General features: G+C 62.8%; 77 protein-coding genes, 1 tRNA gene and 1 pseudogene. 20 read left to right on the top strand and 59 right to left on the bottom strand.

The window, feature by feature from the left end:
- The first annotated feature begins 97 nt into the window (after positions 1-97).
- Both ACSHSS_RS20950 and ACSHSS_RS20955 read left to right on the top strand, forming a co-directional pair.
- Entirely contained in the window at positions 98-421 is a 324-nt protein-coding gene (locus ACSHSS_RS20950) for a DUF2288 domain-containing protein (protein ID WP_006405071.1), read from the top strand.
- Positions 422-431: 10 nt separating this feature from the next.
- Positions 432-1,793 carry an MATE family efflux transporter gene (locus tag ACSHSS_RS20955; protein WP_445545472.1) on the top strand — a complete coding sequence of 454 codons (1,362 nt, stop codon included), beginning with the start codon at positions 432-434 and terminating at the stop codon, positions 1,791-1,793.
- A 4-nt stretch (positions 1,794-1,797) separates the two neighbouring features.
- Here ACSHSS_RS20955 and ACSHSS_RS20960 read toward each other — a convergent pair whose 3' ends face one another.
- Positions 1,798-1,974, bottom strand: a complete 177-nt coding sequence (locus ACSHSS_RS20960; RefSeq protein WP_088926255.1) for a hypothetical protein — start codon at positions 1,972-1,974, stop codon at positions 1,798-1,800.
- Between the two features lie 132 nt (positions 1,975-2,106).
- On the opposite strand from ACSHSS_RS20960, the gene ACSHSS_RS20965 reads away from it, so the two are divergent.
- Complete coding sequence (locus tag ACSHSS_RS20965; protein ID WP_006401002.1) at positions 2,107-2,277, top strand: hypothetical protein; 171 nt, start codon at positions 2,107-2,109, stop codon at positions 2,275-2,277.
- A 215-nt stretch (positions 2,278-2,492) separates the two neighbouring features.
- Here the strand turns inward: ACSHSS_RS20965 and ACSHSS_RS20970 are convergent, their stop codons facing one another.
- Both ACSHSS_RS20970 and ACSHSS_RS20975 read right to left on the bottom strand, forming a co-directional pair.
- Positions 2,493-3,299, bottom strand: a complete 807-nt coding sequence (locus tag ACSHSS_RS20970; protein ID WP_006401003.1) for a GNAT family N-acetyltransferase — start codon at positions 3,297-3,299, stop codon at positions 2,493-2,495.
- A 149-nt stretch (positions 3,300-3,448) separates the two neighbouring features.
- Entirely contained in the window at positions 3,449-3,910 is a 462-nt protein-coding gene (locus ACSHSS_RS20975; RefSeq protein ID WP_006417364.1) for a SixA phosphatase family protein, read from the bottom strand.
- A gap of 159 nt (positions 3,911-4,069) precedes the next feature.
- Here ACSHSS_RS20975 and ACSHSS_RS20980 point away from each other — a divergent pair.
- Positions 4,070-4,146, top strand: a tRNA-Pro gene (locus ACSHSS_RS20980).
- 203 nt (positions 4,147-4,349) lie between these two features.
- On the opposite strand, the gene ACSHSS_RS20985 is transcribed toward ACSHSS_RS20980, so the two are convergent.
- Positions 4,350-5,027 (bottom strand): SOS response-associated peptidase family protein, encoded by a 678-nt coding sequence (locus ACSHSS_RS20985; RefSeq protein ID WP_445545473.1) that lies wholly within the window; start codon positions 5,025-5,027, stop codon positions 4,350-4,352.
- Positions 5,028-5,108: 81 nt separating this feature from the next.
- On the opposite strand from ACSHSS_RS20985, the gene ACSHSS_RS20990 reads away from it, so the two are divergent.
- The 3 genes from ACSHSS_RS20990 to ACSHSS_RS21000 all read left to right on the top strand — a co-directional run bounded on the left by ACSHSS_RS20990 (position 5,109) and on the right by ACSHSS_RS21000 (position 6,519).
- Positions 5,109-5,552: a hypothetical protein gene (locus ACSHSS_RS20990; protein ID WP_445545474.1), complete on the top strand. Its 444-nt coding sequence runs from the start codon at positions 5,109-5,111 to the stop codon at positions 5,550-5,552.
- A 1-nt stretch (position 5,553) separates the two neighbouring features.
- Entirely contained in the window at positions 5,554-6,039 is a 486-nt protein-coding gene (locus tag ACSHSS_RS20995) for a hypothetical protein (RefSeq protein WP_445545475.1), read from the top strand.
- Positions 6,040-6,174: 135 nt separating this feature from the next.
- Positions 6,175-6,519, top strand: a complete 345-nt coding sequence (locus tag ACSHSS_RS21000; RefSeq protein WP_445545476.1) for a hypothetical protein — start codon at positions 6,175-6,177, stop codon at positions 6,517-6,519.
- Positions 6,520-6,559: 40 nt separating this feature from the next.
- Here ACSHSS_RS21000 and ACSHSS_RS21005 read toward each other — a convergent pair whose 3' ends face one another.
- The 52 genes and pseudogenes from ACSHSS_RS21005 to ACSHSS_RS21260 form a co-directional block, all read right to left on the bottom strand.
- Entirely contained in the window at positions 6,560-7,387 is an 828-nt protein-coding gene (locus ACSHSS_RS21005; protein ID WP_445545477.1) for a patatin-like phospholipase family protein, read from the bottom strand.
- Positions 7,384-7,815, bottom strand: coding sequence for a hypothetical protein (locus tag ACSHSS_RS21010; protein ID WP_445545478.1), 432 nt, complete (start codon positions 7,813-7,815; stop codon positions 7,384-7,386). Before ACSHSS_RS21010 ends, ACSHSS_RS21005 begins: the two co-directional genes overlap by 4 nt.
- A gap of 24 nt (positions 7,816-7,839) precedes the next feature.
- Positions 7,840-8,169, bottom strand: coding sequence for a hypothetical protein (locus ACSHSS_RS21015; protein WP_105840533.1), 330 nt, complete (start codon positions 8,167-8,169; stop codon positions 7,840-7,842).
- The gene (locus ACSHSS_RS21020; protein WP_445545479.1) at positions 8,169-8,744 is read right to left on the bottom strand and encodes a hypothetical protein; all 576 of its coding nucleotides are present in this window, start codon (positions 8,742-8,744) and stop codon (positions 8,169-8,171) included. Before ACSHSS_RS21020 ends, ACSHSS_RS21015 begins: the two co-directional genes overlap by 1 nt.
- Positions 8,745-8,802: 58 nt before the next feature.
- Positions 8,803-9,372, bottom strand: a complete 570-nt coding sequence (locus tag ACSHSS_RS21025) for a glycoside hydrolase family 19 protein (protein WP_445545480.1) — start codon at positions 9,370-9,372, stop codon at positions 8,803-8,805.
- A 2-nt stretch (positions 9,373-9,374) separates the two neighbouring features.
- A complete protein-coding gene (locus ACSHSS_RS21030; protein ID WP_445545481.1) occupies positions 9,375-9,830 on the bottom strand; it encodes a hypothetical protein in 456 nt (151 codons plus the stop codon).
- Between the two features lie 20 nt (positions 9,831-9,850).
- On the bottom strand, positions 9,851-10,075 hold the full coding sequence (locus ACSHSS_RS21035; protein ID WP_445545482.1) for a hypothetical protein: 225 nt from the start codon (positions 10,073-10,075) through the stop codon (positions 9,851-9,853).
- Between the two features lie 236 nt (positions 10,076-10,311).
- Positions 10,312-11,085, bottom strand: a complete 774-nt coding sequence (locus ACSHSS_RS21040) for a 2OG-Fe(II) oxygenase (RefSeq protein WP_445545483.1) — start codon at positions 11,083-11,085, stop codon at positions 10,312-10,314.
- 111 nt (positions 11,086-11,196) lie between these two features.
- Positions 11,197-11,388 carry a hypothetical protein gene (locus ACSHSS_RS21045; RefSeq protein ID WP_445545484.1) on the bottom strand — a complete coding sequence of 64 codons (192 nt, stop codon included), beginning with the start codon at positions 11,386-11,388 and terminating at the stop codon, positions 11,197-11,199.
- Complete coding sequence (locus ACSHSS_RS21050) at positions 11,385-12,650, bottom strand: glycine-rich domain-containing protein (RefSeq protein ID WP_445545485.1); 1,266 nt, start codon at positions 12,648-12,650, stop codon at positions 11,385-11,387. Before ACSHSS_RS21050 ends, ACSHSS_RS21045 begins: the two co-directional genes overlap by 4 nt.
- Before the next feature lie 6 nt (positions 12,651-12,656).
- Positions 12,657-13,250, bottom strand: a complete 594-nt coding sequence (locus ACSHSS_RS21055) for a YmfQ family protein (protein ID WP_217048004.1) — start codon at positions 13,248-13,250, stop codon at positions 12,657-12,659.
- A 3-nt stretch (positions 13,251-13,253) separates the two neighbouring features.
- Positions 13,254-14,417: a baseplate J/gp47 family protein gene (locus tag ACSHSS_RS21060; RefSeq protein WP_445545486.1), complete on the bottom strand. Its 1,164-nt coding sequence runs from the start codon at positions 14,415-14,417 to the stop codon at positions 13,254-13,256.
- Entirely contained in the window at positions 14,417-14,872 is a 456-nt protein-coding gene (locus ACSHSS_RS21065) for a phage GP46 family protein (RefSeq protein WP_105763317.1), read from the bottom strand. The genes ACSHSS_RS21060 and ACSHSS_RS21065 overlap by 1 nt, the downstream gene beginning before the upstream one ends.
- Positions 14,869-15,462 carry a phage baseplate assembly protein V gene (locus tag ACSHSS_RS21070; RefSeq protein WP_261533564.1) on the bottom strand — a complete coding sequence of 198 codons (594 nt, stop codon included), beginning with the start codon at positions 15,460-15,462 and terminating at the stop codon, positions 14,869-14,871. Before ACSHSS_RS21070 ends, ACSHSS_RS21065 begins: the two co-directional genes overlap by 4 nt.
- Before the next feature lie 4 nt (positions 15,463-15,466).
- Entirely contained in the window at positions 15,467-16,537 is a 1,071-nt protein-coding gene (locus ACSHSS_RS21075) for a phage baseplate assembly protein (protein WP_206382694.1), read from the bottom strand.
- 3 nt (positions 16,538-16,540) lie between these two features.
- Entirely contained in the window at positions 16,541-17,974 is a 1,434-nt protein-coding gene (locus ACSHSS_RS21080; protein WP_445545487.1) for a DNA circularization protein, read from the bottom strand.
- The gene (locus ACSHSS_RS21085; protein WP_445545488.1) at positions 17,971-19,908 is read right to left on the bottom strand and encodes a hypothetical protein; all 1,938 of its coding nucleotides are present in this window, start codon (positions 19,906-19,908) and stop codon (positions 17,971-17,973) included. Before ACSHSS_RS21085 ends, ACSHSS_RS21080 begins: the two co-directional genes overlap by 4 nt.
- Positions 19,909-19,972: 64 nt before the next feature.
- Positions 19,973-20,314, bottom strand: a complete 342-nt coding sequence (locus ACSHSS_RS21090; RefSeq protein WP_445545489.1) for a phage tail assembly protein — start codon at positions 20,312-20,314, stop codon at positions 19,973-19,975.
- Between the two features lie 2 nt (positions 20,315-20,316).
- Positions 20,317-20,700, bottom strand: a complete 384-nt coding sequence (locus ACSHSS_RS21095; RefSeq protein WP_105763311.1) for a phage tail tube protein — start codon at positions 20,698-20,700, stop codon at positions 20,317-20,319.
- 59 nt (positions 20,701-20,759) lie between these two features.
- Complete coding sequence (locus tag ACSHSS_RS21100) at positions 20,760-22,268, bottom strand: phage tail sheath subtilisin-like domain-containing protein (protein ID WP_261533567.1); 1,509 nt, start codon at positions 22,266-22,268, stop codon at positions 20,760-20,762.
- A 78-nt stretch (positions 22,269-22,346) separates the two neighbouring features.
- A complete protein-coding gene (locus ACSHSS_RS21105) occupies positions 22,347-22,592 on the bottom strand; it encodes a DUF2635 domain-containing protein (protein ID WP_445545490.1) in 246 nt (81 codons plus the stop codon).
- A 26-nt stretch (positions 22,593-22,618) separates the two neighbouring features.
- A complete protein-coding gene (locus ACSHSS_RS21110) occupies positions 22,619-23,176 on the bottom strand; it encodes an ABC transporter permease (protein ID WP_445545491.1) in 558 nt (185 codons plus the stop codon).
- Positions 23,173-23,505 carry a head-tail joining protein gene (locus ACSHSS_RS21115; protein ID WP_445545492.1) on the bottom strand — a complete coding sequence of 111 codons (333 nt, stop codon included), beginning with the start codon at positions 23,503-23,505 and terminating at the stop codon, positions 23,173-23,175. The genes ACSHSS_RS21110 and ACSHSS_RS21115 overlap by 4 nt, the downstream gene beginning before the upstream one ends.
- A gap of 2 nt (positions 23,506-23,507) precedes the next feature.
- On the bottom strand, positions 23,508-24,545 hold the full coding sequence (locus ACSHSS_RS21120; RefSeq protein ID WP_206382768.1) for a major capsid protein: 1,038 nt from the start codon (positions 24,543-24,545) through the stop codon (positions 23,508-23,510).
- A gap of 80 nt (positions 24,546-24,625) precedes the next feature.
- Positions 24,626-25,282 (bottom strand): head decoration protein, encoded by a 657-nt coding sequence (locus ACSHSS_RS21125; RefSeq protein ID WP_445545493.1) that lies wholly within the window; start codon positions 25,280-25,282, stop codon positions 24,626-24,628.
- Positions 25,283-25,318: 36 nt separating this feature from the next.
- Positions 25,319-26,065 carry a hypothetical protein gene (locus tag ACSHSS_RS21130; protein WP_445545494.1) on the bottom strand — a complete coding sequence of 249 codons (747 nt, stop codon included), beginning with the start codon at positions 26,063-26,065 and terminating at the stop codon, positions 25,319-25,321.
- Positions 26,031-26,915: a S49 family peptidase gene (locus tag ACSHSS_RS21135; protein ID WP_105837885.1), complete on the bottom strand. Its 885-nt coding sequence runs from the start codon at positions 26,913-26,915 to the stop codon at positions 26,031-26,033. Before ACSHSS_RS21135 ends, ACSHSS_RS21130 begins: the two co-directional genes overlap by 35 nt.
- Entirely contained in the window at positions 26,912-28,564 is a 1,653-nt protein-coding gene (locus ACSHSS_RS21140) for a phage portal protein (protein WP_217048034.1), read from the bottom strand. The genes ACSHSS_RS21135 and ACSHSS_RS21140 overlap by 4 nt, the downstream gene beginning before the upstream one ends.
- Positions 28,564-28,833, bottom strand: a complete 270-nt coding sequence (gpW, locus tag ACSHSS_RS21145; protein WP_217255482.1) for a gpW family head-tail joining protein — start codon at positions 28,831-28,833, stop codon at positions 28,564-28,566. The genes ACSHSS_RS21140 and gpW overlap by 1 nt, the downstream gene beginning before the upstream one ends.
- A 3-nt stretch (positions 28,834-28,836) precedes the next feature.
- Positions 28,837-29,493, bottom strand: coding sequence for a terminase gpA endonuclease subunit (locus ACSHSS_RS21150; RefSeq protein WP_445545495.1), 657 nt, complete (start codon positions 29,491-29,493; stop codon positions 28,837-28,839).
- Positions 29,494-29,572: 79 nt separating this feature from the next.
- A pseudogene (locus ACSHSS_RS21155) lies at positions 29,573-30,922 on the bottom strand (terminase gpA endonuclease subunit); the annotation flags it as partial.
- Positions 30,915-31,640, bottom strand: a complete 726-nt coding sequence (locus ACSHSS_RS21160) for a hypothetical protein (protein ID WP_445545496.1) — start codon at positions 31,638-31,640, stop codon at positions 30,915-30,917. The pseudogene ACSHSS_RS21155 and the gene ACSHSS_RS21160, both read right to left, overlap by 8 nt.
- A 148-nt stretch (positions 31,641-31,788) precedes the next feature.
- Positions 31,789-32,490, bottom strand: coding sequence for a hypothetical protein (locus ACSHSS_RS21165; protein ID WP_105840552.1), 702 nt, complete (start codon positions 32,488-32,490; stop codon positions 31,789-31,791).
- Entirely contained in the window at positions 32,475-32,744 is a 270-nt protein-coding gene (locus ACSHSS_RS21170) for a hypothetical protein (protein ID WP_207996962.1), read from the bottom strand. The genes ACSHSS_RS21165 and ACSHSS_RS21170 overlap by 16 nt, the downstream gene beginning before the upstream one ends.
- A gap of 191 nt (positions 32,745-32,935) precedes the next feature.
- Positions 32,936-33,592 carry a DNA-binding protein gene (locus tag ACSHSS_RS21175; protein ID WP_445545497.1) on the bottom strand — a complete coding sequence of 219 codons (657 nt, stop codon included), beginning with the start codon at positions 33,590-33,592 and terminating at the stop codon, positions 32,936-32,938.
- On the bottom strand, positions 33,585-33,776 hold the full coding sequence (locus ACSHSS_RS21180) for a hypothetical protein (RefSeq protein WP_105840554.1): 192 nt from the start codon (positions 33,774-33,776) through the stop codon (positions 33,585-33,587). The genes ACSHSS_RS21175 and ACSHSS_RS21180 overlap by 8 nt, the downstream gene beginning before the upstream one ends.
- Complete coding sequence (locus ACSHSS_RS21185; protein ID WP_445545498.1) at positions 33,773-34,393, bottom strand: hypothetical protein; 621 nt, start codon at positions 34,391-34,393, stop codon at positions 33,773-33,775. The genes ACSHSS_RS21180 and ACSHSS_RS21185 overlap by 4 nt, the downstream gene beginning before the upstream one ends.
- Positions 34,386-34,853, bottom strand: coding sequence for a hypothetical protein (locus ACSHSS_RS21190; protein WP_105840647.1), 468 nt, complete (start codon positions 34,851-34,853; stop codon positions 34,386-34,388). Before ACSHSS_RS21190 ends, ACSHSS_RS21185 begins: the two co-directional genes overlap by 8 nt.
- Positions 34,850-35,185, bottom strand: coding sequence for a hypothetical protein (locus tag ACSHSS_RS21195; protein ID WP_445545499.1), 336 nt, complete (start codon positions 35,183-35,185; stop codon positions 34,850-34,852). The genes ACSHSS_RS21190 and ACSHSS_RS21195 overlap by 4 nt, the downstream gene beginning before the upstream one ends.
- Positions 35,182-35,508, bottom strand: coding sequence for a DUF4406 domain-containing protein (locus ACSHSS_RS21200; RefSeq protein WP_105840557.1), 327 nt, complete (start codon positions 35,506-35,508; stop codon positions 35,182-35,184). Before ACSHSS_RS21200 ends, ACSHSS_RS21195 begins: the two co-directional genes overlap by 4 nt.
- Positions 35,509-35,522: 14 nt before the next feature.
- Complete coding sequence (locus ACSHSS_RS21205) at positions 35,523-35,786, bottom strand: hypothetical protein (RefSeq protein ID WP_445545500.1); 264 nt, start codon at positions 35,784-35,786, stop codon at positions 35,523-35,525.
- A gap of 22 nt (positions 35,787-35,808) precedes the next feature.
- A complete protein-coding gene (locus ACSHSS_RS21210) occupies positions 35,809-36,114 on the bottom strand; it encodes a DUF1064 domain-containing protein (protein WP_445545501.1) in 306 nt (101 codons plus the stop codon).
- 173 nt (positions 36,115-36,287) lie between these two features.
- Positions 36,288-36,758 (bottom strand): XF1762 family protein, encoded by a 471-nt coding sequence (locus ACSHSS_RS21215; RefSeq protein ID WP_445545502.1) that lies wholly within the window; start codon positions 36,756-36,758, stop codon positions 36,288-36,290.
- Positions 36,755-36,973: a hypothetical protein gene (locus tag ACSHSS_RS21220; protein ID WP_445545503.1), complete on the bottom strand. Its 219-nt coding sequence runs from the start codon at positions 36,971-36,973 to the stop codon at positions 36,755-36,757. The genes ACSHSS_RS21215 and ACSHSS_RS21220 overlap by 4 nt, the downstream gene beginning before the upstream one ends.
- Complete coding sequence (locus ACSHSS_RS21225; RefSeq protein ID WP_445545504.1) at positions 36,970-37,206, bottom strand: hypothetical protein; 237 nt, start codon at positions 37,204-37,206, stop codon at positions 36,970-36,972. The genes ACSHSS_RS21220 and ACSHSS_RS21225 overlap by 4 nt, the downstream gene beginning before the upstream one ends.
- Complete coding sequence (locus tag ACSHSS_RS21230) at positions 37,203-37,466, bottom strand: hypothetical protein (protein WP_445545505.1); 264 nt, start codon at positions 37,464-37,466, stop codon at positions 37,203-37,205. The genes ACSHSS_RS21225 and ACSHSS_RS21230 overlap by 4 nt, the downstream gene beginning before the upstream one ends.
- Positions 37,463-37,720 (bottom strand): hypothetical protein, encoded by a 258-nt coding sequence (locus ACSHSS_RS21235; RefSeq protein WP_445545506.1) that lies wholly within the window; start codon positions 37,718-37,720, stop codon positions 37,463-37,465. Before ACSHSS_RS21235 ends, ACSHSS_RS21230 begins: the two co-directional genes overlap by 4 nt.
- On the bottom strand, positions 37,717-38,835 hold the full coding sequence (locus ACSHSS_RS21240; protein ID WP_445545507.1) for a hypothetical protein: 1,119 nt from the start codon (positions 38,833-38,835) through the stop codon (positions 37,717-37,719). Before ACSHSS_RS21240 ends, ACSHSS_RS21235 begins: the two co-directional genes overlap by 4 nt.
- Entirely contained in the window at positions 38,832-39,269 is a 438-nt protein-coding gene (locus tag ACSHSS_RS21245; RefSeq protein ID WP_445545508.1) for a hypothetical protein, read from the bottom strand. The genes ACSHSS_RS21240 and ACSHSS_RS21245 overlap by 4 nt, the downstream gene beginning before the upstream one ends.
- Positions 39,266-39,526 (bottom strand): helix-turn-helix domain-containing protein, encoded by a 261-nt coding sequence (locus tag ACSHSS_RS21250; protein WP_234745099.1) that lies wholly within the window; start codon positions 39,524-39,526, stop codon positions 39,266-39,268. Before ACSHSS_RS21250 ends, ACSHSS_RS21245 begins: the two co-directional genes overlap by 4 nt.
- Positions 39,526-40,359, bottom strand: a complete 834-nt coding sequence (locus ACSHSS_RS21255; RefSeq protein WP_234745098.1) for a ParB/RepB/Spo0J family partition protein — start codon at positions 40,357-40,359, stop codon at positions 39,526-39,528. Before ACSHSS_RS21255 ends, ACSHSS_RS21250 begins: the two co-directional genes overlap by 1 nt.
- Positions 40,360-40,367: 8 nt before the next feature.
- Positions 40,368-40,682, bottom strand: a complete 315-nt coding sequence (locus tag ACSHSS_RS21260; RefSeq protein WP_445545509.1) for a hypothetical protein — start codon at positions 40,680-40,682, stop codon at positions 40,368-40,370.
- Between the two features lie 43 nt (positions 40,683-40,725).
- On the opposite strand from ACSHSS_RS21260, the gene ACSHSS_RS21265 reads away from it, so the two are divergent.
- Positions 40,726-41,106, top strand: a complete 381-nt coding sequence (locus tag ACSHSS_RS21265) for a hypothetical protein (RefSeq protein WP_445545510.1) — start codon at positions 40,726-40,728, stop codon at positions 41,104-41,106.
- Here ACSHSS_RS21265 and ACSHSS_RS21270 read toward each other — a convergent pair.
- The 3 genes from ACSHSS_RS21270 to ACSHSS_RS21280 all read right to left on the bottom strand — a co-directional run bounded on the left by ACSHSS_RS21270 (position 41,091) and on the right by ACSHSS_RS21280 (position 42,237).
- Positions 41,091-41,480 (bottom strand): hypothetical protein, encoded by a 390-nt coding sequence (locus ACSHSS_RS21270; protein WP_445545511.1) that lies wholly within the window; start codon positions 41,478-41,480, stop codon positions 41,091-41,093. The two genes, ACSHSS_RS21265 and ACSHSS_RS21270, sit on opposite strands and share 16 nt — an antisense overlap.
- 109 nt (positions 41,481-41,589) lie before the next feature.
- A complete protein-coding gene (locus ACSHSS_RS21275) occupies positions 41,590-41,859 on the bottom strand; it encodes a hypothetical protein (protein WP_445545512.1) in 270 nt (89 codons plus the stop codon).
- Between the two features lie 75 nt (positions 41,860-41,934).
- On the bottom strand, positions 41,935-42,237 hold the full coding sequence (locus ACSHSS_RS21280) for a transcriptional regulator (protein WP_206382671.1): 303 nt from the start codon (positions 42,235-42,237) through the stop codon (positions 41,935-41,937).
- A gap of 101 nt (positions 42,238-42,338) precedes the next feature.
- Here ACSHSS_RS21280 and ACSHSS_RS21285 point away from each other — a divergent pair, with 101 nt between their 5' ends.
- From ACSHSS_RS21285 to ACSHSS_RS21340, 12 genes are all read left to right on the top strand, one after another.
- Entirely contained in the window at positions 42,339-42,941 is a 603-nt protein-coding gene (locus ACSHSS_RS21285; RefSeq protein WP_445545513.1) for a hypothetical protein, read from the top strand.
- A 224-nt stretch (positions 42,942-43,165) separates the two neighbouring features.
- Positions 43,166-43,912 (top strand): hypothetical protein, encoded by a 747-nt coding sequence (locus ACSHSS_RS21290; protein WP_445545514.1) that lies wholly within the window; start codon positions 43,166-43,168, stop codon positions 43,910-43,912.
- Positions 43,913-44,028: 116 nt separating this feature from the next.
- Positions 44,029-44,184, top strand: a complete 156-nt coding sequence (locus ACSHSS_RS21295) for a hypothetical protein (RefSeq protein WP_264838545.1) — start codon at positions 44,029-44,031, stop codon at positions 44,182-44,184.
- 49 nt (positions 44,185-44,233) lie between these two features.
- Complete coding sequence (locus ACSHSS_RS21300) at positions 44,234-44,458, top strand: hypothetical protein (protein ID WP_212166602.1); 225 nt, start codon at positions 44,234-44,236, stop codon at positions 44,456-44,458.
- A gap of 10 nt (positions 44,459-44,468) precedes the next feature.
- Positions 44,469-44,732, top strand: a complete 264-nt coding sequence (locus ACSHSS_RS21305; protein WP_146126156.1) for a hypothetical protein — start codon at positions 44,469-44,471, stop codon at positions 44,730-44,732.
- A 2-nt stretch (positions 44,733-44,734) separates the two neighbouring features.
- Positions 44,735-45,046 carry a hypothetical protein gene (locus tag ACSHSS_RS21310; protein ID WP_105840566.1) on the top strand — a complete coding sequence of 104 codons (312 nt, stop codon included), beginning with the start codon at positions 44,735-44,737 and terminating at the stop codon, positions 45,044-45,046.
- A 10-nt stretch (positions 45,047-45,056) separates the two neighbouring features.
- Positions 45,057-45,509 (top strand): hypothetical protein, encoded by a 453-nt coding sequence (locus ACSHSS_RS21315; protein WP_445545515.1) that lies wholly within the window; start codon positions 45,057-45,059, stop codon positions 45,507-45,509.
- Between the two features lie 13 nt (positions 45,510-45,522).
- Positions 45,523-45,846 carry a hypothetical protein gene (locus ACSHSS_RS21320; protein ID WP_217255521.1) on the top strand — a complete coding sequence of 108 codons (324 nt, stop codon included), beginning with the start codon at positions 45,523-45,525 and terminating at the stop codon, positions 45,844-45,846.
- A gap of 9 nt (positions 45,847-45,855) precedes the next feature.
- The gene (locus ACSHSS_RS21325; protein ID WP_445545516.1) at positions 45,856-46,647 is read left to right on the top strand and encodes a 1-pyrroline-5-carboxylate dehydrogenase; all 792 of its coding nucleotides are present in this window, start codon (positions 45,856-45,858) and stop codon (positions 46,645-46,647) included.
- A gap of 97 nt (positions 46,648-46,744) precedes the next feature.
- Positions 46,745-47,107: a DUF1566 domain-containing protein gene (locus tag ACSHSS_RS21330; RefSeq protein WP_445545517.1), complete on the top strand. Its 363-nt coding sequence runs from the start codon at positions 46,745-46,747 to the stop codon at positions 47,105-47,107.
- 31 nt (positions 47,108-47,138) lie between these two features.
- Positions 47,139-47,603, top strand: a complete 465-nt coding sequence (locus tag ACSHSS_RS21335) for a DUF1566 domain-containing protein (protein ID WP_445545518.1) — start codon at positions 47,139-47,141, stop codon at positions 47,601-47,603.
- A gap of 14 nt (positions 47,604-47,617) precedes the next feature.
- A partial coding sequence (locus tag ACSHSS_RS21340; RefSeq protein WP_445545519.1) for a four helix bundle protein occupies positions 47,618-47,944 on the top strand: 327 nt, incomplete at its 3' end.

Consider the following 47,944-nt stretch of genomic DNA (forward strand, 5'->3'; position numbering starts at 1 on the left):
AGATCGTGCGCCGCGCGCTGCGCGACGCGTGATCGGCGCACGGCCCGGCCGGCCGGATGGTTTATAGTGGCGCACACGCAGTTTTTCGAAGAATCCGATGTCCTCCGAACACCACTCCGCCGCGGGCGCGTCGCATAGCCCGCTGTACGCCAAACTGCTCGGCGAGACCGCCAAGATCGACTGGTGCGATCTCGAGCGCTTCTTCGCGCAGGGCAAGCTGCTCGCCGTCGCGCGCGATCTCGATCTCGTCAGCGTCGCCGAAGCGATCGCCGGCGACGACACCGATCAGGTCTCGCGCTGGCTGTCGGCCGGGCTCGTCGCGCGCATGCCGGCCGAAACCGCCAGCGACTACGCGGCGCGCAACCCGGAACTGTGGGCGGTCGTCGTATCGCCGTGGGTGTGCGTGCAGGAACGCGCCTGACGCGTCCGCCATGTCCGATTCCGCTTTACCGCGCGGCACGGCCGTATCGCACCGGCGCGTGCTCGCGCTCGCGTTTCCGATCGTTCTCGCGAATCTGACGCAGCCGATCCTCGGCGCGGTCGACACGGCCGTCGCCGGCCACCTCGACGGCGCGCAGTATCTCGGCGGCGTCGCGCTCGGCGGCCTGTTCTTCAACTTCGTGTTCTGGGGCTTCGGCTTCCTGCGGATGGGGACCACCGGGCTCGTCGCGCAGGCGCACGGCGCCGCTGACACCGACGGCATCCGGCTGAACCTGCTGCGCGCGCTGATCGTCGCGTTCGCGCTCGGCGCCGCGGTGCTCGCGCTGCAGGTGCCGTTGCTGTCGTTCGCGCTGCGCGCACTCGGCGGCAGCGACGCCGTGCACACGACGGCGCTCGCCTACAGCCATGCGCGGATCTGGAGCGCGCCGTTCGCGCTCGCCAACTACGTCGTGCTCGGCTATCTGCTCGGCGTGCAGCGCGTGCGGCTCGCGCTCGTCGCGCAGGTGTTCATCAACGCGGTGAACATCGGCGCGGTGCTGCTCTACGTGTACGGATTCGGCTGGGGCATCGCGGGCATCGGTGCCGCGACGGCGACCGCCGACACCTGCGGGTTCGCGCTCGGCGCCTGGCTGCTCTGGCAGCTGCGGCCGCGCGGGCTGCCGCCGCTCGCCGCGCGCGCCCTCACCGATCGCGCGGCGCTCAAGCGCCTCGTCGCGCTGAACCGCGACATCTTTCTGCGCACGTTGTGCCTGCTCGGCGCATTCGGCTGGTTCGCGCATCTCGGCGCGAAACAGGGCGACGCGACGCTCGCGGCCAATGCGCTGCTGCTGAACTTCCAGACCTTCATGGCGTACGGCCTCGACGGTTTCGCGCACGCGGCCGAAGCGCTCGTCGGCGCGGCAGCCGGCGCGCGCGATCGCGCGGCGTTCCGGCAGGCGGTGCGCATCACGCTGTTCTGGTCCGCGCTCGGCGCCCTGCTGTTCGCGCTCGTCTACTGGGCGGCCGGCGGCTGGATCGTCGCGCGTCTGACCGATCAGGCCGAGATCCGCGCCGTCGCGCTGCGCTATCTGCCCTGGGCTGCGCTGTCGCCGATCGTGTCGGTGTGGGGATTCCTGCTCGACGGCGTCTTCATCGGCGCTACGCAGACGCAATCGCTGATGCGCGCGATGATCGTGTCGTTCGCGACTTTCGTCGCGGCGACGTTCGCGGCCGTCGGCACGTTCGGCAACCACGGCCTCTGGTTCGCGCTGCTCCTGTTCATGGCCGCGCGCGGTGCGACGCTCGCCCGCTACCTGCCCGCGCTGACGCGCAAGATCGGCGGCGACGCGCAGGCCGCAGCGGCCGCGTCCTGATCGGTCACTGCGCGGCGGGCGGCGGCGGTTCGCCGAGCATCGACGGCGGCGTCATGTCCGTCGGCACGCCGTGATAGTCGGCCGGATCGGCCGGCGGATGCCCGCGACGGGCCTGACGGGGATCGCTTGCGCAACCGGCAAGCAGCGACGCGGCCAGCACGGCCAGCGCAAAACGGATCATCGGGTCGACTCCGGAAAGCGGCGCGCCCGCTGCGCGCCGGACCGCCGAGTCTAGCGGATTTCCGGCCTACGGGTCGCGCGCACGATGTCCTACTATGTAGCCATGGCGCTGTGCCGTAGAAAGGAGGCTGCCATGTCCTCTGAAGAAATTGCCGGCCTGATCGGCCTGCTCATCGGCTTGATGGTCCTTGCCGCGCTATCGTATTTCGAATCGCGCGAATACAAGCGCAGCCACGGCGGCGAAGGGATGATCCATCACTGGATGGCCGAACACCACCTGCTCGACTGGCGGCGCAAGCACTAGGCTAGCCGCCGCGCCGATCCGTCCGCCGCGCCGGCGGAACGCTCCCGCGCCTGCGTCGCGCGGCGCCCGCGGTTTGCGTGCGCTGTCGATAAGGGGTCGGATGCGACCGTCTGACGTATCGATACGCGAATGCCGTCACGCGGGCGATTGCCGCGCGACGGCGTTCGTTTGTCCGCGCCCGCTCGCCCGTGGCGAGCGTCGCGCGAGCAGTCCGCTCAGCCGAGGAAATGCCGCGCGTAGCGCGCGTTGATGTCGGACAGTCGGAACAGCGTCAGGAAATCCGCGCAGTTGAAGTCGGGATCCCATGCGGGCGCGCCGCAGATCTTCGCACCGAGGCGCAGATAGCCCTTGATCAGCGGCGGCGGCGCGACGACGGTGCCCGTCTGCAGCTCGTCGACGGGCAGCGGTGTGTGCGGGAACGCGCGATATTCCGTTGCGGTGAGCGCGCTGGCCGGCAGCGACTGGTAGAGATTCGCCGCATAGTGACCGCCGTCGGCCATCGACACGCTCGCGCAGCCGAGCATCGTCTCGTAGCCGTTCTGCATCATGTACGCGCCGAGACCGCCCCACAGCGCCATGATCACGGCACCGCTGCGGTAGTCGCTGTGCACGCACGAGCGGCCGACCTCGACCATCTTGCCGCGCAGATGCGTGAGACGCGACAGATCGAACTCGCCCTCCGCGTACAGGCGGCCGACACGGGCCGCCTCGTGCGGCGGCAGCACGCGATACGTGCCGACGACCTTCAGCGTGTCGAGATCGCGCACCAGCAGATGGTCGCAGTACGCGTCGAACGGGTCGACGTCGAGACCGGCGGGCCCGCTGACCTGCGCGCCCATTTCTTCGGCGAACACGCTGTAGCGCAGGCGCTGGGCTTCGCGCAGTTCGTCTTCCGTGCGCGCCCACGCGGCGCGCAGGCGGTACTCCGATGTGACGGTTTCAGCAGCGCGCGGCAGATGGCGCCGCGTCGAATCGAGGGGAAGCGAGGCAAAAGGGAGCGTAGGCGTCGGCAGTTCTCGCATTAGGCTTTCCTGGTCGTAAGGAAGAGGACGACATGCCCGCCAATGTAGTAACCAGCCATGACCGTTATGTGGCACGACCGTGTCCGTTCAATGACGTGTCGCCGAATTGACTTTAGCAGAAAGCTTGCAGAACCGTATGATCTAACCCTTCAAACGAGTTCCGGCGACAGCACCGCACGCAAGATCGCCTGGCGGTCGCCGCCGCGCGAGCGGCTGGCGATCCAGACGATTCCGCCCTTCTTGATGCTCCAGCTGTCGTCGCTGTCGGCGATCAGCCGCGCCGCGACGCTGCCGAGCGTCGGCTGGTGGCCGACGATCATGACCGTCGGCGCGATGCCGTCCGGCCAGCCGGCCGCGGCGAGCACGTCGTCGACGCTCGCATCGGGCGCGAGCGCGTCGACGGTCCGGTATTGGTCGGTCAGCGCCTCGACGGTTTGCACGGTGCGCGCGGCCGGGCTTGCGAGGATCACGCTGTTCGTCTCGAGCCGGCCGCGCAGCCAGCGCGCCATCGTCTGCGCGTCCTTGCGGCCGCGCGCGGTGAGCTGCCGCGCGAGGTCGTTCGCGGCGTAGTCTTCGGCTTCGGCGTGGCGCCATAGGATCAGGTTCATCATCATTGCGCTCCTTCGATCGGTGGTGCCGTTGTGCGGGAATTGCGCATCATGCGGTCCTGCCGGTACTTTAGCGCCTGTACGGGATTCCATCGCGACGACGGTCGTCTGCACGATTTGATTGACCCGGCGAGTCGTTCGACGATAGAATCGCCGATTCGTCGGAGCGTAGCGCAGCCTGGTAGCGCATCTGATTTGGGATCAGAGGGTCGAAGGTTCGAATCCTTTCGCTCCGACCACGAACACCCGCGCCGTATAACGGTTTGCGGTTGGCTCACAAAGCCGCCGCAAACCGTCTCCAAATTTAAAAATCCCCCTTCTCCAAAAACTCCACTCGGTCGCAACGTCTGCATTTCCGAATTTCCCGCACAGACGCCAGATCGTTGGTACTTTCCTGGCTATCGCGTCCTCGTAGCGGCCGCCGGCCGCTATCACCGACGCGTTACGGAGAGGCCGGCTCGGCCGCCATGTCGTCCGCCGGATAGAGCTGCAGAATCGCGCGGGCAGCCTCGACGTTCGGCGTCGTCAGCCATTCCTCCCAGTCGTCCGGACGCAGGATCACGACCGAGCGCTTTTCCTCGCCCGGTCGGTGCATGTGCTTCATGATCGGATGCTCGTCGGCGTTCACGGTAATCATCGCCATGGCGTGCTGCTCGGTGCCATCCTCGTACACCAGCGTCCGCCAGATGCCGGCGACGCAAAGCGGCCGCCAGCCGGCGAGTCCAATGCGGTAGCGGACGTGCTTGCCCGTCTCCCAGTTCGGCTCGTAGATCCATTTCGCCGGGATCAGGCAGCGGCGGCCTGCCCGCCACGCCGGCGCGTACAGGGGTGACTTCCCGATGTTGTCGTCGCGCACGTTCATCGTGCTGCGCATGATCGGCGGCTTGCGCCCCGCCGCCTTCGCCTTCTCGACGTTTGCCTTCTGCAGCTTCCGCGGCCAGAAGCCGAAGTTCGCAATCAGGGGCCGGAATTCTCCCTCGACGCTCGCGACGATCGGCGCGGCGTAGTCCTGGTAGATCTCGGGCTTCCACGGCGTCCAGCGGTACAGATCCCGGAAATTGTTGATCTTGAGTTCGCTCAGGCCGGCTTCTTCACCGGGCGCGACGTAGTTCGTGCACATCGGCCGTCCCCAATTTTTCGCGTTGACGGCACCATCTTACCCTGCGCTACACTGTATAACCATACAGTGTTATGTCGCATCATGAAACCGAACTGGGCTTACATATGGGAGTACACGGACATCGGTCAAGGCAGGCGGATCCGCACCTTCACGCAAATGACGAAGCAGGAATTCATTGCTCAGTTGGACGGCGGCTGCTTTGGGGACGTCGACCCCGTGCCGATCGAGGAAACGAAGGTCGATCGCAACGTCGTACCGTATCGCGAGCCCGGCGTGCAGCGAGTGTTACCGCCGCTGGAGTTTGACGCCCCGACGGACCGCGAGCTGCGCGAGCTGTGGCGCTCAAACCGCGACCCTCTGGTTCGGCGCGTGATTCTCGAAGTGGTGCGCGGGCGCCGCACGATGCGAGAGATCCAACGCTACGTTGCGATCATCCGAGAGGAATACGGCAACTCGCTGATCGCGATGCACTCACTACGGGTTCTGGTCCAGAAAGAACTCTGGCGCGCCGGCGAGACGGGATAAGGTGCGCTGGCGCCGAAGCACTGAAGGCACGCTCGCGCTGTGGCATCCTGAACGCATAGCCACGGAGGGCACCATGAGCACGATCATGGACGAAATCCACGATTCGGAAGACGACGACTGGATCGGCATCGCGGCCGCCCAGGACCGGAAGGATATGGGATCGCTCCGCGCCTACCTGCAATTGCACACCAAGGCGGTCCCGGAGCACCACGAAATCGTCGTCGTCCGGATCGTGCTGAAGGCGTCGCACTTGGATCCGGACGCGGGGCTGCCACTGCTGGTGGTCGAGCATTTCGATCCGGCGGGCGCCGCCGATCCGCTCGCGATGGTCGAGAACGGCGACGCCAAGCTCGAGAAAACGACCGTCCGGTGCGATGCCGGCATTTTCGACGTATTCAGCGACTTCACGATCCATCTGAAACGCCGCGGCTACACGGCCGAAACGATCGAGCCGTGGCCGGTGTTTCCGGACGCACCGGAGAATTGACGCTGCGACAGGACGTCGCGGCCGCGCTTGCATCGGTGACCGACGAAGCCTCGTCCGTCAGCAGTCTCTTTGCATTGACGGGGCGCGGGAGCAGGAATCCGTCGGATATACTTCCCAGCAACGTATGGAGCCGATATGAGCACCGAAAACCGTGACGATATTCCGGTCAGCTTTGTACTGGCGGCAGACTTTGAAGATGCGACGTTGACCGTGCGCAGTAAGAGCGAGATCCGTAAAATCTCGATTCGGCGACGTCCTGACGGCTCTCTCCTATTCGAAGAGCAGGTTCATGGCGCCGGCGATTCTGGAGCTGGAAGCAAATCGGATATCAACGGCCCGGTTTTCGTCGCTGGCGGAATGCACGGCGGTTATCCGGCACGCGCGTGTGGCGTCTCTGGAAGTGCTGGACTCGGCGGAGCTGCCGGCGCTGCTGGGGGAGGCGGATTTCCCGTCCGCCGATCATCGATCAAGTACGAATAGCATCGCGAGCGGCTCGTGATTATGCCGTGACGCTTCGCGATCATGCCGGGCTGAAGGTTGCGGACGACTGAAGGGATTGAAGTGCTGCTGCGGTCACGTCATAGCCGTCGTCGTATAGCCGTTGCCGCGTCGAGAGCGCCATGTGCCGATCGAATGAACTGGCATATCCCGTCGGCACGCGGACGATAGTGGCACCGTTGACCACGTCGAGCTCGAGCCTCGAGCGAAGCGATGCCGCCAGCATGAGGTCGATGATGCGCGGTGCGAGCGTTGCGATCCCATAGGATGCGGGCGGCAGAGGATCGTCGTCCGAGGCGAGATAGATGCCGACCCGCGGCACCGCGTCGACAGTCAGATCGCTCACCGGCATGTTGTCGCAGGTTCCGCCATCCACCATCAGACCGCCGGCGACGGCCACAGGTGCAAATACGATCGGTATCGAAGCGCTCGCGCGCGCCGCAAGCGCGACCGGTACGTCGGGGGTTGCAGCCTTCGAGAACTGAAACTCCTGCTCCGTCAGCAGGTCAGCCGCGATGACCTTCAGGTCTACATCGATTTCTGCGAACGTCTTGCCATTCGTCATGGTCTCGAGGTAATCCAGCAGCGCGTCGCCGCTGCATAGCGCCTGATGGCGGAGCAGCGCCCACGGCGAGAAGCGCATCATGCGCGACCAGTCCAGTTCCATCAGGATCTGTCGCATAGCGTCCAGCCGCATACCGCTTGCGTACAGGCTAGCGACGATTGAGCCTCCTGACGTGCCAGCGAGCTCCACGATCGTGTAACCGGCGTCGACGATCGCCTGCAGCGCGCCGAGATGCGCGCCGAGGCGAAAACCGCTGCCGCTCAATGCGACGCGGATCGGCTTCACTGAATCGCGCTCCCCGCGAACGGCGACGAGGCGGCCGGCACCGTCGTGACGGCCGGCGGGAACGCCACGTCAATCATGCCTTTGATCGTGCCGATCGCCAGCACCGCCTTGACCTGATCGGCTTGCGAAAGGCTCGACGTCTTGACGATCGCGAGAAGCAACGGTGCGACCACCGACGAGATCGACTGAACATTCACCTGCGTGACCGTAGCGCCAGCAGCGCACGCAGCATCGACGTCGGGCGCGATCTTTTCATTCAGCGTGACCGCCGCGCCGCCGGTGAAAATGCCAGCCTGCGAGAGCGTCCCGATTTCGGACTGAAGCAGCGGGCACACCTTCGCTGCGACCTGCGCCGGCGTCTGCACGGAAAGCGACGAGCACGCGCCGAGCAGCGCGATGGACGCGGCAATGCCTGCCGCAAGCAGCATCGAAAAACGCTTCATGGAAGTTCCTTACTTGAGGGTCTTGAGCGCCGTCACCGCGGCGGAAGTAGCCGCGCCGACGACATCGGACGCCGCGGATGCGGCGGTGGCTTGCCCTGCGAACGCTTCGACATCGGTTTCGCGGAGCGAGATGGAATAGCTGTTGTCCGACTCGTGCGTGAACGTCGCCTCGACGGTGGCCATCTGCTTGCCGTTCCAAACGCGCAGCACGCAACAGCTGGTGGGAATGCCGGACGAATCGGTAAGCGGCGACACTTCATAGCGCGCGATGCCTGCGTAGCGGAGTGAATCACAACCGGCGAGCGCGAGGCATATCGCACCGAGCGCCAGGGCGCGCATCACAGCGCGCCCTGCGTAGGTGCCTGACCAACAGGTGCCGGAGGCGGCGGCAAGTCGCCGTTGACCGGCTGGTAACCCGCGCTGGGCGCGGTGGGCGAGGCGACCGTTCGCCCGACCGCACTCGCTGCGGAGCCGTCGTCGGAGCTCGCATCGTCCGGTACGCGCGCATCAGACGATGTGCCGTCGCGGCCGCCACTCGGATCCGAGCCGTGCACAACATTGACCGCGGTACTGATGGGAATGAACGTGCGCGCCGGCAGAGGCACGATCCCCTTGGCTTGGTAAATGCCGAGACCCGCGAGCGTATACCCGATCGCATCGATCAATCCGGCGGCCGGCGCAAGGTGCACGACAACCAGCGAGAGCCACGCTCCGAACAGCATCAGCCCCGAAACGAACTTCATCCCCAACTGCCCGTCCGCCGCTGCGGCGTGATAGATGCCGAGGCCAACCAGGGCATAGCCAATGGCATCGATCAAGGGCGCAGGCGGGGCGATCTGCGCGAGCACGAGTCCGAGCCAAGCACCGAACAGCAAGACGCCAGCGGCAAACTTCATCCAAGTTGCACGAGTCATGAGGAAATCTCCAAGATGAGCCGCAGTGCGGCGAGAAACGGCGCGATTGCGCCGGTTGTTATGCGGGGATGCCGAGCGCCGCTTTGCATGTCTTCCAGAGCGCTTGTCGGTCGGGCATTCCGTTCGGCGTCGCTGCCGATCGAGGATTGCCGAGATTGATCGCGCGGCTGATCGACAGGAAATCGCCGGCGTCGGCGAAGGCGTTCAGGGCGTTGTCGGTCCAGAATTGAGCCGACGCCAGTGCTGCAATGCTCGGCTGCGTGATCAGATCCGGGTTGCCTTCGAGATCGACGCCGATCTTCTGCCCCATCACGCGGAAGTTGTAGCGACCGGTTATGCCGATCAGGCCACCGGCGCGGTACCGGAAGCCATCTCCGGACTGCGTGTTGCCTAGCGCTTTCGCCTTGGCGCTCGGCGGCTCGTACGAGAGCTGCGTTTGCGTCGGCCCCCAGATCTCGCGCAGCCATTGAAAGCGGCCCGATTCATGCCCGCACTGCGCGAGAAAGGCAGCCTGTCGAGCTGGAGAATCGATCCCGTACAGCGCCATGGCCGCCGACAGAGGATCCGCCCACGACGATGCCCGTAAGAGCGGGATCTGCAGTGCCGCAGAGAGGATTTGAGGGGTCATGGTCATCCGAGAAGCAGCTTTACGACCGCGCTTGCCCAATCGGGAATGGGCTCGTGTCGCATGTAGCGGAAAACGATCACTCCGACCGTGCCAAACGCGACGGTCGGAATAGCGACGTGCCGTACGATGAATCTCCACGCATCGGCGAGGCGACACAGGGCGCGCACTACTCGCGCGCCGCCCTCCCATGTGTCGACCATCGATTGCGTATTCATCTGGATCGTCGATACGGCTTCCACGATCGAATCGATCTTTTCGTCCTGACGCTGGAGGTGCTCGTCCTGTTGCTGCAAGTGGGCCTTCACCTGCCGATCGCTCTCATCGATCCGGCGTTCCAATTTCGAGAAGCGACGATCCCCCGCGCGAAGTCGCTCTTCGACGCGCGCTCGCGCCGATGCGTTGTCGGTCATTTTTCCCCCGGTAAACGAAAAAGGCCGCCCGAAGGCGGCCGACGACATTTTGCTTCTCCTACGCCACGTCACATCGAGCAGCGCGGGTCAACAGAAGATCCTATGAGGCTATAGCCATCCAGCAATGCCCTCCTCCCCTTGTCCTTGATCAGGTAGTACGCCTGCAGCCCGATATACGCGATCGTCGCGACGGACACCCACCAGTTGATGTCGTGGCTCTTCAGCCACAACCAAACGTTGCCGCCCACCGCGGGCGCGACCTTGACCGCGCTGGCCACGAGATCGTTCTTCATCGAGCCCCGAAATGAAAAGCCGCCCGAAGGCGGCTTGGTTTAGTCGTTGATTTTCTCTCGCCCGTTCTGGGCACTTTCAAACATGCTCTGCGATCCGACAATTCTTGAGTCCGGAAACAATGACGGAACCTTTTATGTTTGGTTTGGTGGGGGCGATGTCCGGCAGGGGTCGGAAAATCTACGCGGTCAGATCGGGCGGATGACCATAGCTCTAATCTGACCGCTTCCCGACATATTCAATACTCACCCTCCGGGCGTTTTTGCCACAGTGTGCTGTGCGATCCAGAATCGTCAGGCGGGAATCCCTCGTCCGCTCTACCATTTGAAAAATAGTAAAGCGCAATGGATTTTCTCCACATATCGGGCGGACCGGCAACAGGTTCAGTGTGCCCGTGAAACGAATTGCTCGTTGTCGAAAAAATAACGGTTCGATTAAAGATGGGGAGAATTTTTTGCCGACACGCTTTCATGTCAGCATCCCACAACTCCAACGCGCCGCCGTTCTCCGGCTTCCACCCTTCATTTAGATAGACCAAAACGTTTAGCCTTCTATCAATTTTGAAAAATGGATGTTTATTAAAATCAGAGTGGATCGCAAGAGTTCCACCTACCCCGGTGGCATGCAATCCGCCGCCAAGCATATAAGGGTCCGGGATAAGCCCCCACATGCCAGTCATTTTCTCAAGGGCTCTCAAAAAGATCGGGGATGCTACCTCATAAAATAATTTTTTTGTTACTGGACCGAATTTAGTTTTCCAGTTCGTACCAACCTTTTTCCGTACATATACCCCATCATTGTGAATATCGCTATTTGAAGAATCAGATTCGGGCCATTCTTTCAATACGGCACGTAAGGCATTCGGATTAAACAGATTGTCGATTACAGCATGCGGATATGGATACGCATGCCGATAATCTGAAATTGACTCTAGGCGAGCAATTCCATCATCGGCAAATATATTTAACTCTTTGCCATTTTTAGATATTAGACCACGAATATAATCGAGCATATAGAAATAATCTCCGTGTGCCAGGCGGAGAGATTGACATCTGCTCATCGTCCCGTCAAGCTGCCTTCGTGCAGAGACGGGTTCGAGGGATTCGGGGCCGACTAAGTATTTTCAGGAATTGTTGTCCAGGGCGTCCGGACGGAACACCGAGCCGTCATACCGCCAGCCGATAGATACCGCCTGTTCGTCAGGAACTTCCGCTGCACTTGCCCCCGTTGGGGGCTGCCATGACTGCTCGTCGCCGTCCCATACAATGACGTTTATGACGATTCCATCCTTCACTACGGCGTAGTTTTTCATCATGCGTACTCGAAAATCACCACTTGGCCTTTAAACCCATTTCCGCCCGCTGCCGCGATGCCGTTGCCGATGCCAAGAGCCCCACTACCGCTAGCGCCAGGACCAGTTGCAGCGACTCCGGTGATGACGATGGTTCCATTTGCTCCGATCTGACCACCGCCGGCGCCGAAACTGGTGTTGATGCCGGCACCACTCAACCCGGAAGATCCGGACAACGCAATACCGCCATCCCCGACCGACCCGGCGAATGAATAACCAGCACTGGCACCGGAAATGGTGGGGTTTGAAGATGCAGCGCCACCAGATCCTGTCACGTTCGCCGACGAAGATGTGATCGCCACGGCAGCCCCGCTGCCTCCCGGACAGATGACAAGCGATCCAAAAGACGTAGTGCCTCCACTTCCCCCCGCGCCCCCTACGACGCCAACTCCCCCAGCACCAATAGTCACGGCCTGTGAGGTAATGTTTGACGTGAAGTATGCCTTCGCGTACGAACCGGTCGAGCCACCACCGCCTGCCGAAACATTACCTGCTCCGGCTACCGGCACTCCACCGCCGGAACCGCCGCCCCCGATGGCTTCCACAATAATCGACTTGGTACCTGGTGTCGGCGTGTAAGTCCCGGACGAGGTGAACACCTGAATGTTCAGCAGCCGGCCGGTGGCCTGCCCGAGCTGCATTGCATGCTGCGGCTGCGTTGCGGGCGGAACCTGCTGTGCGCCGCCAGCGCATTCCATCAGCACGCAGATCGGATTGCCGCTGTTCACGCCGGCAATTGTTGCGCGCATCAGAACCGCGGTGCCGCCGAGGAACAGTTCGCCACCTTGAAGCGGCTGAAGTCCGAGACCAAAGATCGGTATTGCCGTGAGACCATCCGGCGCATACGTCGACGCACCGGTGTTTGTATGTGCGATCTTGACCGCCTGCACAGTTCCATCGACCCAAGTCGCGACGGTCAGCGGCGGCGTATTGGCCGCGACATAGGCATTTACTGCGCCCGTATCGACGAGAATGCTCGTTTTCTGGCCGAGCCGCTTAATCGCGGACGCGATCTGCGAATTGTTAGTCCGATCGGGCGTAATTCCCGCTACCGTTAGAATCGCGATCAGCTCTTCCTGGATGGCGTTGTACTGATAGGATGGCCAACGCGTCGCCGGTATGTTGGCAGCCGGATTCCCATCTGTTGCACCCTGCGGAGTACCAGAGATCGGAGCCGTATCCGCTTGAGCCATCGGTACCGAATTTGCAGCAATGAGTCGATCCATGTTCGCTCAGTCCGAATAAGAAAAATTGAGAATCGTGTGAGCCGGCGCGATGCGCTGGAGCTCGCATTGCAGGACGTTGTTTCCCCAGTTCGCGAACGGCGTGCCGAATGAACCGCCGAAGGTCAAATGACTCACGGAAAAAGTCGGGGCATTCACCTGCCATGCGAACGCCCAGTCGTTTCCTCCGAACGGCGCACCGAACCGCATACCGAACTGAGACGGTACGTATTGCGTCGTTGTGATTTCGTAACCGAGCGCCTTCGCGACGGCCTTGAAATAGGGAATCGACTGACCGCCCGTCGCGACCAGCCGCTCAACCACTTGAGCGACGCGCTGTTCGGTCGTGGGCGCTTCACCGGCACAGGGATCCGGCAGACCGAGCGTTGCTTCCCATTCGGGCAGCAGTTCGTATGTCGTTCCCGGAAACGCGTCGGTCAGTAGATTCGCAGCACGCCCGGCTAGCTGCTCAAAACACGGCGTGAAACCGGAAAGAACCTTCGTTTGGTTCGCGTCAGGATCACGTGGCCAGACTCGGCCGCGCGGGAGCAACGACTGGAGCGCCCGCAGGAAGTCCGCGGCCGTGTAGTTGGGAGCTCGCATACGTCAAACGAAGGTGACTGCGCCGAGGACTGGAAGCTGGCCGGCGCTCATCGTGATATTTGCGTTGGTGGGAAGCGCGACAGTCACGCCATTCACGGTGCTGGATACGCCCGTGATCAGGTATCCACTCGTGCCAGGTACCGCGTTGATCGCGCCTGTGAGGTCTGACCATTCGATCGTGCCTCTCGGCTTTCCATTGCGGAACAGCACCCCAGAAATCTCATCGATAACGGAGGCCTGAGCAGTGGCGTCGGCAATGCCGGATATCGTGAACCCGAGCGCGTTCTTGATGGGAGAGCATGCGTACACCAGCGCCGTGACCGGCTGCTGCGTCACGATCGCGTCGGCGACCATGAGCTGGTCTCCAGTCGCAACGACACCACGCGGCAGCCCGTCCGGCCCCTCGTCGAATTGAGATACGCCATCCGTTCCCTGGGGGAAGCCTCCATGCTGCGATTCAGCGTCGTCCATCATGAAATAGAGGACGACCGTTCCAGCACCGAAGCCGTTCGGCATGCACCATGCACGCGTCACGCCTGCAATCGCTTCAGCCCATTCGACGTAGTCTTGTTGATCGCCGCCCTGACCCGGATTCTGAAAGGCCTGCATAACGCGGCCCTGAAATTCCGACTGAGACTCGACGTCGGTACCCTGCTGGATCGTTTCGACAACCGTACCGTTCGATTGGATACCGGCCACGGCCGACGACAGCACCATCGCGGTCCCATTGTCACAATTCCCGGCGCTCCCCGCGGTCACTGCCGCAACTGTGACGACTGCAATCCCGCTCGAATTGCTGGTCGCTCCGACGGTCACCGTGTAGGCAAATCCATCCGCTTGCCGAGAAACCCCGATGTCGGCGGGGATCGGCGTATTGGGAGCACCCTGAAATTGCACCTGCATCGTCGTCGGCTGTGCAGCCTTCAGATAGACGCCCTTCAATGCTCCCCACGCCGCCAAGTGTTCGTCGACGGCCGTCCATGGCACGGCTTGGCGGGCAATCCAATCCAGGTATCCGTAGAGCCCATAGACGAGGCCGGCCAGCGCGCTCCCGAGGATCCGCACGACTGCGCGCTGCAGAAGCGAAACGACCAGCCCGAGGCTGGTCGTGATGTCCGTCCAAATCTGCTTTTTCAGATCGGTTAGCGTCGGTCTGGAGTACGGCATTAGTTCATCCCGGGCCATGCCCAGTTGTATGTTTGAGGCTCGCCAGCGCCAGGCGGCCACGCGATGATCGTCGTGCCCAGCGACTTCGCGTCGAGCCATCGCACGACCACGTCAAAGCGCGCTACAACGCCCGTCGAAATCAACCACTGAATAGCCGACGTCACGTAGTCGTACGCGTCCTGTAGCGTTGTGTCAGTCGGTGAGGTTCTTCGGGATAGGAGCCATAGTTTCGAACCCGTCGGCCCCAGGCCATCGTTCTCTCCATCGTCGCCCCACCAGCCTCGTCGATCCGTCGTGCCGTCCGGAATCGCGTCGTCGGCGGCCGCTTCTGCGTCCGAGAACAGGCTGAACAGGAGCGCGGTCTCAAGATCGTCGCCGGTCTGAACATCGCCAGGCAGGATGTTCCAGTCGCCACGGCTGTTCATGACGTCCCAAACGATTTTGAAATCGCTCATTGCTGCTGATCCGGGACGTTCGACTCGATGGTGGCGCCGCCGGGCTGAACGTCCACCACTTTGTGCGTATGGAGGTTTGACACCTCGCGCATGCCGGCCATCGTCCGCTCGTTTGTCTCGTAGTTGTCGAGGATGTCGCCCTTTACCTTCAAAATCGGCGCGTTCATGACCACTTCGTCCGAGGCATTGATCGTGACGTTCGTCGCTCCATTTACGACGACGTCCTGGCCCTGTGCATTCACAACAATGCCCCTGGACGCAGTGAGATAGATCTGCTTTCCGTCTTGCGAATAGATCATCGATTCGCCCGCGGCGAGATTCTTCGGCCGAGACGCTTGATGGTTGCTGCCGACTACAACACCGTTGCTTCGATCGCCGCCGATGAAGACGATCGCCACGTCGGTTCCAAGCGGCGGCCCCGAGGAAAACCCGAACTGAAACAGATGCATCAGGTTATCGATCGTCTCGAGGTCGTTGACCTTCACCTGCAGCTTTTGAACAGGTCCGCTGTCGTTGAACGTCGTCACACGAGCCGCGCCGATCATCGTCAATACGCGACGTGCAACGCGTTCTAGAAGACCACGGTCCATAAGATCACCTCCCACCGATCGTGGCGCCATCGACAAACATGGGCTGCAACGCGATCGGCTCCGGCTTGTATGCCCGCGGATCCATGATCGCTAGCTCAGCCGTAGTACCACCTTCAATGTTGCGGCGGTACGTCACTTCGCCGATGAGCCATGTCTCATTTGGCAGCTTCAAATGCGGCAGCGAGATTTCGACAAGCGTGTTCGGCGTCCACAGGACACCATCTGCATCTCGCCAGCTGTCAGTCAAAATCGTTACAGCCCGTGAGCGGCCAATCCGTCGGTTCATTTCCCAGTTCGCACGCAGCTTTGCGAGGTCCTGAAAGCCCTGAACTGCCTCGGCGACAACGTACCGTTCTCGAACCCGTTTCACCCCAACGTCGACCGCTTGTGCGATCGCTGACGGACCAATGCCGGCGTCGCCGAACGTCGCGACCGATTGAGCAAATACGGTGTAGGCGGAGAACCGCTCGTGTGCCGAGTATCGGATCGACGCTGCTTTGACGTTGAACCCTTCTGCGAGTCCGCCGGCCGCCTGGACCTGTCCCTCGGCGCGCGCGAGCCTTAGGCTACCGTCCGGTTGGTCGTAGACGAGCAGCTGACTGTATCTACTGACGCGCTCGATCACCTCAAATGAGGTTTCGCCGATGAAAATGTTGAATTGCGGAATCGTGATCAGATCCGTGACGTCACATTCCACTGCGATGCCGTAGTGATCCGCAAGTTTCTTGGCGATATCGACCGCCGATGTGCCGCTGATCTGGCTCGTCGGCCAAGCTGCTGAGCAGTCGACGAGGTCCTGGCACATGCCTCGCCCCGTGACGCGAATCTCGTGCCCTTCCGGCGAGATCGACGGTATGTACTCGTCCACGTAGCCAGTGAGCACCAGGTCCGAGCCAAGCATGATCTGACAGCGATCACCCTCTTGAACCACTACAGTATCAAGTTCGCCCGGAAACGACTCCGTCAATCCAATCTCGAAATCTGACGGACACCGCTCGATTCCGCGCGTCAACCGAATATCGGTCCACCCGGAGACTAGTTGGTCCCCGACGCTCAAGTACAGATCGTCGTCCATCAATCAGCTCGAGAGCGCGTCGAAACTCGCGGGCATGAACAGCGGATTGACGGGTTGCACTTGCTGCACGAGTTGATCCGCGCGCGAGGCGTCGCCGTAGATCCGATGCGCGATCACCAGCGCAGGAAGGTTGCCATTGAATTCGAATGTCGACAGCGTAGCGAGGCCGCCGCCACGGGCCTGAATATCTTCCACAATCGCATTTCTCACCTGGCGCAAGGCAGCATAGGAACTGTCGTCGCCGGCGTCAGCCGCGATCTCGATTTCTGCATCGAACTGCTGCGTGACGGTTTTCATCATCGTCTGGGCGTCGTCAAACGACGTCGGCTGCCACGACGCTACCGCGCGTGCGAGCCCGGCCTGTGCGCTGCGACGGAGTAGCGCCGCCGTGCTCGACTGCATCGTCTGCATAGCCCGGCTGATCGTCGACGTACCAAACACCGGGCTCGGCGTATAAGACGCCAAGTTCATCAGCATCCGAATGCCGTCGGCAGGATCCGCAGCGGTAGCGCGTAGCGCCGTGACATACGCCTGTGCGGCAGCCCCGAATGATGTCGAGTCGGACGGATGGGCCGCAGCAGCAGAAAGGGCGCTCGCCGCAGCCTGGACCGCCTGACGTGCGTTGGCGTCGCTCTGCAGCAGCTGCACTGCCGTTGTTCCGATCGGTGCGGACCGATTCGTAGCGGTAAAGCCGGAATTTCCACCGCCGAAGAAGCGGCCAAAATTCCCCGCAAGGGTGCTCACCGAGTTGAAGAATCGCCGGACATCGTTGATGTCGTTCTGCGCGATCTGATACCAGCCGATGACGGTGTTGACCGTCGCCTGGACTGCGGCAGCGCCTGTCTTGACGGCCGTAGCGACATCCTTCGCGAAGTCGAGGATGGATTCGATGCCGAGCGAGTCGGCGACCGAATCGAGCAGCGACGTTGTATCCGTCAAGGTGTTCGGATAGATCCGCGCCCCTTGAATTTGAAACACGAACCGCACCATGATGACGCGGCCATGCTCGACGCTCTCGCTGATCTCGGATCCGAGGCAAGCCACGTTATCAATGCGGCCGAACGTCGGATGAACGAGCGTTTGAGCACCGTTCTCGCACGCTTCCACGAGTCGGTCACGCTGCATGATCACGGGACCGCCGCCATAAACATGGCTGTCTTCGACCAGGAACCCGATGATTTCGAATCGACGCGGAAGCTTGCCGATTTCCTCTACCCACGCATCATCCCTGAATGGGTATTCATGGACCACGTTGCGCGTGCCGAATCGAGTGTTCGTGGCAACCACTGCAAACGGAACGCCGCCGTACGACGCTTGACGTAGCGCCCCCCACCACGAACCCGCGAGCGGCCCGGCGAGAATTGACGCAAGATCGCTCGCTGCTCGCGCGACGCCGCCGATGCTTCCCGCGAGACTGACCAGATTGCTGAGGCTCATACTGGCGCTCCGAGCAGCCCCGAGTGGCCGATTTTTGCGGACGCTTCCACGTTCCCTTGCGTGCGCACGCGCGTGGACGTGCCCTTCGGTGCACCGTTGAAGTTCACGTCGACGATCACTTTTCCGCCGATCGCCGGCTGAACGGCTGGTGTATCGGTTTGTTGCGCCGCCGGCGTGGCCGCGAACATCGAATCGGGTGCAGATACCGGCGCGGTGACCCGGCCGGCCATGCCCTTCAGCGCGGAATCGGCAATCTGCTGTGGCGAGTACGGTTGCACGCCATTCTCGGCTCGGATCATGCCGACCATCAGTCGCGCGACCATGCTCGGGTTGGACAGGTCTGGTACGTCGTTTGCCTTGAGGCCCGATGCGGCCGTCATGATGGCGCGGTAGTTCGCGATCTGCTGCGGCGTATTACCGGTGCGCGCGCCGCCGGTCCACTTATCCTGAATCTGCGCGATGGTGAGACCTTTGTAGTTCCGCACAAGATTCGAAGCAGCGGCCGCAAGTCCCTCCTCCGGCGTCGCGTAGACACGCTGCTGCCCCTTCGTGAGCAGGTTCAAAGGGTTGTTCGTGCGAATCCCGAGCGGCAGGCGGCCGCCTGTCGTGGTGGCGACGGCGGACGGCCCGGACGACGTCACCTGCGCCATCGATGGAACTGACGGTGAGGGCTCAGCCGCCAATGGCGTCGGCGTCGTGTTTGTCGGCGATGCGTCGGCCGGCGGCTTCCATCCAGGCTGCGACATTTCCGGCGTCCATCCGCCGTGCGCGAGTGCGTACTGCTCTTTCGCCCGAATATCCGAGAGTTGCGAATCTTCGCCCTTATTAAGGCTCTCGCTGCGCGTCAGGGCGAGAATGCCTGTAACAATGGGGTTTGCGACCAGCGGCGTCAGCAACGCGCCGATTCCCATGAGCTGCGATGCGAGGCTGATAGCGCCAGCCACCGGGCCAGCAAACGTGATTGCGGCGACGGCCGCCGCAACAGTCTTAACGCCGCCCAGCCCATCGATGAAGCGCTCGGTGTCATGCGCCACCTTGCCCCAGTCGATCGTCTCGATCCAGTGCGCGATTTTCGGACCATATTCGTTCGCGATCGGAATCATCGCGTCCGCCACCTTGGTCAGCGCAGGCGCGAGCGCAGCACCAACAGAATTCTTCAATTTATCGACACTCGCGTCGAGAGCAACCATTTCCTCGTTGTACCGTTGCCCCTGAGCGATCTGCTCCGGCGACATGATCGCGTCGAGACGGTCATAACGCGCCAGGAGCGCGTCAAGAGCCGCGCCGCCTTTCGACAGCATCGGATTGAGGTCGCCAAGACCGAAAATCTCCAGGAATTTTCCGCGGGCCTGCGAATTCTGGATCTTCGCCGCCGCGTCCGCGACGTCGCGAAGCGCACGCGCCGTATCGATCGATCCATCGCGGAGCCGATGGATGCCGATCCCCTTATCAGCAAGAACACCCGCCACGAAGTTGTCACGGCCCGCGGATGCGTCCTCGAACGCATTCCCCACTGACTTCAGGCCGTTCGTCATCGCATCGCTCGAGAGCCCCGCGATGCGCGCCGCACCCTGGTACCGCTGCAATTGCGTGGTGCTGATCCCGATCACGGATGCGGTATTGGCGATCTGCACCGCGTTGCGCCCCCAGCTCGTCGCCAGAGCGACCACACCCGCGATCGTTCCGATACTGGTGAGCGCGGCGATCGGAGGAGCAATCGATGCAACGCGCCTCGCCGACTCAGTCGCCGCAATCCCGACTTTCTGGATCGAGCGGCCGAGTCGGTCCATCCCCGTCTCTTTCGAGAACGCGGCGACAGACGCGCGCACGTCGGCGATCGGCTTCGTGATCTGTGCGATGGTCGAATTGACCTTCTTCGCAACTGCCGTCGCGTTGTCGACGGCAGTGATCGTCAACCGAAAGACGTTCGCCATTACGATCCTATGGCCTCTTTGAGGCGCGTTGCTTGGTCACACCAGTACTGGAATTCCCGCAGCTTCAGGCCGCCCGCGTCGCGGGGTCCCCAGCGCCAGAACCAGGTGAGGTCGGCGAGCCGTTCCCCGCGGTGCTGCCAGACTGCGGGGGCTGCCAGGTAAAACCCGACAGGAACGCGACCGCCTCCTCGTATTCCGTCTTCGGCAGCTGCCGCGCCACCGGCAGAGGAACGGCCGCGACCATCGCGATGAGCGCTGCATTGACGGCATACGCCGAGCCTTCGGTGTTCGCGCTGCGATCGAGCTCGTCGACCGTCGGTTCGCGTAGCGTGAGTGCGTCGTAGGTGACCGAGTCGCCCTTCAGCGTGATGGGCTTGCGGAGGCGGAGAATCTTGATGTCGTCCATGTTCAGCTCGGGAGGCTTTCGGTGACGCTGCCCATCGGACCCTCGAGGCGCACGTCGAATTTCGCTTCCGTCGAATCCACTTCCTGCTCTTCGACGGTCCACATGTCGCGGCCGATGATCGTCTTGCCGTTCGCCAGCTGCGCAACGCAGCTCACGTCCGTCATGTTCGCGATATCGGCCACGGTCATACCGCCCCAATCGCTCAAGTTGAAAGCGATATACGGCGGCGAAACCTCTTCCTTGTATCCGTGCACGGCATCCATGCCGGAGATGGAGGAGCGCTTTTTGCTGGCAACCTTGTATTTGAAGTCGCCCCGGAGCATGTACGTCGTGCCGTTGATCGTCAGCGACGCCGTTCCGGCGAGAAGGCCAATCGGAGCAGGCATTCGTTTCTCCAATCAAAAAAAGTGCCGCTTGATTCAGCGGCTGTGGGTCATCTGACGAATCAGGTCTGCGGGACGATGTTGCTGAACTGCATCAGCAGCGCGAAGATGCGCAGCTGGTCGATCAGGATCGCCGGATACAGGACGTCGACCCGGTTCGGGTTGTTCTTGTTCTGCTGCACGATGAGGCCTTGAGCAAACACGCTGCTGCCCTGCACCCAGCCGTCCTGATCCTCCATCGACTGGTACTCGGCAATCAGGTCCGCGCGGATCATCGACGGCGTTACGACGTTGGTACCCGGCAGGACCCGCGTGCCGTCCGCCGCGAGTTTTTTGCGCGCGTACTTCGACGTCACGATCGACCTCAAGCGGCGCAGCACGGCCGTCAACGTGTTCATGGTCTCGACTTCCAGATAGCTGTCGTCCGGATCGCCGAACGAGTTCTTCTGGTACGTCGTGATCAGGTTTTCGATCGCGACCGTCCCGTCGTCCGCGACGGTGAACGTCGAGATGCCGTCGTACAGGAGCGTGTTGCGGTCGGTCAGTTGGAACCGCGATTTGAGCGGCGGAGCCTGCATCGTCGCGAGCGTTACCGTCTGAAGCGGGAGCGCCGGGTCGGCGCGAGCGGATACCGCGACCGCCGCGGTCAGGTCAGCTGCGATGACCCAGTTCGGCGTCGGCGAATCGTTGAAGCCCAGCAGCGACACGTGCTCGTCGTTACGCGTCACGCCGAAGGTGGTGAGCGCGCCGAGCGTTCCGCGATACGCCCCGTAGGCATGGCCGTAGATCTGCTGTGCCCAGCTCCACCGTCCGGTCTGGGTGCTGAGGAACGACTGCATCGTATTGAGCGACGTCGCATCCGTGTACGGAAATGCGATGAAGTCGAACTCCTGATCGCCCAGGTTGGCGAGCGCGGTTGCGAGAGACGACGGGTTCGTTGCGCCGCCGGCCATCGCCGTGATCGTGACGGCCAGCCCGGCCGGCGTAGCCTCGCCGTTCAGGACGCCACCGTAGTTCAGGCGGATATCGATGTCGTTGCCTGCCGCACCCTTGTTCTTGGCGGTGAGGTTGACTTTCGACGTCGTCGTCGCATCGACCGCCGCGGTAACCGGAAGATCCGGAAGCGTGCCGATTTGCGCGACGACAGCAGCGGCAACCTGGACGGCGGTCATGGTCGAGGTCACCACAACCGACACCAGTTGACCGCCGATGTACAGCGAGATCACGCCGGTCGCGGTCGGTGCGGATGTGAAGTTGATGCTGCCGGTAGCTGCGACGGACGCCACGTCGTCGGCGAGCGGCAGGTACCACACCTCACCGAACGAGTCGCGCTTGCGATAGGCGGCCGTCATCAGCGCGAGCATCGAGCCCTGGCCACCCACATCTTTCGCATCCGAGACACCTTGGGAGATCTGGGGCGTGCCGGGCGTGCCGGTGCCGCTGGCCAGAATTTGCCCGATGATCAGGGCGCGTTGCGTTTGCTGTCCGGTGTTCGCTTTGCTCGGATCGATATCCGCGTAGAAGAGCGGAACCCGCAGGTTTTGCGGGATGTTCGGGAACGAGATAGTCATTCACTGGCTCCGGTTCGAATCGGGGCCCAGAAACGAAAAAACCCGCCGAGGCGGGGTTTCATCTGGGTGGTGGGTGGTTCAGCTGCCGGACTTCTGGGGCGACGATGCAGCCGTCTGGGTCGTCGCTGCGCTCGGAGCGGTCTGCGCGACCAGTACCGCATCTCCATCGCGAACGCGACGGACCCAGTACATATCGTTGTCGTCGACCTTCAAGCCCTGCGCGGGCACCAGTTCGGTGACGATTCCGTCCACCTGCTCGGCGGACAGCAGTCGCTTCGTGATCGGATCGCGCAATACGATGCCGGGTGCGGGTTTGACGTACATGAGGTTCTCCGTATGCGCTCGCGCGCTCAGGTTTGCGGCATTTCGATGATCATCCCGGGCTCGGTCGTACCGTCCGGCATCTTGATGGTCAAATCGAGCTCTTCGAAGGGAACCGCAGGCGGCTGGAAAAAGTCCTCAGGCCCTTGCACATGCTCCATCTCGATCTCGAGCACCATCTCGCCAATCGGCGATTGGCCGTCGCGCGGCACGTGGATAGACGATCGAAACGACGGAAACTGCGACAGGAGGCTCATGATCGGCGGGTAGTTGATGACTGCCGCTTTGATCTGCTCGCGCATCACTTCCAGCTGCTCCTCGACCGCTGCTGCCGCGGCGTCATCCGCCAGCGCAGTTGCCTGCGTGCGAGCGGTAATCCGAACCGTCGTCGTCACGGTAAACGCGGGAGCCCCGTGCGGCCCCCACCCTGCGCCGCTCTCGTCGGGCGTCTGCACAAGCAGCATCGGATACGTGCCGTCCCACGTCGCCCATGTGCGCGGCGAATAGACGTTTGCGCCGGCGCTGGTCGCATTCGGCGCCTTCAACCCGTCCACCGCCAATTCGCGAAGGTTGCTCGAAGTGGTCATTTCAGCCCGAGATCCATGTAAAGCCACCCGAGACCATCGATCGACACGTCCTTCACGACATAGGAAATCCCGTCGATCACGAAAACATCGCTCTGGACCGGGGAACCAATGCCCTGCGAAGCGAACTGCGACGCCTGCATGCCCAACGTCGCAACGTTGATGTTGGCCTGCGCGTCTCCGTTCTCGTCGAAGATATGGTCGGTGATGAGGGTAAATACCCCGAGCAGTCCTGGGAACGCGCCACCGCCCTTCGGACGAAAGGTGACGGCGCGCTCGTCGCCCAACGTCGCGCTGATCGCGGCGTTGAGCGTTCCGTCGAAGTCGATCACGGTCAATCGCCAGCGCGGCCGGTGAAGAGCACTTCCGGACGCGTGCAGATGTGCAGCGGATAGCTGTACGCCTCCATCTTCCACCAGCTGTTCCGGTCACGATCGAAGATCGGAATCACATACGTCGGCTTGCCCGGCGTGTTCACCCATTCGAACGACTCGCCCGGCGCAAGCGCGCGCTGGAAGATGCCCGGCGCACCGACCGGGAAGAACTTCACCTTGTCGTCCGGGATCTTGATCGTCGAGTTGTCGTCCGAACCACGATAGTTGAGCCACGTCACACCAGCGAACGGGAACGCATCGAACGCGGCACCCTGGCTATCGTCGCGCAGGTCCGCGGCCGCCGACCAGTTGACGAACGTGCGGATCACGTCGACGTGGTTCGTGAACTCGTCGTAGAACTCGTCGCCGCACAGCGCGTAGACGCGCGTGTTCGGCGTGAACGCGCCTTGCGCTTTCCGCGCCATCGAGCGACGGATGCCGTTGATGATCGGCCGCAGCGAGTTTTGCGTCTGGTCGTTCAGTTTGAACGGGATTTCGGCCGGCGGAGTGATACCGAACTCGTCAAACCAGTTGTAGATCACCGATCCGTCCTTATCGAGCAGCATGCCTTGGACGGCAGCGAGTCGGTGGTACTCCCACGTGTACTCAATGTTTCGCAGAATACCGGTCGGACCGTACATACGGCGCGCCACTTCGACCTGGACCTGCATCAGTTCGGACTCGGTGCCGAACGCGCGGATGTTCTGGATTTCGTTCGCGTAGATCGTGTCCGAATGCATCAGCCGCGGCACGTCAAAGTACCGCGCCTGGCGTTGCTCCGTCACGCGCTGCACGCCTTCGGCGCCACGCGGCGTGGTCGGAATGATGACGAGTTGCCCTTGGCGCTGCTCGACGGCGAGCGCGGTCGTGCGGATCGGCTCATCATCGAAAATGTTCAGCTCACCGAGGCCCTGCGGCTGATACGGGTACTTGTCGACCGCTGCCGTGAGCTGGATGGTGGTGAAAGCGTCCTGATGGAATACGTCCAAGCTGGCCATTATTGGCTCCAGAAAAAATAATGGCCGCTTACGCGGCCAAGAGGACAATACGGAAAGGGAAAATTTGCGGTGGAAGGGGCTCAGCGCGGGATGATGCCCACCGCGACGAGCTGCGCGCTCGCGCCTGCGATCTGCGACGCGGTTGCGCCGGCAGGCCAGATCAGTTCGCCCGAGTTCACTTCAGCGTCCCGGATCACGACAGTGCCGACCTTGTCGGAGAGCGTGGTATCGACGACATCGAAGGAGATCGCGGCAGCGGTCTGCGTGCCGTCACTCGCGGCGAAATTGAGCGGCACGTAGACACCGTTGACAGCCTCGACCGTGATGTCGAATTCGTCGCCGATGACGAAATCGGTCGTCCCGTCTGCGATCGTGAACTTGATCTGGTTGCTGAACGCCGTTCCGACCGTCGCATTGCCGATGTTGTTGTGGGCCGGGTCCGTCACCTGGAACGTCCCGCCGTTCGCGGCGGCCGCCGTGCAAACCGCCTTGTACACGCCGAGTTGCGCACCGGCGAGCACCGGGGTCGACGCGTCCATCGTGATCGCACCATTGCCGGTGTTCGCCGGCGCCGCCGCGGCGACTGCGACGCCGCCCGATTTGAAGCCGAGGACCTGGCCGGCAAGGATCTTCACGCCGCCGCCCAAGACGACGGCGTCACGCGAACGGTGGCCGCGTGCTTCGCTGACGAGAAATCCGCCGGCGTGGCGGTTCTCGATGAGGGGAGTCTGTCCCATGGTTCCTGTTCCTTGAAGAAGGGTTGAGCTCGAGACTTACCGCGCGCCGCGGGCCCGCGCGAACGCGCGATCCCAGCTGGCCGCGACCGCCTGCTCGCGGGTCGGCGAGTGCTCCGCGCCGGTGCCGAGATTCGGGTTGCGTCGCGCACCGTACGATGCTTGCGGCGCCGGCGTTTCGTTCAACACGCGAATCGCTTGCCGGCGCGTCATGGACGTGTTGAACGCGAGGTTCGCCGCCAGAACGGGATTCTTCCCCGCGGCCTTGCAGCCGAAGATCGCGGCGCAACGTGCACGCTCGCGACGGCGAGCCATGGCCACCGCGCTCTTGCCGCGCATTTCTTCCTCGTCGTCGTCGTCGTTTTCGGCGCGCTCGTCGTCATCGTCGTCCCGGTCGTCGCCGTCGTCCGATTCTGCGCGCCGCCCCTTCTTGCCCTTGCCGCTGTCGTCGCGGTCGTCACGATCGTCCTGATCGTCACCGTCGTCGCCCTCGGCACGCGACCCGCGCTTGCTGTCGCCGTCGTCGCGGTTTTGACCCTCATCGTCGCCGTCGCCCGATTCTGCGCGCCGGCCCTTCTTGCCGTTGCCGCTGTCATCGCGGTCGTCACGATCGTCCTGATCGTCACCGTCGTTTTCCTCCGCCCGCGCCGAACGCGTGGAGACCTTTGCGAGGTGGCCGAACGACAGCCCGGCGCGCCCCATCATGCTGCGAAGCACATTGCTCATGACAATTTCCTGATGGTTGGTTGAATCAGCCGAGCTCAGCGAGCAGGCTGGCAAGTGCATCGTCCGGTGCCATGACGGCATCGGCGAAGCCAACCTCGACGCCAGCGGCGCCAAGGAACGTGCCGGCCTGCGTGCTGCGCACGCGGGCGGCGGTAAGACCGCGATTTCGCGCCACGGTCTCGACGAATAGTTCGCCCATTGCGTCGACATCGGCCTGGATCCGCGCGCGGGCATCCTTCGACAGTGGGGAATACTCGTTCCCGTCAGCCTTGCGGTCGCCGTAATGGATCAGCGTGACGTCGATACCTGCCTGCGAAAGCGCCTTCGAAAAATCCACATGCATGCAGATCACGCCGACGCTGCCGGTACCGCCCGTGCGCGGCACGATGATCCGATCGCTCGCGCTGGCGATTGCATAGGCGGCGGAATAGGCGCTCTCGCTCAAAATCGACCAGATCGGTTTCTCCTCGCGCGCCTCGTAAATCGCATCAGTCAGGTCGAAGCAGCCGGCCACCTCGCCGCCGGGAGAATCGATATCCAGGACGATCGCGCGGACTTCCGGGTCCTCCATCGCCAGGCTCAGCAGGGACCGAATGCCGTCATATCCCGTCATGCCAGACCAGGGATGAAGCGTCCCGAGCTTGTGCACCAGCGTCCCCTGGATCGGAATGCGCGCAACACCTTCCCAGACGTCATAAGGACGCATGTCGACGGGCTCGTCCTCCGCGCCCATGTCGGAGAGAAACGCCTGCGCGCCGCCGCCGGCCAGCGCGATCACGTGGCCATCCGGGCGGAACAACTGCGTAATGCCCAGGCGGTCGGCGAGCGCGGCCATGACGATCTCTGCCTTATGCGGCGTGATCGCGATGGGGACGTTGAAGAGGCGCGTAGCCAGATGCGGAAAGTTCATGCTGCCTGGGGCTCCGGGGGCGGTTCGTCGGAACGCGTCGCGACCTCAGCCCCGCCCCATGCAGGGAGCGGAATGCCGCGTCGCTGGAATTCCTTGATTTCGTGCTCGCGCTGCTCGATCAGTTCTTCGTAGTCGAATCCCTGTTCTGCAGCTTCCTGCTCAAGCGTTGTGAGGGCGCCGTCCATCTTCAGGATCGCGCCCTGCGGTTCCTTCACCGGATCGACCCATCCGCGTGCGGGCCCGAGCCATGAGCAAGCGGCGTAAGCCGTTTCAGCCTCGAGGAAGTCCGGCGCGCCGTTCGGCAGCGGCAGCTCGCCGCGCTCCATCTCTTCTCGCAGCCAGACCGAGTACATCGGCGTGGCCGTGTTTGCCGAGAACTCGAGTCGCCGGCGCACCAGGGTTTTCCAGCTTTCGAGCAATGCGCCGCGAGCGCTCGAATATGTCGTGCGCGTCCAGTCGCCGGTCATCTGCTCAATCGAGATCCCGAGCTGCGTCGAGATCGCGCCCAGCATCTCGTGCGCGAAATCGACGAATCCGCTGTGCGGATGCGCCGCGGCGACTGTCTTGATGTCCTCTCCTGGCGCGAGCGCAGGAATGCGCGAGCCGTTGAACATCGCGGGTCGCTCATCGTTCCACCGTGCGCGAAGCGCCTGGTAGAAGCCGAGCTCGCGGTCCTCGCCAAGCGCTTCCTGTACCTCGTTCGGGTCATACGGACTGGTGACGTACGTACCGATGGCGGCCGCGATGGCTGCAGCCTGCAATTCGATGCCGTAGTAGCGCGCCAGCATCTTGGCGTGCGCGAGAACAGGAGCGAATGCGCTCACGCCCCGATGCTGACCGGCGCGGTCATGTTCGAAGTCGTGGATGACGCGACGCCAGCCGTCCTCGTCTTCGCGCTCGACGCGCTCCCATTCCATGCTCTCGACCGCGTTGTACCAGTCGTTCTGGTGCGCGCGACGGATGTGATACGCGAGCGGCACTCCGTTGTCGTCGATCTCGACACCGCCACGAAGGTGCTTCGTGTCGACCATCTGCATCGGATTCGACAGCCGATCGGGGTCCACGACGAGAAATGCCGTCGCGTAGCGCGCCGCACCACGGCCAACGCGCTCCGGCATCCAGTATGTGACGATCAGGCTTTCGCCATCGATCAGCTTGTGGCGCAACGCCAGCCGCATCTGCTGCGACACCGTGAGCATGCGGGTGACGTCGTTGTACCGACCGAGGTCGTTTGCGTACAGGCGCCAGCGCGCCTCGACCTCACTGCGAAATTCGGCGGCCCACTTCACATCGAACGCCGCGCCGCTGATGTAGCGCAGGGCTCGATAGTCGGGCTTCGCCATCAAGCGCAGCGCAGCGCCGACCGTGTTGTCGAGGATCCGAGTGACGCCGCCGGACGACCGCCCGTCGTTGCGAATCTGATCGCGCGCACGCGCGACCATCCGGTCGCGAAACTGCGTAATCTCGGCGTCCGGCGACCGTATCCACGGCAGCCATGCGCCCATTTCCTGCGTCTGCCAGTCCGCGGCCTCGTAGGGGAAATACCACCGACCTACGCCGCTTTGCATGGGCATGCCGTTCGGGTACTCAGCGCTCGCGCGTCGCAAAGGCTGACCGCGCGAATCGACGAGTACGGGCTTTTTCGTCATCAGAATATCGGTCGGATGTAGCGGCGGCGGTTGATTTGCAGCGCGGGATTGAGCGCCTTCTGCAGGTCGAGAATCCACATGCGAAGGGCCGCCATATCAGCTTGCTGAAAAGTCGCACTTCGCGACCCGCCGCCCTGCGCGTACGACACCGAAACGACCTTGTTGCCACTGCGCAAATCAGCATAGGCTTTTTGGGCGGCGGACAGCATCGATTGCAGCTGCGTGTCGGTCAGCCCATACAGCGGCGATGTGGGATCGGTAGTGGCCATTGGCTATCGGTACTTGAGAACGGCAGAGGACTTCTGTTTCGGCGATGCGCCGACTGGCGCAGGATCGATCGGTTGCGGCGAACCTGGGCCGCTGAGAATCGAGGTATTCGTATCCCAGGGCGCAGCCCACGACGGCGGCTTTTCCCAGTCGATCTTCGAAAGACCATGCAGGTGCGCGACAACGTGCGTCCCGACAAGTTGGTCGAGAGCTTCGTTCCGACGTCCGGAGACCAGCTTTTCCCAGCGTCCGTTTTTCTGGCGCGTTTCCGACGTTAGCTGCTCGAACCACACGTGCGGTTCCTCTGGCGATCGAAGATCGTACGGGAAGTGCACGTACCAGTTGCCCGGCTCGGCTCCCTGCAGCTGCCCCATCAGGTCGTCTTTGAAGCTATTCGGGTTGAACTGTGCGACGGGAACTGCACCACGCGCCGCCACCTTGTTCGCCTGCCGACCGGTGTCCGGGTAATTGACGATCAGCTTCGGTGCCTCGAGGGTCTTCGCGCCCTTCGTCGGCAATACCGTCCACGCATCGCGACCTGAGATCTTGCCGATAAGGCGCACGCGCTTTTCCGACTTGCGCCAGCGCGTCCATGCGGCGTATGCCTGCTGCGTGACCCCAGGGGAACCGCCGCTGTCGAATCCGACGGCGCGAATCGGCATGTGCCGGCCGCTGCCGTCTGCGACCGGGATACGTACGCGCGACCAGCTCGAGCAGTTGATCCCAATCGGCAGCCGACGTGGCGGGATCCCCAGCGATACGCCCGCGATCGATGATCCAGCTTTCGCCGCCGACGCCCCATCCGCGCACCAACCAGTCGAAGTGTGCGATCTGGATATCGATGAAGGCGGTCATGAAGCGCACGCCGTCCGGCACGACACCCAGCTTCAGCTCGCGCTCCGCGCGCTCAGCGAGTACGTTGGCGTCGATCGACCCTACACCGCGCTTCGGCGCATATGGAAATCCGAACTGCTTCACGGTCACCTGACGCAGCGTCAGGTCGTCCCCGCTGACCTCATACTCGCGCTCGGCCTTCACCTTCGCGCGCGCCAGACCGCCGATGCCGCCCAGGACGAACGGCGACATCGCCCCGACGATCCAGAAGCCTGCGCTCTTACGAGCGACCAGCTCGCCGGTCACGACACCGTCCTGCGAGATCTCCTGACCGTCTCCTACCCAACCGCCGAACGGAGACCGATACGCCGCGAGGTTCATCGCGCGCCGATGGCGATCTTCGATCAGGCAGCCGTTCACCGGACACATCAGCCGCGCCTCGCGCTCCACCTCATCAAGCGTGCCATCCTCGGGGTAATGGAGCGCCATGTAGCGCGCAGCGATCGGCACCGGACTCGACCAGGCCCCGCAATGTGGACACGGCCAATACCAGACGCGACGGTCACTGTCCCCGTACATCGCCATGATCCCTGCGGTCCAATCCCGCTCCGGGATCAGGCCACGCGCACGGTCCGGGTGGCTCATCGCGAGCAACATCGACTGCCGGCCGAAGGTCTGGCGTCGCACATCGAGCAGCGCTTTGATGTCGCCGAGCGATTCAGGGTACGCATCCACCTCGTCGGCGACGATCCGCGGTGCGGACTTGTTGATGAGGTTGTTGTGCGCCGCCGACAAAAACTCGACGCGCATCCCATCGAACCGCTTGAAGTGCAGCGAGTCGTCTACCGGACGCGTGCCGAGCTTCATCTTCATCTCGGCGTGACCATCAATCTGGGTGTTGATCCGGCTCTTGACGAAGGCCTCGAGCCCCGGATCGGTCTGCATGTACCAGAGCATGTCGCCCGGGTCGTTTGCGACCGACTTCAACATCCAGTTCTGGGCGATCTCGGTTTTCCCGGACTGCCCAGGCCCGACCACAACCGTGGTCAGGTAATCCAGCCGCGTCAGCGTTTCCATCGGCGCGACGAGGTACGGCGCCTTCTCGTGGTGCCACCGCCCGACGTAACCGCCGCCCTGATTCGTCAGGCGTCTGTTCAGCGCCGCATACTGAGCGACTGTCTCGCGCGCTGGCGGGATAAACGCCGCCAGTGACTCGCGCGCGATCTGGTAGACGTCAGCGTATGCGTGCTCAAGCATCAGGACCCAACAGCACTTTCAGCTCGTCGACCATCGTCGTGCGGAGGTCGTCGGTCAGCTCACGGATGATCTCCGCGTTCTCTTCCGGCAGTCCAAGCTTCTCCACCACCTGATCCGAAAGTCGATCCATACCTTTCCCGAGGTGCACGAGCATCTTCGTGAGCACCTGACGCATCACCTCGGCCTGCACGAGCTCGCCGCGATCGCGGCGCAGCTTGTCCTCCAGGATCTCGGCCTGAACGGCATCGCGCCGCTGCCGAGCCGATTGCTCCCCGCTGTGCACAACCGGTTCCACGCCGGCGGGCGGCACCGCGCTCGCCGGCGGAAGCACAACGTATCGAGCATCCGGATACGGGTTTCCGGTGGATTGCGCGGTCGAAGCGCGCGCCGTTCCGCGTGTTGTCGCGCGCACCGCGGCACCCGTCTCGCCGGCCAGGTACGCCTTCACCGCGGCTAGGTCGAATTCCCATCCGCCGGCGCGCGTCCCTCGCTTCAGGATCGGAAACGACTCGTCGCTGTCGATGCGACGGTCCAGCTTCGGCCGCGTCCACCCGAGCGCTTCAGCGAGCGCCGCCTTTCCGATCGCACCGTCCGTGCCGACCGGTGTAACGCGATCCGGTGTAACGCTTTTACCCTTCCCTTGCGGTTTCGCACCGCGTCGCGTTACACCCGCATCGCTAGGCGCGGCGCGCCTTTGAGCCGCATTCGATGCCGCCATAGCGTGTAACGTGTAACGTGTTTTTTTTGGTCAAAGGAACGGGAAAAACGGGCGCGCGCAATGCCCGCGTTATCGCCCCCTCCAGGAAGGACCCGCCCCCAGGGGGGGGTGGGGTCCGGGGTGACCGGGTGACCTTCCTCCCGTCTCCCTACCGGGACGTTTTCATCGCCGCGGCGAGCGCGTCCTGCATGTCACGGTCGATCCAGCGGTCCACGATCTGCCGCGCCCGCGCGCCCCAGTTCAATCGCTTCTTCACCGGCAGCGCGTCACCGAACCGGATCAGCAACTTCAGCTGACCTCGACCGTTGTTCTTGCTCGCATCCAGCTTGTTCAGCTTGCCCAACCGCTTTCCGCGAGCGTTCAGCAAAGACACCCTCGCAGTATTGGTCGGCCGCTGCCACACGCCGTTGATCGTTTCCCCGGAAGCCGTCTTGACGGCGCCGATGAAAATGTCGGGTCTGCCTTTCAGCATCGCGAGCGTGCCGCGGGGCAGTTGCCCGTACTGATTGAGGCGGATGTTCTTCGGATTCAGCAGCGCGCGGCTGTTTAGCTTGTGCACGCCACCGACCTCGTACGGCTGGAGATAGCTGGCCGCGATGTCCTTCATGAACACGACTGCCGTCGGGTCGTTCTTGCGCGCGCGCTTGATACCGACCGACCGCCGCGTGAACGGTGACGGATTGTCCAGCGTGTCCTCGAGGTTCTTTACTTCCGCTTCAGCGACACGCTGTGCAGTGCGGTTGATGCCCTGCGCGATCGCAAACGGCAGTTGCTTCCGCACCAGATCATTGAGGCCCCGATAGACGTCGCGAGCGTTCGACGTAACGCGAATCGTCAGAACGCCGGCCACGCCGCAGACCGGATTGCGCTGTCCGGCTCCGCATCGAAATACGGGATTGACGGGATCTGCAACGGATCTCGGCCGACCGGGAATACCTGAACGGCGATCTCGACGGGCTCGTCCTCGTAGATGCAGATGCAAATGCCTACGATCGGCCGCACGAAGTACGGCGTGCGCACGATGACAATCTCGCCGAGACGCGGGCCGCCTGAGCCCGCATGGCTCTTGGATTTCGGTTTGCTCATCGTGGACTGGTCCGCCACGGCCGACGAGTCGCCCCGCCGCACCGCATGAATAAAGAAGCCCGCCAGATAGCGGGCAAGCGGCCAACATCACCGCATGGAGGAGACACGTCGAAAACGAAAAAGCCCCGCTCGGCATGCCGGCGGGGCTTTAGGCGCACTGACTCACAGTGTCAGATTGAGCGCTATTCTGCGGTCGAAAACCGCAAGTGTCAAGCGCCGATGAACGGAAGTGCGGAGAGGATACTGTCTGCCCGCTTCCGTGCGCGCGACAGCAGCCCATCGACCGTTTCGATATGCGGATCGCTGACGTCAACATCCGCATACTCGGCGCGCTCTCGCTTCGCTTTGCCGTTCCGGCGGCCGGATACACCTTCCATCCACTCACGGATGATCTTCCAATGCGCCGCCGCCGTGTTTTCGCTGACACCACATTCCCTCGCGAGCGCCTTCAATTCGATCTTGGTGCCGAGCGATTTCTCGACCAGCCGCCGCCGCAACCGATACTGCACGATGTGCCCGGAGAACAGCGACAACGCCTCTTGCTCGAGATGGCGAACTGCAGCCTCCCACTCGGGATTCGGCTTGTGCTTCGAACAGCAGGGGCTGCCGCATGCGCACGGTCGTGAACGGGGCGCGTATCGACCGAGCAACGCCGCCAGTTCCGAGTTCGTGAGCGGATCCAGCTCGCGCAGGATCATGCCGCCTTGGCCGGCGCCGTCCAGGCCAGCCAAGCCGATCCCGCGCCGCCCCGCCGGCATCGCGAGGCGGTTCATCGCGGGCCGATCCTGCTGCTGCATGCTGTAGTTGAACGCGAAGATCAGCGCGGCCTCGGGCGTGCGGAACAGTTTCTCGGTCGTTTCAGTCATTTCGCTTTTCCTCAAATTTCATGCAGCGTTGTCCATATTTCCTGCCCTTCCGGCACACCATCCGCGCGCCGCCGAAGGGATCGAGCCGTTCGACGCTGTGCACGCAGCCGGTGCACCGATAGCCCTCGCGGCGTTCGAGAACCTTCAACGGGTCGCCGTATTCCCATTTCCGCAGTTCGCTCATTCGCTCGGGCTCGCGGTGCCGGTTTCACCGAACAGCGCGATCACGGCTTCATCCCGCATCGGGCGCTCGCCGCGCAGCAGATTTCCCTTCTTCGCGTGATACCGCTCGCGCTGGCGCGCCGCCTCTTCCCGCTTCCAGCGAACGCTTCTGGATTTCTTCCGGTAGTACCGCATCGCCGCCTCGGCTTTCGAGACGGTCTTCGGACGGGGTGCATCCACGCCCTCACCCCATGCCCATATCTCGGCGGCATAGCCGTCAGAGCCGGAGCGCTCGGCGTAGCCGTGGATATGCATCGACGCGCGATGCATGCGGATGAATCGGCATATCGTCGACGGCGAAGCGATCTTCAGTGCCTCGAGCTGCGCGCGCGTCGATGGCGATGCGATGATCGCGTCGCGAATACGAGCACCGGTCGTGTTTTCCGCGAACAGCGGCCGCGCTGTCGTGTGACGATTCGGAAGGCGCATCTCGTGCGCCTTCGCTTCTATGGCGCCCTGCGTGCGTCCGGGGAATTTGTCCACCCAGGTCTTGATGGGATCGGGCTTCTTCCACCAGTAGCGCAGACGCGCCTTCTCCGCAGCGGACCAATCGCAGTCGCGAGGCGGACGCTTACTCATCGTGGTTCTCCTGTGGTTCCGACTTCCCCATCCGGCGATCGCGGACGGGCTTCCATCGAGCAAATCCGGCGTCGAACGCGGCCGCTTTCCTTTCCAACGGCGCACCGCTCTGGTCGAGCCACGTGTGGCATGCGAGGCACGCAGGCAGCGTGAATTCGTGTTTCGCCTTGAGGCCGATGCCCTTCCCGTGTCTCGATTGGTTCGAGTGAGCCGGGACGACGGTCGGGTCCGCCCAGTCCGTCCACGGGCACATTACGTTCAGGTAACAGGGCTGGCCCTTGCACGCAGCGAGGTATTTCGAGCCTTCCTCGACCGTCGGTTTGCGGATCCGGCTCTTGATCGCCGTGCGGTGCTTCAGCGTCGATGCGCGCGCGAGCGTGCTGAACGGCGATTTCGATTTCTTCGTAAATCCAGCGCGCGCGAGCGGCGTCTTTCGAGCGAGCGGCTTCGAGCGCTTCAGCATGTCCAGCCCTCGGCCGTGAGGCGCAGGTGGTCGACGCCATCCGGGAAGGCCGGAAACGTCACCTTGCGGTTGAAATGCCCCGGCACGCTCAACTCGACCGCGCCGCCGTCCCGACGCGGCCACCCTGGCGGCGCCTCGATCCAGCCAGGCAGGCGCGCGTAGGCGATATATGACGTGGAACCGATTCGCCGCCGGGCGCGGTGGCGCATCCATGGGCCGCTGGAGCGCATCCTGATCAACTCCGTGACTTCCAGCTCGACGACGCACGGCGGCCGTTCGCGCTGCTCGATGCCGTACACCTTGAACTCGTCCGGGACGATGAACGTCAAGCGCATTGCTGCCTACGCTCCATGAATTCGACGAGCTCGGTCGACCTGAAGATCGGCAGGGACAGTGCCAGCGCGATGTGATGCTCCAGCCGGGCGCCCTTCGACTGCTCCCAGCCGGCGAGCATCGCGATGCCGTCACACGTCAGCAGTTCGCGAATGTCGGCCTTCATGCATTCACGCCACGCCATCGACATGTCAGCGTTGATCTCGGCCGGGTTGACCACTTCGAAGCCGAGCGCGCGCAAGCGCTTAGCCTCGGCGTGGAACGACGGAAAGTTGAGCTCCGGATAGCCAGTCATCGGGCCAGCGAGGTAGAGTCGCATGCGCGCGCCCCCGGTCAGTCGCCTGCGACCGCGTCCATATCCACGGGCGAGAAGTCGACATAGACCTCCTCGCCGAGGCGGAACTGGCGCGCCGCGTCGTCGTTCACGGTACTGAGCGAGATCTGGCCAGCCGGGGTCGCGGCATAGAAGCGCTCGTTATCGCTCGAACCCGACGTCACCGGCTGCAGTTGGATGTCGTGGATCGGCCCTTTCTGCTTGTCCCAGTGCTCGCGCTGGCTCAGCAGCGTCACCTTGAACTTCGCTCGTACCTTTGTCATTTCCTGCTCCTGGTTCAGGTTGTCACCAGCTGCGGCCGGTGAGATCTTCGACGCGCCAGCCATGGCGGCCGTCACGTTGAATCGCGATGAATCGATACGGGTACTGGTCGGCGGCGATCTTCGTTTTCGCGCGGGCCTTGTCCGTCCATCGGCCCTTGACCTCGTGGTATTCGGTCTGGCCGGCGGCGGTGATCACCGTGAAATCGGGCGTGTAGAACGTGTTGTCGGCGAGACGCAGCTTGTGCGCCTCGAATCGGAACCAGAGGATCTCGCCGGCATGCAAGCGCGCCGCCAGCACGGCGGCATAGGCGGCTTCCGTCTTGTTCATGCGCCCAGTCGGCAGGCGGCCGAGCTGCTGCATGCGCTCGACCGGCGACGGCGCGGCCGATGCAATCGCGACCGGCGCAGTGCGCGCGCCGCTGACCGATGCGCCAAGAACGCGAGCGGTGCCGATTCGGCCGTCGGAGATCGCGCTCTCGGGCAGGCGGATGGTTCCCTTGCTCACGTCGCCTCCCACAGCGACTTCTGCCCCTGGAGATGAGCAGCCGTATCGACGCGTGGCCGAGCGGGCGTATTCCAGTTGCCGCCTCCGCGGATGCCGACGAGACGCCAGCCTGCACCACGGAGGCTCGCGCCGCCCTCTGCCGGAAGCGTGTAGGTGATGAGCCGCGCGTAACCGAGCGCGCGAGCAGCGCGCCACGCCGCGCCGTACAGCGCGGAACACGCGTTGCGCGTGCCGTCCGTGCAACAGCGCGTTACCTCGAGCGTCCAGCCGTCATCGTTGCCGCGCGCAACCGGGCAGCCGACGATTGCGACGCCGCAGATGCCGGTGCAGTCGTCTCTGCCCATCATCATGTCCTCGGCGACCGCGATGCTGAACTTATGGCCGACCACGGGCGCGTGGTGCCGGTGGTGCTCGGCGACGAAGGCGTTCGCCTCTTCGAGTGAGATTGGGACAATGATCAAGCTCACGGCTGCGTCCTGCGGCCGGGTTGTGGCTTCGGAATGTGGAGCGGCGCGAGGGCCGCAGGGTATCCGGACAGGTCGATCATGATCTTCACGCACGGAACGCATGCGTTGAACCCGTCACCGAAGTTCACACGTGACCATTGGCCAAGCGCGTACGCATCAAGATCAGATTCCGGCAGTATTTGCAGCGTGCCGTCGGAGAGGATGGTTGCCTTCATACCTTCCCCCGCGGGATCTGTATCTCGATCGTGAAATGCGGTACGAACGCATATCCGATCGAAATGGCATTCGGGCCGAACCGCTCGAAATCGCGATCGTCGAGAAACTGTACTTGCGTAGCTCCGTGGCACCGTGCCGTGAAAGTGCGGCGGCCAGTGACAACGTCGTGCACCACTTCGAAGCTGTCGACGAAGCGGCGGCATATCGAACAGATGGGCGGTTCGAACTTCATGCCGGCACCTCGTCACTGACGTCATCGGTCACCGGCACGCCGTTGATCCGCCGGAGCCACGCATCGGGGCAAGCAAATTCTGTCGTCGTGAGCTCAGCGCCGCTGCGCTTCCTCGTGCAGCAGATCGGGATGCGCGATCGGCAATGCCACAACTGACCTTCATCGACATCCATGCCGGCAGAGCTGAGAACCTCAACGATCACACCCTCGTTGACGCAATCACTGCAGAGGAATGCAAGGTCACCCGGTTTGACGTTCATGCCTTTTCCTTTGCCGCGTTGCCGCGGAAACAGTCGAACTCGTGCGGCTCAAGCAAGAAGAACTGACTGCCGATACGTTTCACCGTCACTTCGCCGTCAATGGCCCAGCGCCGATCAATCTCATCGCGCGGAGTGGCTGTTCGGTCTGACCGGTAAGCGGATGCAGCGAGACGAACAATCGACTGGCCGCGAAAGAACGCCGCGTCTCCAAGCATTACCGAAACGAGTTCCGCTCGGAATGAATTCTTTGTCATGATGCGTAGTCGTCCGTGGGGAGGAGCTCTTCGCCGAGCTGCGCGCGAACCCATTCGTAGAACCGCTGGGAGCCGGACTTCTCGGCGTGTTTGAGAACGAAGTCGATCCACGGGCCACGGCCGCTCGCCTTTGCGACGAGCACTCGATAGCTCGGGGTCGGCTCGTCGGCGTGGCGGCTGCGGAAACCGATTCTCGCCGCGTGCTGCTCGACGGCCTCCGCCGACGTCCACCACTCGGCATCTGCGGCTTCCTCTGCAGCTTCGGCTTCGGTCGGCGGAAGCGGGTCCTGCCAGCGCCGCTGGTTCAGGTACGTGAGCGGCGCCGGCTCGTAGCCCTCGCGCCACGGCTGCGTCAGCTTCATCGCCAGCGTATGGGCGACGATGACCTCGACGTGCTCGTCGAGGCCAGCGCGCCGCCAGCGCTTCTCGCATTCAGCCTTCGCCACTCGCCGTGGCGTACGCGGCCATGCGTCCCACCATCGCTCGAACGGGGTTAGCTTGCTTTCACCTTTCACGCCGACACTCGTCGGCGGCGCAGCCGGCGACAAGGGGGTAAGGGGGTTCTTCTCTGCTGTAGTCTCTGTAGTAGTCTTTCCTTCGTTAACGAAAGCGGGAATCGCCGCTTCGGGAACGCTGGATTCCCGCGTTCCCGAATCACTGTTTCCCGCTTTCGCGAACGCTGGATTCTCGCGTTCCCGAACGTCAGATTCCCGCTTTCCCGAAAGCGACTTTCTCGCTTTCGGGAAAGAGACTTTCTCGCGTTCGGACTCGTCGCCCTGTTCCGGGCTGTTCGCACGCGCCTCCATCAGGCGTTCCAGGACGTCCAGATCGAGCTTGTAGAACATCTTGTGCTCGAGGCGGATGTGCAGCTCCGACAGGACGCCGCGTGCCTTCAGGGCCTTGCGCGCGGTCTCCTGCTCTGCGCGAGACATGCCGGTTTCGGCGCGCAGCTCCTCGACGGTCTTGTGGACACCACGCTCGTCCGGCGAGCGTTTCGACCAGTAGTACAGCTGGCAGAAGAGCACCGCGGCGTTCACGCCTCCCAGCGGGCCGGCGAGCGCCGGGTAATAGGCGACCGGATGGCCGACGTTTTCGAGGAATTCCGAAAGCTTCATCGCGTGACGCCTCGCCACACGAAATCGCCCTTGTCCTCGACGATGGCTGGCTCGTCAGCCTTGCATGCGCATTCGAGTCCGATCAGCGGTTCCGCCACCGGCCGCCAGAAATTGCGCACGAGGCCGTTCGGCACGTGGTTGTCATCTTCGGCCTCGAGCAGATCGAACGCGGCCAGAACGAAGACAGCATCAGCGCTCGTGCAGCGCGCCGGGCCGGCAAGCGTCTGAAGGCTGATGCTGACGTGATACTCGGGGCCCTTGCTGACGCCGCCCTCCGGCGCAGCGACCTCGACGGCGACGATCGCGAACAGGCACGATGCCCGGTGGAACCAGCATTCGCCCTCGTAGCCGAGCGTCGCTTCGGGCGACGCCGGTCCCATAAACTTCCACCCATCTGCCTTTGGCCGACGTGGCTTGATGACTGATTCGATCACTTCAGCTGTCCCACGGTGACGCGGTAGTGGGGCTCGCCATCGATTACCGTCGACTCCACGAAGCCGGCGTCGGTGAGCTGCTTCAGCTGGTCGCGCACGCCGCTATCGGACAGCCCGCACATGAACGCGAGCTTGCGCACCGTTGGCGCACATACGCGAGTCGACTGCACGGCGAGATGTGCCAAGGCAAGGAGCACGATCTTCTGGTTCGAGCGGAGCTCGACGTCCCAGGCTTGATTGGTAAGGTGGAACGACATCAGGCGGTCTCCTCGATGGACATCTGGCGGTGGTCGACAGTCTGGACAGGCTCGGCAACGCCGCCGAGCACCCATCGCAGCGCTTCGGCGCGCTCGCCCTTGCTCTGCTCCAGCTCGCGCACAATCTCCGCGCGCGTCTTCATCCGGGGGCCGGACGACAGCACCGCGCGCTGCGCACGCGCTCGCGCGTGCCCGACCTTGCCTTCCGCTGCGGCGATCAGCGCGCGGACCTTCGCCCGCTGCTGGTCGGGCGTCATCCTCGAAAGGCGCAACGCCGCGGTGACCGTGATCTGATCGGCTTCGAGCGCGTTGCGCACGTCGGCGCAGCACTCGAGCAACCGCAATTGCTGCTTCACGGTTTGCGGATCGACGCCGAAGTGGATCGCGATCGCTTCCTCGTCGTGACCGGTGTCTTGCATGCGCTGCATCTTCTCGGCGCGGTTGATCGGCGTGTCCTGTCGCCGGATCTCGTTCGCGGAAACCATCATCCCGGCGAGCGTTCCCTTCTCCGCGCGCTTCGGCAGCGCTGGTACGAGAATGGGTTCTTTCCCAAGGTCGTACAGGCGGCGATTCGCCTCGCGCGCATTGATCACGCGCCGCCGGCCATCCACCACGATGACCTCGCCCGTCTCCGGATCCTTGTGGATCAGGATCGTCTCGAGCACGCCGAGCGCCATGATGTTGCGAACGGTCGGTTCGTCGGGCGGCAGGTGCACGCGCCGGTCGTACAGCGGGTGATCCGGATCGGTGATCAGCACCAGGTCTTCGGGATCGAAATACAGCACGTTGCTCTTGCCGCGCGCGCCGTATGCGTCGATGGAATTCTTTGCCATGTCTTCTCCTACGCAGCCGCCTCGAACGGGAAATCGGCTTTTTGCAAATCCGCGCGATGCTGCGCAACGAGCCCGTCGTGTTGCTCCTGCGTCATATCGCGGGTCCAGAAATCAGGGTGCCCCGGAAGTCGATCGCTGCCGTCCTTCCGATGCCAGCAGTAAAAGCAGCCCATGCGATGCGGGAACCAGTAACCGGCGCAGTCGCAGCGCGTCTTTCCCGCGTTGCGTTCCATCATCCATTTGTCGATGCGCCAGTCGCGGGCGCCGCAGAGACATTCCGGATAAGCCGACTGCTCCAGCACGCCCGGCTTGTCGAGAAGCACCCGACGACGATCGCAACGGCGGCAGCGGCAGTGGAATCGGGCCATGTCACGCGTACAGGACGAGAAAAATCGCGAGAAAGACGGCGAACGCACCGACGAGTTGCAGACGGACGTGACCGCGTGCCGGGAAGAAGGCGCACAGCAGCAGCGTGCACGCGCTCGCCTGAAGGACAACGTCACTGAACGATTTCACGTGAAACATTCAGCACTCCTTTTTCTCGACAATAAGCTCGGGGACAGCCTCGGTGCGCCGCTCGATCATCCACGTTTGATCAGGCCTGAACGCCAAGTAGTCTTGAGGGGGATCGCGGAAAATGAACAGATGGTGCCCTTGCACCAGTCCGAGGTACTTCATGGGACGTCCCAGCTTCCTAGCAAACAAGCCGCCGATATCGCGCGACGAAAGATTCATGCTGCCGCCTGACGCTGTCCGAATGCCTGCTGCCCGAATGCCTGCTGTACGAATTCGCCGATCGCTTGTTGACTGAGCCGACGGTATTCCTCGATGGCCTTCCTCTCCTGAATTGCCAACCACTGACGTGGGTAATCGCAGCCCGTGAACATGCAAAACAGATGCAGTTTCGTGGCGGGGAATGGCCGGCGCCCAGCGACGAGATCCGCGAAGTGCGGGTAGTGGATGCCGCAGTTGCGCGCGAGCGTCTTCCGGTCGAACCGGCGAAGGCCAAGCTCGAGCGCGCGTACGAGGCATTCCTCAAACGTCATCGCCTCGATCTCCGCCTCGGGCAGCGTCGCGGCCTGCACCCACGGCGCAAACATCCTGAGTTCGGTCTGTTTCATACGAAAAATCAATCGTTACCCAGTTGATTACCACTTGCTTACCCAGTTGCGCGCGCCGCCAAATGAAGGCGTCACAAGGACGCCCAAAATGAAGAAAGTTGCCGATCCTTTACTTAATCCCCACGCCGCCACCGCTGATTGGCATGGCCGGCACAACTCCCTGAGCAACAGCAACTGCGAACTGCGCCAGCGCGGGCGCAGCGAAAATGTCGACGCGGACGTCAAAGCGGATCGGTTCGCCGACCTTCACTTCTTTGCCGCTGGCCGTGCGGATCGAATACAGACCCGTCCGGACGGAATCGCCGTCGAACATGAAAGCGAAGACGTCATCCGCAAGCTCCGGCCAACGGCCAATCGCGTCGGTCAGGTCGTCAATCACGTGCTGAAGCTTCCGCGGTTTCATTCCTCTTCTCTCAATCTGGTGAGCGCCTTCGGCCATTCGCGCGCCGCCGGCCTACCGTTTCGAGCCATCACGTCCGTCCTTGGAATGAACTTGCCCAGCCGCCGGCTTACGCTCGCGATCCGGAATCCCGGTCGGCGGCTGGACAAGCTCCGGCCAGATATCCATCCAGTCGTCGCGCAGTTCCTGGCGTGTCACCTTGCGGCCAGTCAATCGTTCGATCGCAACGCAACGACCCGGCGGCGGCACGGCCTTTTTTCGTACCCATTGGCTGATCAGCCCCTGCGTGACTCCAAGTTCATCGGCGAGCCAGCGCTGACGATGCTTGCCGTTGGAAAGGTAGGTTGGAAGATCCATGGGCGAAATATTAGAACTTCTCTCTTTATTAGTAAAGTGAAAAAAGCGCTTCTAATCATCGAGGCCAGCCATGTATTAGCAACGCTCATTAGAATCGCGCCATGGCTACGGTAGAGAAACGCCCCCTGACGGACGAAGAGCGCGACGAAGCTGCGCGGCTCCGCGCTGCCTGGGCGCAGTACAAGGACGAGCATCCAGGCGCGACGCAACAGTGGCTCGGCGCTGCCTCGGAACTCGGCTCGCAGGGGTTAATCGGTCAATACCTGCGCGGCATCATCCCGTTGAACTTGAAGGCTCTCGTTAGCATTTGTGCCCAGATCGGCGCGAAGGCCGAAGAGATCAGCCCGCGCCTCATGAAGCCGTTCACAGACTTCAACCAAGCCCGCACTGAGGCGGAAACGCGTACTGCATTCGAAAAGTTAACGGCAGCCGTAAGCGGATATGAAGGTGAGACAAACCCTGCTAGGCGCCCTGTTCAGGAAGCGTTAAATACAGTGCAAGGCCAGAAGCTTGCTATGTTCAAGGCTGAACTGGCAAAAGCGGAGAGAGAGGGCCTCCTATCCGAAGAGAAGCTGGATCTTCTTCTCGGTATCCTTCGTCTGACGGACAAAACGCGCTCCCCGCAACGGCACACAAAATCTCGGATTCTTGTAGAACCGGCACGGGGTCAGTCGGGTGACATCAGGCGTAAGGGAACCAGATAGCAACGTCGTCGCCGTCGATTTTCGACGACGGCGCGTCAGCGCGTACGTTCCCGAAGGCGCCGAACAACCCCGCGTAGCCTCCGTCTATAGCAAGATCACCGACCACGACGAGATCGAGTACGGCATGATCGATGTTGATGCCACGGCTGCACCGCGCCTTATGCGCGGTTTACTCGCTCTGCTGTCTGAGCTGATGGATGTCGCCTCGATTTGATGGAGAAAACATGCTCTTCGCTCGTACTTGCTGCGGGTTTGCCGCCTGCGGAATCCTGTGCCAGGCATCAGCTTTCGCCGCGACGGCAATCCTCGCCCCGCAAGAGACCGTCGACAAAAAGTGCGCGTCCCAATACGAGAGCATGGGGCTCTATTGCCAGCGTGATGGTGAAAAGCGGCCGACAATCCCGGAAACTGCACCGGGAATTCCGTTGTCGACTCGGCAACAGTTCGATTCACCATCCATACGGGTCACTGCCATCCTGCACCTCACGCCGATGCAGACGGCTGCGGGATTCGGCTACTACGTCTTGACGACTGAACGATTCAAGACCGGCATCCTAACTCAGTCGTTCTCGCCAACGGACCGATTCGAGCGCGAAATCCTTCAATACGTCCGCAACAGTGGTCTTCCATTGGCCGATGCAAGTAGCCAACAGGCCGCCGCCTATCTACATGAGCGCGACGTTGAACTGGCGGCCCGAGCAGCGCGCGGCGCCGACGAACGTGCGCGTCAGGCGCAAGCCCAAGCAGCTATCGAATTTCAAAATTCTCCCGCCGGCAAGGCAGCGTCCTCCAAGCAAGCAGTAGCCGAATGCCGACGCACCATTGCCAATGCTCGGCGCGTCTTGGCCCAAGACGATCGCATAGCAGCAGTCTCTGGAACGACAGACCTACTGCTTCGGCGTCAGGCCGGCGCGGCAATCGTCAACTGCCAAGACGTCATCGCCCGTAACGGCCAAGCCCCCGCCCCGTAAGGCGCCAAAAGCGCATCAGCTTGTGCTGCGATGAAATATTAGAACTTCTCTTTACAACGCAAAAGAGAAGTTCTAATATTTCATCTACACAAGACGCAACACGAAGGGGAACGACGATGAACAAGCTCTACAGCGAATGGTTCTGGTCCGAAGCATCGGCACGTGGTGCGGCCGAGCGCGCGGCGAAGAAGGTCGGCGGCGTTCCCCGCTGGCGCTACGCGATGCGCGCTGACGGCCGGCACGACTGGATCGCCGAAGTATTCGCCGCCTGACCAACCGCTCCCGCTACGGCGGGCAATCACACCATCACGAGGATCGACCATGAACACGACGAACCAACACACCGCGGAACCTCTGATCACCTGGAAGCGTGTAAAGCACGACACGCGCGGGCTGCGCATCGCGCGCCACATCTTCCGCGCCTTTCGCAACGTCCTCGCGGTCCTCGGCGTGTTCTTCGTCTACCTGCTCATCCTCGGCTACTTCCAGTACCAGGACCAGGCGGCACAGACCGAGGTCCAGTGCGCGGTGTCGCGCTGCATGTAACGAGGCTGCGATGCGCCCCACCCCGACCCGCCTCCCTGACGACGTGCTCGCCCCGGCCTGCGCAACGCTCGGAGCGGGATCGCCGGAACAGGCGCTATCGAACCCCGCGGTGCGCGCCGCCATTCAAGCCGCAGTCCGGGCGCAGCTGCACCCGAACCCGAAGATCCGCGACGTTCAGTCGAGACGCAACGCGCGGCCAGTTCGCCCGGCGCCTGATCACGGCGTCGATTTCGACATCAAGCGGCGTGCCGCGAACGACTGTGACGAGGATTGACCGTGGAATACCGGACCCTTATCGCGCTGATCTTCGTTTTCGGCCTGCTCATTGCCGTGTGCCTCTTTCACATCGCCCGACTGTCCGACGAGATCTGCATGAATCGCGAACCGAAACCGCACGTGCGTTACCGCGCGGAACTCGCCGACAGCGTGAAGCAGCTGGTCGAGCGGCACTCCAATGCTGCGCCGTCGTATCCGACCCTGTGGCAGGTCATGGCCGACCTGCAGGCGGGGAACCTGACTCTGCGTGACGCCTACCGCATCGCGCGAGCCCATCTTCGCGCCGCGAAGCGCGATCACCGCAACGTCTGAGGTACCCGAAATGAAGATCGTCTACGTGTTCAACGACCGCCGTCCCACTGACCTCCTGCACCCGATCGTCGCCATTTCCGACGACGGGGTGGTCGCCGGTGTCGCCCATTTCGACGACTGGACCCTGCCGTTCGCGCGCTTCGCCATGCACGTCATCGACGATTGCGATGCGCCGGGCAGTGATGCCTTTCTGATCGCACGGACCCGGGCCGAAACGCAAGAGCTCTTCGACGCGAAGTTTGGCGCCGGGAAATGGTCCGCCGTCTGGCTGGACGACCCGCTCTCGGATCTGGGCTGGATCAAGGCGATGGAACTGATGCGCACCGAAGCCGTTCGTCGCGAGGAGCAACGCCGCCGCGTCCTGGACGTGATCAGCGACACCGTTATCTCGTGGCTGCCGACTGCCGAAGAAGTCGAGACGATCGGCACGCAGGCGAACCCTGCGGTTCACGCCCTTCACTGATCCGGGGGCGGCCATGGATATCGCTGACATCGCTCGACGCTCCGGCTTGGCCGTGACGCTCGACGCGCGTATCGGGACCGTGGAATACCAGACCGTAAGCGGGACGCTGGAAGCGCTCAAACGGTTTGCCCTCGCGTATGTGGTCGCCCCGTGCAGCACCGCAGAACTCGTCGAGCGTCTGCGCAACCGCGCTGCGCTTCAGATCGACGCACGCGACGCGGAAGTGATGCTCGAGGCCGCACGTGCCCTGTCGCAAGACCGAATCGGCGAACCGTTCGCGATCGGAGCGGACGGGGCAATCGCGGGGGAATCCGATAGCGAACTGCGCCAAGGCTGAGAGGAATACATGCGCGACCTGATCGAACAGCACCTCGCTCACGCCGGCGAAGCGACCGCGAAGAATATCTCTCTCGCGATCCACATGCCGCAACTGGACGTCTCCCGCGAGCTCAACAAGATGCACGGCAATGGCCTCGTCGAGCGCGAAAAGCGCGCCGGCGGCGGCAACGAGTACGTGTACTGGCTCTCGCAAGGCGATCGGCCTGTGCGCCCCGCGACCGAAAACGCCGCGCCGCCGGCCGAAGTCGTCAGCCACCCTGCCAGTAACGTCGACGGCGAAGCCGATCAATCGTCGACCGGCACGGCACCCTCGACCGTGCAGCACATCATCGACGCAGCTCGCGATCTGCTCGGGCGTAGCGACCCACTCGAGATCCTTCAGGGGCTCAAGGCGCTTGACGACGCGCTGATCGCCCACGAGGCACGAGGCAGCTATTTCGCTGGCGCGCATGCCGTCACCGCCATCACGATGGTTCTCGAATTGCTGAAGGGCACGCAGGTTCAACGAGACGAGTTCGCCGCCGAAAACGCTTCGCTGAAGGAAGTGAATGCGCGCCTGAAGGCGAACAACGCCGAGCTCGAAAAACGCATCGACTCGCTAAGCGGCGACGTGCGCCCGCTCGGACAGGTGTTCGTGACCGTCGGTCGAAATTCCAAACCGATGCGGCACACCACGATCGAGAAAGCCCAGCGGCGCGGCCGCGTTCTGGTGAGCGGCGATCGCGAGACCGAAGTTCTCGTGCTCGAGCCGATCGGTCGCATCGTCCGCGGTGCCGAATGGCGTCCGCGCCGTCAATAGCCCTTTCCAGTTTGCAGTGGCCCCGATGCTCCAGTCCCCGAGAGCATTGGCTTTGAGGGGGTGGCCCGTACGGCACCCTTCTTTCTACGGAGAAATCATGCAGATCCAGCTTCCCCCGCTCGCTGACGGCGAGATCTACCTCGTCGGCTTCGTCGACAAAAATGGTGACGTCACCCATACGATCCTGCTGCCGGGCGACAACGACCGTGCCACATGGCAGGAACAGTTGGACTGGGCGAAGAGCATCGGCGGTGACTTGCCGACGCGTGCGGAGCTCGTAATCGCCTACGAGCAGCATCGCGACCTGTTCGAGAAGGCCGCGTACTGGTCAAACACGTCGGATGACGATCCTGAATATGCCGGCTGGGCCTGGTGTCAGGACTTCTACGACGGCCTCCAGTCCAGCACCCGACAGGGCTTCCAGCTGCGCGCCCGGGCCGTCCGCAGATTCAAAAATTGATCCATTCATCCATTCCAACTGGAGCACCGCAATGACGATCACGCTTGAAGCGATCCAGGCCGAACACACTCGCATCGCCGCCATGATCGAGGAATTCAAGAAGCAACCTCGAGCTACCGAATATCGGGTCGACGCGGTCACGATTCCACTCGCGGCCGGGGAGCACTGTGCTGGCCCGATCCTGAACGAGGATGGCGCACTGAGCCATTACCTGATCCTGCTGCCTGGCGAAGCCGAAAGCGTGACGTGGAGCCAGGCGCGCGAATGGGCCGAACAGCAAGGCGGTGAACTCCCCTCGCGCCGCGAGCAATCGCTGCTCTTCGCGAACCTGCGGGGCGAGTTCGAATCGGCCTGGTACTGGTCTGGTGAGGCGCACGAATCAGAATCCGGCTGGGCCTGGTGTCAGCTCTTCTTCATCGGCACCCAGAGCAGCACCCGGCAGCTCCTCCAGCTGCGCGCCCGGGCCGTCCGCAGATTCATTCCTTCAGTAATTTGACCATTTAGACCACCGTGGCTCTGCACACCCAACTGCCGATCTATCGCGCCGCCGAAGGCCTGCTGGATGTCGTGACGGACGTCGTCACGAACATGCAGCGGGACTTCAAGCGGTCGATCGGCGAGAAGATCAACGCCGAGTGCATCGAGATCATCATGCTTGTGTATCGCGCGAATGTCGCAGAAGACAAGTCTCCTCACCTGTCAGAACTCATCGAGCGCCTGCAGGTGATCAACCTGCTTCTGCGACTCAGCTTCAACAAGCGCAAGGTCGACAAGGGCGCGTACGCGCGCGCCGTCGATCTGACGACGAGCATCGGGAAGCAGGCCAACGCGTGGAAG

The sequence above is a fragment of the Burkholderia sp. BC1 genome, assembly GCF_052683555.1.

What these genes read in the sequence shown, in the direction of transcription:
- ACSHSS_RS20950 (WP_006405071.1), top strand. Translation starts at nt 98, where the DNA reads ATGTCCTCCGAACACCACTCCGCCGCGGGCGCGTCGCATAGCCCGCTG.
- ACSHSS_RS20955 (WP_445545472.1), top strand. Translation starts at nt 432, where the DNA reads ATGTCCGATTCCGCTTTACCGCGCGGCACGGCCGTATCGCACCGGCGC.
- ACSHSS_RS20960 (WP_088926255.1), bottom strand. Translation starts at nt 1,974, where the DNA reads ATGATCCGTTTTGCGCTGGCCGTGCTGGCCGCGTCGCTGCTTGCCGGT.
- ACSHSS_RS20965 (WP_006401002.1), top strand. Translation starts at nt 2,107, where the DNA reads ATGTCCTCTGAAGAAATTGCCGGCCTGATCGGCCTGCTCATCGGCTTG.
- ACSHSS_RS20970 (WP_006401003.1), bottom strand. Translation starts at nt 3,299, where the DNA reads ATGCGAGAACTGCCGACGCCTACGCTCCCTTTTGCCTCGCTTCCCCTC.
- ACSHSS_RS20975 (WP_006417364.1), bottom strand. Translation starts at nt 3,910, where the DNA reads ATGATGAACCTGATCCTATGGCGCCACGCCGAAGCCGAAGACTACGCC.
- ACSHSS_RS20985 (WP_445545473.1), bottom strand. Translation starts at nt 5,027, where the DNA reads ATGTGCACGAACTACGTCGCGCCCGGTGAAGAAGCCGGCCTGAGCGAA.
- ACSHSS_RS20990 (WP_445545474.1), top strand. Translation starts at nt 5,109, where the DNA reads ATGAAACCGAACTGGGCTTACATATGGGAGTACACGGACATCGGTCAA.
- ACSHSS_RS21000 (WP_445545476.1), top strand. Translation starts at nt 6,175, where the DNA reads ATGAGCACCGAAAACCGTGACGATATTCCGGTCAGCTTTGTACTGGCG.
- ACSHSS_RS21010 (WP_445545478.1), bottom strand. Translation starts at nt 7,815, where the DNA reads ATGCTGCTTGCGGCAGGCATTGCCGCGTCCATCGCGCTGCTCGGCGCG.
- ACSHSS_RS21015 (WP_105840533.1), bottom strand. Translation starts at nt 8,169, where the DNA reads ATGCGCGCCCTGGCGCTCGGTGCGATATGCCTCGCGCTCGCCGGTTGT.
- ACSHSS_RS21020 (WP_445545479.1), bottom strand. Translation starts at nt 8,744, where the DNA reads ATGACTCGTGCAACTTGGATGAAGTTTGCCGCTGGCGTCTTGCTGTTC.
- ACSHSS_RS21025 (WP_445545480.1), bottom strand. Translation starts at nt 9,372, where the DNA reads ATGACCCCTCAAATCCTCTCTGCGGCACTGCAGATCCCGCTCTTACGG.
- ACSHSS_RS21030 (WP_445545481.1), bottom strand. Translation starts at nt 9,830, where the DNA reads ATGTCGTCGGCCGCCTTCGGGCGGCCTTTTTCGTTTACCGGGGGAAAA.
- ACSHSS_RS21035 (WP_445545482.1), bottom strand. Translation starts at nt 10,075, where the DNA reads ATGAAGAACGATCTCGTGGCCAGCGCGGTCAAGGTCGCGCCCGCGGTG.
- ACSHSS_RS21040 (WP_445545483.1), bottom strand. Translation starts at nt 11,085, where the DNA reads ATGCTCGATTATATTCGTGGTCTAATATCTAAAAATGGCAAAGAGTTA.
- ACSHSS_RS21045 (WP_445545484.1), bottom strand. Translation starts at nt 11,388, where the DNA reads ATGATGAAAAACTACGCCGTAGTGAAGGATGGAATCGTCATAAACGTC.
- ACSHSS_RS21050 (WP_445545485.1), bottom strand. Translation starts at nt 12,650, where the DNA reads ATGGATCGACTCATTGCTGCAAATTCGGTACCGATGGCTCAAGCGGAT.
- ACSHSS_RS21055 (WP_217048004.1), bottom strand. Translation starts at nt 13,250, where the DNA reads ATGCGAGCTCCCAACTACACGGCCGCGGACTTCCTGCGGGCGCTCCAG.
- ACSHSS_RS21060 (WP_445545486.1), bottom strand. Translation starts at nt 14,417, where the DNA reads ATGCCGTACTCCAGACCGACGCTAACCGATCTGAAAAAGCAGATTTGG.
- ACSHSS_RS21065 (WP_105763317.1), bottom strand. Translation starts at nt 14,872, where the DNA reads ATGAGCGATTTCAAAATCGTTTGGGACGTCATGAACAGCCGTGGCGAC.
- ACSHSS_RS21070 (WP_261533564.1), bottom strand. Translation starts at nt 15,462, where the DNA reads ATGGACCGTGGTCTTCTAGAACGCGTTGCACGTCGCGTATTGACGATG.
- ACSHSS_RS21075 (WP_206382694.1), bottom strand. Translation starts at nt 16,537, where the DNA reads ATGGACGACGATCTGTACTTGAGCGTCGGGGACCAACTAGTCTCCGGG.
- ACSHSS_RS21080 (WP_445545487.1), bottom strand. Translation starts at nt 17,974, where the DNA reads ATGAGCCTCAGCAATCTGGTCAGTCTCGCGGGAAGCATCGGCGGCGTC.
- ACSHSS_RS21085 (WP_445545488.1), bottom strand. Translation starts at nt 19,908, where the DNA reads ATGGCGAACGTCTTTCGGTTGACGATCACTGCCGTCGACAACGCGACG.
- ACSHSS_RS21090 (WP_445545489.1), bottom strand. Translation starts at nt 20,314, where the DNA reads ATGGACGACATCAAGATTCTCCGCCTCCGCAAGCCCATCACGCTGAAG.
- ACSHSS_RS21095 (WP_105763311.1), bottom strand. Translation starts at nt 20,700, where the DNA reads ATGCCTGCTCCGATTGGCCTTCTCGCCGGAACGGCGTCGCTGACGATC.
- ACSHSS_RS21100 (WP_261533567.1), bottom strand. Translation starts at nt 22,268, where the DNA reads ATGACTATCTCGTTCCCGAACATCCCGCAAAACCTGCGGGTTCCGCTC.
- ACSHSS_RS21105 (WP_445545490.1), bottom strand. Translation starts at nt 22,592, where the DNA reads ATGTACGTCAAACCCGCACCCGGCATCGTATTGCGCGATCCGATCACG.
- ACSHSS_RS21110 (WP_445545491.1), bottom strand. Translation starts at nt 23,176, where the DNA reads ATGACCACTTCGAGCAACCTTCGCGAATTGGCGGTGGACGGGTTGAAG.
- ACSHSS_RS21120 (WP_206382768.1), bottom strand. Translation starts at nt 24,545, where the DNA reads ATGGCCAGCTTGGACGTATTCCATCAGGACGCTTTCACCACCATCCAG.
- ACSHSS_RS21125 (WP_445545493.1), bottom strand. Translation starts at nt 25,282, where the DNA reads ATGGGACAGACTCCCCTCATCGAGAACCGCCACGCCGGCGGATTTCTC.
- ACSHSS_RS21130 (WP_445545494.1), bottom strand. Translation starts at nt 26,065, where the DNA reads ATGCACTTGCCAGCCTGCTCGCTGAGCTCGGCTGATTCAACCAACCAT.
- ACSHSS_RS21135 (WP_105837885.1), bottom strand. Translation starts at nt 26,915, where the DNA reads ATGAACTTTCCGCATCTGGCTACGCGCCTCTTCAACGTCCCCATCGCG.
- ACSHSS_RS21140 (WP_217048034.1), bottom strand. Translation starts at nt 28,564, where the DNA reads ATGACGAAAAAGCCCGTACTCGTCGATTCGCGCGGTCAGCCTTTGCGA.
- gpW (WP_217255482.1), bottom strand. Translation starts at nt 28,833, where the DNA reads ATGGCCACTACCGATCCCACATCGCCGCTGTATGGGCTGACCGACACG.
- ACSHSS_RS21150 (WP_445545495.1), bottom strand. Translation starts at nt 29,493, where the DNA reads ATGCCGATTCGCGCCGTCGGATTCGACAGCGGCGGTTCCCCTGGGGTC.
- ACSHSS_RS21160 (WP_445545496.1), bottom strand. Translation starts at nt 31,640, where the DNA reads ATGGCGGCATCGAATGCGGCTCAAAGGCGCGCCGCGCCTAGCGATGCG.
- ACSHSS_RS21175 (WP_445545497.1), bottom strand. Translation starts at nt 33,592, where the DNA reads ATGACTGAAACGACCGAGAAACTGTTCCGCACGCCCGAGGCCGCGCTG.
- ACSHSS_RS21180 (WP_105840554.1), bottom strand. Translation starts at nt 33,776, where the DNA reads ATGAGCGAACTGCGGAAATGGGAATACGGCGACCCGTTGAAGGTTCTC.
- ACSHSS_RS21185 (WP_445545498.1), bottom strand. Translation starts at nt 34,393, where the DNA reads ATGAGTAAGCGTCCGCCTCGCGACTGCGATTGGTCCGCTGCGGAGAAG.
- ACSHSS_RS21200 (WP_105840557.1), bottom strand. Translation starts at nt 35,508, where the DNA reads ATGCGACTCTACCTCGCTGGCCCGATGACTGGCTATCCGGAGCTCAAC.
- ACSHSS_RS21205 (WP_445545500.1), bottom strand. Translation starts at nt 35,786, where the DNA reads ATGACAAAGGTACGAGCGAAGTTCAAGGTGACGCTGCTGAGCCAGCGC.
- ACSHSS_RS21210 (WP_445545501.1), bottom strand. Translation starts at nt 36,114, where the DNA reads ATGAACAAGACGGAAGCCGCCTATGCCGCCGTGCTGGCGGCGCGCTTG.
- ACSHSS_RS21220 (WP_445545503.1), bottom strand. Translation starts at nt 36,973, where the DNA reads ATGAAGGCAACCATCCTCTCCGACGGCACGCTGCAAATACTGCCGGAA.
- ACSHSS_RS21225 (WP_445545504.1), bottom strand. Translation starts at nt 37,206, where the DNA reads ATGAAGTTCGAACCGCCCATCTGTTCGATATGCCGCCGCTTCGTCGAC.
- ACSHSS_RS21230 (WP_445545505.1), bottom strand. Translation starts at nt 37,466, where the DNA reads ATGAACGTCAAACCGGGTGACCTTGCATTCCTCTGCAGTGATTGCGTC.
- ACSHSS_RS21235 (WP_445545506.1), bottom strand. Translation starts at nt 37,720, where the DNA reads ATGACAAAGAATTCATTCCGAGCGGAACTCGTTTCGGTAATGCTTGGA.
- ACSHSS_RS21240 (WP_445545507.1), bottom strand. Translation starts at nt 38,835, where the DNA reads ATGAAGCTTTCGGAATTCCTCGAAAACGTCGGCCATCCGGTCGCCTAT.
- ACSHSS_RS21250 (WP_234745099.1), bottom strand. Translation starts at nt 39,526, where the DNA reads ATGTCGTTCCACCTTACCAATCAAGCCTGGGACGTCGAGCTCCGCTCG.
- ACSHSS_RS21255 (WP_234745098.1), bottom strand. Translation starts at nt 40,359, where the DNA reads ATGGCAAAGAATTCCATCGACGCATACGGCGCGCGCGGCAAGAGCAAC.
- ACSHSS_RS21265 (WP_445545510.1), top strand. Translation starts at nt 40,726, where the DNA reads ATGTCACGCGTACAGGACGAGAAAAATCGCGAGAAAGACGGCGAACGC.
- ACSHSS_RS21270 (WP_445545511.1), bottom strand. Translation starts at nt 41,480, where the DNA reads ATGAAACAGACCGAACTCAGGATGTTTGCGCCGTGGGTGCAGGCCGCG.
- ACSHSS_RS21280 (WP_206382671.1), bottom strand. Translation starts at nt 42,237, where the DNA reads ATGGATCTTCCAACCTACCTTTCCAACGGCAAGCATCGTCAGCGCTGG.
- ACSHSS_RS21285 (WP_445545513.1), top strand. Translation starts at nt 42,339, where the DNA reads ATGGCTACGGTAGAGAAACGCCCCCTGACGGACGAAGAGCGCGACGAA.
- ACSHSS_RS21290 (WP_445545514.1), top strand. Translation starts at nt 43,166, where the DNA reads ATGCTCTTCGCTCGTACTTGCTGCGGGTTTGCCGCCTGCGGAATCCTG.
- ACSHSS_RS21295 (WP_264838545.1), top strand. Translation starts at nt 44,029, where the DNA reads ATGAACAAGCTCTACAGCGAATGGTTCTGGTCCGAAGCATCGGCACGT.
- ACSHSS_RS21300 (WP_212166602.1), top strand. Translation starts at nt 44,234, where the DNA reads ATGAACACGACGAACCAACACACCGCGGAACCTCTGATCACCTGGAAG.
- ACSHSS_RS21305 (WP_146126156.1), top strand. Translation starts at nt 44,469, where the DNA reads ATGCGCCCCACCCCGACCCGCCTCCCTGACGACGTGCTCGCCCCGGCC.
- ACSHSS_RS21315 (WP_445545515.1), top strand. Translation starts at nt 45,057, where the DNA reads ATGAAGATCGTCTACGTGTTCAACGACCGCCGTCCCACTGACCTCCTG.
- ACSHSS_RS21320 (WP_217255521.1), top strand. Translation starts at nt 45,523, where the DNA reads ATGGATATCGCTGACATCGCTCGACGCTCCGGCTTGGCCGTGACGCTC.
- ACSHSS_RS21325 (WP_445545516.1), top strand. Translation starts at nt 45,856, where the DNA reads ATGCGCGACCTGATCGAACAGCACCTCGCTCACGCCGGCGAAGCGACC.
- ACSHSS_RS21330 (WP_445545517.1), top strand. Translation starts at nt 46,745, where the DNA reads ATGCAGATCCAGCTTCCCCCGCTCGCTGACGGCGAGATCTACCTCGTC.
- ACSHSS_RS21335 (WP_445545518.1), top strand. Translation starts at nt 47,139, where the DNA reads ATGACGATCACGCTTGAAGCGATCCAGGCCGAACACACTCGCATCGCC.